The sequence below is a fragment of the Pelagimonas sp. genome (assembly GCF_050633425.1).
In the GTDB taxonomy this organism is placed as follows: domain Bacteria; phylum Pseudomonadota; class Alphaproteobacteria; order Rhodobacterales; family Rhodobacteraceae; genus Pelagimonas.
In genome coordinates this window covers 228,856-275,106 of record NZ_JBOEGM010000002.1, presented here as the reverse complement: position 1 = coordinate 275,106, position 46,251 = coordinate 228,856, and the positions used below count along the sequence as shown (strand labels likewise).

54 protein-coding genes (1 of these 54 only partly in view) are annotated in these 46,251 nt (G+C 56.3%); 33 read left to right on the top strand and 21 right to left on the bottom strand.

What is annotated here, in order from left to right; genetic code table 11:
* Positions 1-194: 194 nt before the first annotated feature.
* The 4 genes from era to recO are packed head-to-tail and all read left to right on the top strand — an operon-like array spanning position 195 to position 2,595.
* A complete protein-coding gene (gene era, locus ACRBB0_RS01345; RefSeq protein ID WP_431372594.1) occupies positions 195-1,103 on the top strand; it encodes a GTPase Era in 909 nt (302 codons plus the stop codon).
* A complete protein-coding gene (locus ACRBB0_RS01340; RefSeq protein WP_431372585.1) occupies positions 1,100-1,429 on the top strand; it encodes a DUF1491 family protein in 330 nt (109 codons plus the stop codon). Before era ends, ACRBB0_RS01340 begins: the two co-directional genes overlap by 4 nt.
* Positions 1,429-1,803, top strand: a complete 375-nt coding sequence (locus ACRBB0_RS01335; protein ID WP_431372584.1) for a hypothetical protein — start codon at positions 1,429-1,431, stop codon at positions 1,801-1,803. The genes ACRBB0_RS01340 and ACRBB0_RS01335 overlap by 1 nt, the downstream gene beginning before the upstream one ends.
* A 45-nt stretch (positions 1,804-1,848) precedes the next feature.
* Positions 1,849-2,595 carry a DNA repair protein RecO gene (gene recO, locus ACRBB0_RS01330; protein ID WP_431372583.1) on the top strand — a complete coding sequence of 249 codons (747 nt, stop codon included), beginning with the start codon at positions 1,849-1,851 and terminating at the stop codon, positions 2,593-2,595.
* On the opposite strand, the gene ACRBB0_RS01325 is transcribed toward recO, so the two are convergent.
* Positions 2,561-2,983 carry an META domain-containing protein gene (locus ACRBB0_RS01325; protein ID WP_431372582.1) on the bottom strand — a complete coding sequence of 141 codons (423 nt, stop codon included), beginning with the start codon at positions 2,981-2,983 and terminating at the stop codon, positions 2,561-2,563. The two genes, recO and ACRBB0_RS01325, sit on opposite strands and share 35 nt — an antisense overlap.
* 103 nt (positions 2,984-3,086) lie before the next feature.
* Between ACRBB0_RS01325 and pgsA the strand changes: the two genes are divergently transcribed.
* From pgsA to ACRBB0_RS01305, 4 genes are all read left to right on the top strand, one after another.
* The gene (pgsA, locus tag ACRBB0_RS01320; RefSeq protein ID WP_431372581.1) at positions 3,087-3,752 is read left to right on the top strand and encodes a CDP-diacylglycerol--glycerol-3-phosphate 3-phosphatidyltransferase; all 666 of its coding nucleotides are present in this window, start codon (positions 3,087-3,089) and stop codon (positions 3,750-3,752) included.
* Position 3,753: 1 nt separating this feature from the next.
* Positions 3,754-3,999 carry a molybdopterin converting factor subunit 1 gene (gene moaD, locus ACRBB0_RS01315; RefSeq protein WP_431372580.1) on the top strand — a complete coding sequence of 82 codons (246 nt, stop codon included), beginning with the start codon at positions 3,754-3,756 and terminating at the stop codon, positions 3,997-3,999.
* A gap of 3 nt (positions 4,000-4,002) precedes the next feature.
* Positions 4,003-4,443: a molybdenum cofactor biosynthesis protein MoaE gene (locus tag ACRBB0_RS01310; protein WP_431372579.1), complete on the top strand. Its 441-nt coding sequence runs from the start codon at positions 4,003-4,005 to the stop codon at positions 4,441-4,443.
* A gap of 62 nt (positions 4,444-4,505) precedes the next feature.
* Complete coding sequence (locus tag ACRBB0_RS01305) at positions 4,506-5,273, top strand: FadR/GntR family transcriptional regulator (protein ID WP_431372578.1); 768 nt, start codon at positions 4,506-4,508, stop codon at positions 5,271-5,273.
* A gap of 14 nt (positions 5,274-5,287) precedes the next feature.
* Here the strand turns inward: ACRBB0_RS01305 and ACRBB0_RS01300 are convergent, their stop codons facing one another.
* Both ACRBB0_RS01300 and ACRBB0_RS01295 read right to left on the bottom strand, forming a co-directional pair.
* Positions 5,288-5,854, bottom strand: coding sequence for an MAPEG family protein (locus ACRBB0_RS01300; protein ID WP_431372577.1), 567 nt, complete (start codon positions 5,852-5,854; stop codon positions 5,288-5,290).
* A gap of 196 nt (positions 5,855-6,050) precedes the next feature.
* Positions 6,051-6,257 carry a cold-shock protein gene (locus ACRBB0_RS01295; RefSeq protein ID WP_431372576.1) on the bottom strand — a complete coding sequence of 69 codons (207 nt, stop codon included), beginning with the start codon at positions 6,255-6,257 and terminating at the stop codon, positions 6,051-6,053.
* A gap of 387 nt (positions 6,258-6,644) precedes the next feature.
* Here ACRBB0_RS01295 and ACRBB0_RS01290 point away from each other — a divergent pair, with 387 nt between their 5' ends.
* Entirely contained in the window at positions 6,645-6,965 is a 321-nt protein-coding gene (locus ACRBB0_RS01290) for a hypothetical protein (RefSeq protein WP_431372575.1), read from the top strand.
* Between the two features lie 72 nt (positions 6,966-7,037).
* Here ACRBB0_RS01290 and ACRBB0_RS01285 read toward each other — a convergent pair whose 3' ends face one another.
* Positions 7,038-8,360, bottom strand: coding sequence for an ammonium transporter (locus ACRBB0_RS01285; protein WP_431372574.1), 1,323 nt, complete (start codon positions 8,358-8,360; stop codon positions 7,038-7,040).
* 44 nt (positions 8,361-8,404) lie between these two features.
* Positions 8,405-8,743 carry a P-II family nitrogen regulator gene (locus ACRBB0_RS01280; RefSeq protein WP_431372573.1) on the bottom strand — a complete coding sequence of 113 codons (339 nt, stop codon included), beginning with the start codon at positions 8,741-8,743 and terminating at the stop codon, positions 8,405-8,407.
* Positions 8,744-9,038: 295 nt separating this feature from the next.
* Here ACRBB0_RS01280 and ACRBB0_RS01275 point away from each other — a divergent pair, with 295 nt between their 5' ends.
* Both ACRBB0_RS01275 and ACRBB0_RS01270 read left to right on the top strand, forming a co-directional pair.
* Complete coding sequence (locus tag ACRBB0_RS01275; protein WP_431372572.1) at positions 9,039-11,213, top strand: transglycosylase domain-containing protein; 2,175 nt, start codon at positions 9,039-9,041, stop codon at positions 11,211-11,213.
* Between the two features lie 155 nt (positions 11,214-11,368).
* On the top strand, positions 11,369-12,127 hold the full coding sequence (locus tag ACRBB0_RS01270; RefSeq protein ID WP_431372571.1) for a lysophospholipid acyltransferase family protein: 759 nt from the start codon (positions 11,369-11,371) through the stop codon (positions 12,125-12,127).
* Here ACRBB0_RS01270 and ACRBB0_RS01265 read toward each other — a convergent pair.
* Both ACRBB0_RS01265 and ACRBB0_RS01260 read right to left on the bottom strand, forming a co-directional pair.
* On the bottom strand, positions 12,124-12,708 hold the full coding sequence (locus ACRBB0_RS01265; RefSeq protein WP_431372593.1) for an MlaC/ttg2D family ABC transporter substrate-binding protein: 585 nt from the start codon (positions 12,706-12,708) through the stop codon (positions 12,124-12,126). The genes ACRBB0_RS01270 and ACRBB0_RS01265 overlap by 4 nt on opposite strands.
* Before the next feature lie 14 nt (positions 12,709-12,722).
* Positions 12,723-13,460 carry an MlaA family lipoprotein gene (locus tag ACRBB0_RS01260; RefSeq protein WP_431372570.1) on the bottom strand — a complete coding sequence of 246 codons (738 nt, stop codon included), beginning with the start codon at positions 13,458-13,460 and terminating at the stop codon, positions 12,723-12,725.
* A gap of 192 nt (positions 13,461-13,652) precedes the next feature.
* Here ACRBB0_RS01260 and ACRBB0_RS01255 point away from each other — a divergent pair, with 192 nt between their 5' ends.
* The 7 genes from ACRBB0_RS01255 to ACRBB0_RS01225 all read left to right on the top strand — a co-directional run bounded on the left by ACRBB0_RS01255 (position 13,653) and on the right by ACRBB0_RS01225 (position 19,739).
* Complete coding sequence (locus tag ACRBB0_RS01255; protein ID WP_431372569.1) at positions 13,653-15,386, top strand: type I secretion system permease/ATPase; 1,734 nt, start codon at positions 13,653-13,655, stop codon at positions 15,384-15,386.
* The gene (locus ACRBB0_RS01250; protein WP_431372568.1) at positions 15,383-16,687 is read left to right on the top strand and encodes an HlyD family type I secretion periplasmic adaptor subunit; all 1,305 of its coding nucleotides are present in this window, start codon (positions 15,383-15,385) and stop codon (positions 16,685-16,687) included. Before ACRBB0_RS01255 ends, ACRBB0_RS01250 begins: the two co-directional genes overlap by 4 nt.
* A gap of 3 nt (positions 16,688-16,690) precedes the next feature.
* The gene (locus ACRBB0_RS01245; protein WP_431372567.1) at positions 16,691-16,909 is read left to right on the top strand and encodes a DUF6500 family protein; all 219 of its coding nucleotides are present in this window, start codon (positions 16,691-16,693) and stop codon (positions 16,907-16,909) included.
* A gap of 99 nt (positions 16,910-17,008) precedes the next feature.
* Entirely contained in the window at positions 17,009-17,473 is a 465-nt protein-coding gene (locus ACRBB0_RS01240) for a RidA family protein (RefSeq protein ID WP_431372566.1), read from the top strand.
* A complete protein-coding gene (locus ACRBB0_RS01235; RefSeq protein ID WP_431372565.1) occupies positions 17,470-18,222 on the top strand; it encodes a glycerophosphodiester phosphodiesterase family protein in 753 nt (250 codons plus the stop codon). The genes ACRBB0_RS01240 and ACRBB0_RS01235 overlap by 4 nt, the downstream gene beginning before the upstream one ends.
* Before the next feature lie 30 nt (positions 18,223-18,252).
* Positions 18,253-19,440, top strand: coding sequence for a GNAT family N-acetyltransferase (locus ACRBB0_RS01230; protein WP_431372564.1), 1,188 nt, complete (start codon positions 18,253-18,255; stop codon positions 19,438-19,440).
* Positions 19,437-19,739, top strand: coding sequence for a 4a-hydroxytetrahydrobiopterin dehydratase (locus ACRBB0_RS01225; RefSeq protein ID WP_431372563.1), 303 nt, complete (start codon positions 19,437-19,439; stop codon positions 19,737-19,739). The genes ACRBB0_RS01230 and ACRBB0_RS01225 overlap by 4 nt, the downstream gene beginning before the upstream one ends.
* 2 nt (positions 19,740-19,741) lie before the next feature.
* On the opposite strand, the gene ACRBB0_RS01220 is transcribed toward ACRBB0_RS01225, so the two are convergent.
* Positions 19,742-20,230, bottom strand: a complete 489-nt coding sequence (locus tag ACRBB0_RS01220; protein WP_431372562.1) for a peroxiredoxin — start codon at positions 20,228-20,230, stop codon at positions 19,742-19,744.
* Between the two features lie 78 nt (positions 20,231-20,308).
* Between ACRBB0_RS01220 and ACRBB0_RS01215 the strand changes: the two genes are divergently transcribed.
* The 3 genes from ACRBB0_RS01215 to ACRBB0_RS01205 all read left to right on the top strand — a co-directional run bounded on the left by ACRBB0_RS01215 (position 20,309) and on the right by ACRBB0_RS01205 (position 23,163).
* Entirely contained in the window at positions 20,309-21,517 is a 1,209-nt protein-coding gene (locus tag ACRBB0_RS01215) for an NAD(P)/FAD-dependent oxidoreductase (protein WP_431372561.1), read from the top strand.
* Positions 21,514-22,071: a 16S rRNA (guanine(966)-N(2))-methyltransferase RsmD gene (rsmD, locus tag ACRBB0_RS01210; RefSeq protein ID WP_431372560.1), complete on the top strand. Its 558-nt coding sequence runs from the start codon at positions 21,514-21,516 to the stop codon at positions 22,069-22,071. Before ACRBB0_RS01215 ends, rsmD begins: the two co-directional genes overlap by 4 nt.
* Before the next feature lie 111 nt (positions 22,072-22,182).
* Positions 22,183-23,163, top strand: coding sequence for an MBL fold metallo-hydrolase (locus ACRBB0_RS01205; RefSeq protein WP_431372559.1), 981 nt, complete (start codon positions 22,183-22,185; stop codon positions 23,161-23,163).
* A 728-nt stretch (positions 23,164-23,891) separates the two neighbouring features.
* Here the strand turns inward: ACRBB0_RS01205 and map are convergent.
* Positions 23,892-24,707, bottom strand: a complete 816-nt coding sequence (gene map / locus ACRBB0_RS01200) for a type I methionyl aminopeptidase (protein WP_431372558.1) — start codon at positions 24,705-24,707, stop codon at positions 23,892-23,894.
* Between the two features lie 115 nt (positions 24,708-24,822).
* Here map and ACRBB0_RS01195 point away from each other — a divergent pair, with 115 nt between their 5' ends.
* The 3 genes from ACRBB0_RS01195 to ACRBB0_RS01185 all read left to right on the top strand — a co-directional run bounded on the left by ACRBB0_RS01195 (position 24,823) and on the right by ACRBB0_RS01185 (position 27,781).
* Entirely contained in the window at positions 24,823-25,482 is a 660-nt protein-coding gene (locus ACRBB0_RS01195; RefSeq protein ID WP_431372557.1) for a histidine phosphatase family protein, read from the top strand.
* A 112-nt stretch (positions 25,483-25,594) separates the two neighbouring features.
* Positions 25,595-26,650: a saccharopine dehydrogenase gene (locus ACRBB0_RS01190; protein WP_431372556.1), complete on the top strand. Its 1,056-nt coding sequence runs from the start codon at positions 25,595-25,597 to the stop codon at positions 26,648-26,650.
* 3 nt (positions 26,651-26,653) lie between these two features.
* Positions 26,654-27,781: a saccharopine dehydrogenase family protein gene (locus ACRBB0_RS01185; RefSeq protein WP_431372555.1), complete on the top strand. Its 1,128-nt coding sequence runs from the start codon at positions 26,654-26,656 to the stop codon at positions 27,779-27,781.
* Positions 27,782-27,814: 33 nt separating this feature from the next.
* Here the strand turns inward: ACRBB0_RS01185 and ACRBB0_RS01180 are convergent, their stop codons facing one another.
* From ACRBB0_RS01180 to ACRBB0_RS01165, 4 genes are read right to left on the bottom strand one after another with little or no spacing between them, the layout of a single operon-like run.
* On the bottom strand, positions 27,815-28,183 hold the full coding sequence (locus ACRBB0_RS01180) for a hypothetical protein (RefSeq protein ID WP_431372554.1): 369 nt from the start codon (positions 28,181-28,183) through the stop codon (positions 27,815-27,817).
* Positions 28,183-29,307, bottom strand: coding sequence for a CaiB/BaiF CoA transferase family protein (locus tag ACRBB0_RS01175; RefSeq protein ID WP_431372553.1), 1,125 nt, complete (start codon positions 29,305-29,307; stop codon positions 28,183-28,185). Before ACRBB0_RS01175 ends, ACRBB0_RS01180 begins: the two co-directional genes overlap by 1 nt.
* Complete coding sequence (locus tag ACRBB0_RS01170; RefSeq protein ID WP_431372592.1) at positions 29,304-29,969, bottom strand: DsbA family protein; 666 nt, start codon at positions 29,967-29,969, stop codon at positions 29,304-29,306. Before ACRBB0_RS01170 ends, ACRBB0_RS01175 begins: the two co-directional genes overlap by 4 nt.
* Before the next feature lie 36 nt (positions 29,970-30,005).
* Positions 30,006-30,515, bottom strand: coding sequence for a DUF721 domain-containing protein (locus ACRBB0_RS01165; protein WP_431372552.1), 510 nt, complete (start codon positions 30,513-30,515; stop codon positions 30,006-30,008).
* A gap of 100 nt (positions 30,516-30,615) precedes the next feature.
* Here ACRBB0_RS01165 and mutY point away from each other — a divergent pair, with 100 nt between their 5' ends.
* From mutY to ACRBB0_RS01150, 3 genes are all read left to right on the top strand, one after another.
* Entirely contained in the window at positions 30,616-31,662 is a 1,047-nt protein-coding gene (gene mutY, locus ACRBB0_RS01160; protein WP_431372551.1) for an A/G-specific adenine glycosylase, read from the top strand.
* 69 nt (positions 31,663-31,731) lie between these two features.
* Positions 31,732-32,889, top strand: coding sequence for an alkane 1-monooxygenase (locus tag ACRBB0_RS01155; RefSeq protein WP_431372550.1), 1,158 nt, complete (start codon positions 31,732-31,734; stop codon positions 32,887-32,889).
* Positions 32,890-33,152: 263 nt separating this feature from the next.
* On the top strand, positions 33,153-34,073 hold the full coding sequence (locus tag ACRBB0_RS01150; RefSeq protein ID WP_431372549.1) for a manganese-dependent inorganic pyrophosphatase: 921 nt from the start codon (positions 33,153-33,155) through the stop codon (positions 34,071-34,073).
* Positions 34,074-34,121: 48 nt separating this feature from the next.
* On the opposite strand, the gene sfsA is transcribed toward ACRBB0_RS01150, so the two are convergent.
* Complete coding sequence (sfsA, locus tag ACRBB0_RS01145; RefSeq protein ID WP_431372548.1) at positions 34,122-34,832, bottom strand: DNA/RNA nuclease SfsA; 711 nt, start codon at positions 34,830-34,832, stop codon at positions 34,122-34,124.
* Between the two features lie 96 nt (positions 34,833-34,928).
* Here sfsA and ACRBB0_RS01140 point away from each other — a divergent pair, with 96 nt between their 5' ends.
* The 4 genes from ACRBB0_RS01140 (at position 34,929) to ACRBB0_RS01125 (ending at position 38,041) form a co-directional block, all read left to right on the top strand.
* The gene (locus tag ACRBB0_RS01140) at positions 34,929-35,654 is read left to right on the top strand and encodes a competence/damage-inducible protein A (protein ID WP_431372547.1); all 726 of its coding nucleotides are present in this window, start codon (positions 34,929-34,931) and stop codon (positions 35,652-35,654) included.
* A gap of 92 nt (positions 35,655-35,746) precedes the next feature.
* Positions 35,747-36,511 carry a GNAT family N-acetyltransferase gene (locus ACRBB0_RS01135; protein ID WP_431372546.1) on the top strand — a complete coding sequence of 255 codons (765 nt, stop codon included), beginning with the start codon at positions 35,747-35,749 and terminating at the stop codon, positions 36,509-36,511.
* A gap of 80 nt (positions 36,512-36,591) precedes the next feature.
* Complete coding sequence (locus ACRBB0_RS01130; RefSeq protein WP_431372591.1) at positions 36,592-37,125, top strand: peroxidase-related enzyme; 534 nt, start codon at positions 36,592-36,594, stop codon at positions 37,123-37,125.
* Complete coding sequence (locus ACRBB0_RS01125) at positions 37,097-38,041, top strand: OmpA family protein (protein ID WP_431372545.1); 945 nt, start codon at positions 37,097-37,099, stop codon at positions 38,039-38,041. The genes ACRBB0_RS01130 and ACRBB0_RS01125 overlap by 29 nt, the downstream gene beginning before the upstream one ends.
* Positions 38,042-38,199: 158 nt before the next feature.
* On the opposite strand, the gene ACRBB0_RS01120 is transcribed toward ACRBB0_RS01125, so the two are convergent.
* A complete protein-coding gene (locus ACRBB0_RS01120) occupies positions 38,200-39,105 on the bottom strand; it encodes a LysR family transcriptional regulator (protein WP_431372544.1) in 906 nt (301 codons plus the stop codon).
* A gap of 183 nt (positions 39,106-39,288) precedes the next feature.
* On the opposite strand from ACRBB0_RS01120, the gene ACRBB0_RS01115 reads away from it, so the two are divergent.
* The gene (locus ACRBB0_RS01115) at positions 39,289-39,825 is read left to right on the top strand and encodes a dihydrofolate reductase family protein (protein ID WP_431372543.1); all 537 of its coding nucleotides are present in this window, start codon (positions 39,289-39,291) and stop codon (positions 39,823-39,825) included.
* A 178-nt stretch (positions 39,826-40,003) separates the two neighbouring features.
* Here ACRBB0_RS01115 and ACRBB0_RS01110 read toward each other — a convergent pair whose 3' ends face one another.
* Positions 40,004-40,534: a hypothetical protein gene (locus tag ACRBB0_RS01110; RefSeq protein ID WP_431372542.1), complete on the bottom strand. Its 531-nt coding sequence runs from the start codon at positions 40,532-40,534 to the stop codon at positions 40,004-40,006.
* Between the two features lie 4 nt (positions 40,535-40,538).
* The gene (locus ACRBB0_RS01105) at positions 40,539-41,450 is read right to left on the bottom strand and encodes an AEC family transporter (protein WP_431372541.1); all 912 of its coding nucleotides are present in this window, start codon (positions 41,448-41,450) and stop codon (positions 40,539-40,541) included.
* A gap of 215 nt (positions 41,451-41,665) precedes the next feature.
* Between ACRBB0_RS01105 and ACRBB0_RS01100 the strand changes: the two genes are divergently transcribed.
* Positions 41,666-42,079, top strand: a complete 414-nt coding sequence (locus ACRBB0_RS01100) for a DUF4399 domain-containing protein (RefSeq protein ID WP_431372590.1) — start codon at positions 41,666-41,668, stop codon at positions 42,077-42,079.
* Positions 42,080-42,128: 49 nt separating this feature from the next.
* Here ACRBB0_RS01100 and ACRBB0_RS01095 read toward each other — a convergent pair whose 3' ends face one another.
* From ACRBB0_RS01095 to ACRBB0_RS01080, 4 genes are all read right to left on the bottom strand, one after another.
* A complete protein-coding gene (locus ACRBB0_RS01095) occupies positions 42,129-42,824 on the bottom strand; it encodes a hypothetical protein (RefSeq protein ID WP_431372540.1) in 696 nt (231 codons plus the stop codon).
* A 94-nt stretch (positions 42,825-42,918) separates the two neighbouring features.
* Positions 42,919-44,361 (bottom strand): cell envelope integrity protein CreD, encoded by a 1,443-nt coding sequence (creD, locus tag ACRBB0_RS01090; protein ID WP_431372539.1) that lies wholly within the window; start codon positions 44,359-44,361, stop codon positions 42,919-42,921.
* A 176-nt stretch (positions 44,362-44,537) separates the two neighbouring features.
* Positions 44,538-46,052 (bottom strand): malonate--CoA ligase, encoded by a 1,515-nt coding sequence (locus ACRBB0_RS01085; RefSeq protein ID WP_431372538.1) that lies wholly within the window; start codon positions 46,050-46,052, stop codon positions 44,538-44,540.
* 4 nt (positions 46,053-46,056) lie between these two features.
* Positions 46,057-46,251 carry the final stretch of a malonyl-CoA decarboxylase gene (locus tag ACRBB0_RS01080; RefSeq protein ID WP_431372537.1) on the bottom strand. 1,074 nt of this gene lie beyond the right edge of the window, so only the last 195 of its 1,269 coding nucleotides appear in the window; its start codon lies beyond the right edge, outside the window; it ends in the stop codon at positions 46,057-46,059.

Sequence of the window (46,251 nt, the reverse complement as noted above, 5' to 3'; positions counted from 1 at the left end):
AAATTCAGGAATCGCTGGGGACAACTCCCAATCAAACTCATGCGCCCCGTCTCAATAAACCGCATTCGTAGCCTCAAGAATCAGCCTCGATACACTATATATGTATCTGACAGCCTCGAATCCCGAGCCACCTTTGCAAACACCCGCGCATGCGTTATCCCACAGCGTCTGCTTTTACGGAGTACCCACAAGCCATGACCACGCGTGCCGGATTCGTTGCCCTGATCGGAGAGCCCAATGCGGGCAAGTCCACCCTGACCAATCGTATGGTGGGGGCCAAGGTCTCGATCGTTACACATAAGGTGCAAACCACCCGTGCGCGTATCCGAGGTGTCGCCATTGAGGGTGACAGCCAAATTGTCTTTGTCGACACGCCCGGCCTGTTTCAACCCAAGCGCCGTTTGGACCGTGCCATGGTGGCTGCGGCTTGGGGTGGTGCAGCGGACGCGGATGTTGTGGTCCTACTGATCGAAGCGCATCGCGGCGTGACCGAAGGGGTTAAGAATATCCTTGAAGGGCTCGCCGATATTGGCAAAGGGCGCAAAATTGCCCTCGCAATCAACAAGATTGATCGCGTTAAGGCCGAAGTGCTTTTGGCTCTCTCCAAGGATCTCAATGACCGCTACGATTTCGCTGAGACCTTTATGATTTCGGCAGAGAAGGGGCATGGAGTCGTTGCGCTGCGTGAATGGCTTGCTGGTGAACTGCCCAAGGGGCCATGGCTTTACCCGGAAGATCAGATCGCCGATCTGCCCATGCGCATGATCGCCGCCGAGATGACGCGCGAAAAGCTGACACTGCGCCTGCACCAGGAATTGCCGTATCAATTGACCGTAGAAACCGAAAACTGGGAAGAGCGCAAAGATGGATCCGCGCGCGTCGATCAAGTGGTTTACGTGGCACGGGACGGGCACAAGGGCATCATTCTTGGCAACAAGGGCGAGTCGATCAAGGCGATCTCCAAAGCAGCCCGTGAGGAGCTAGAAGAGTTTCTCGGGCGCCGCATTCATCTTTTCTTGCAGGTCAAGGTGCGTGAAAAATGGCTGGACGAAGCTGAACGCTATTCTGAAATGGGTCTCAACTTCAAAGACGGCAATAAATGACACGGCTGACGGCCCGGTTTTGGGTCGATGCCTATCTGGCGCGACTGCGTTTTCAAGACATCCCGGCGTTTGTTGTGTCCCATGGGGACGACACCGCCGGGTCGGTTTTGGTCAAACTGAACACTTTGGATGGTCAAGCCCGCGCCTTTACCCGCAGCTTTGATCTGATGAGCGGCGAACGGGTTTGGGCGGAACTGGCCTCTGGCACAGAAGCCGGCGTCGACGACAGCATCGCCAAACAACGCGGCTTTGACCCAGATCTGTGGGTGATTGAAGTGGAAGACCGTTCGGGTCGGCATTTGCTGGATCAGGAGGGGCTGGCGTGATGTATTTGTTGCTTAACCCGCGCCTGTCTTTTGTAAGTGGAGGTCTATTCGCTGCGGTCATCAGCTTATATGCCGGAGCCGCCTTGGCCACCTATGCCCTGCCCGAATCTCGTCTTTTACAAAACGTGATGATTCTGTGTTTTGTCCCAACTGTAGCGACGCTCTTGACCATGCTTGTTATGCGGCTCCTTGAGGCACCGGCCTCTGTAGCACGGGCTCTACAAACTTTGACCTTTACCTTCGTTATCTTGGTCGCCATGGCTGGTGGGATATATCAAGGATACGCCATTCCGGTCGAGGCGCTGATGCTTGGCGCTTTGGCGCAGGGACTTGCACTCACGGTTTTGTCCCGGACCATCTGGCGCAACAGCTAGCACCGCCCCCTTGTATCCAGTCACAACAGGCGTCACGGTATAACGATGGAATGGCGCGATACCGGCATTGTACTCAGCACACGGAAACATGGCGAAACCTCGCTGATTCTTGATGTGTTTACCCCGAACCACGGGCGCCATTCGGGAATGCTGCGCGGTGGTGTATCCCGAAGACACACCCCGCATCTTCAACCCGGTGGTCAGCTGGATCTGAGTTGGCGCGCACGGCTTGAAGATCAACTTGGTACGTTCACCATCGAACCCCAACGCTCGCGTGCTGCCACAGCTATGGCAGATCGCCTATCCCTGAGCGGGCTGAACACAGTGGTGTCTTTGTTGGCCCTTTGCCTGCCTGAACGCGCGCCCTACCCCGCGTTTTACGAGAAGACCGAAGCCCTGCTTGATCTACTGGGGCAAACTGATGTTTGGCCGCTTGCCTATTTGCAATGGGAAATGGAATTGCTGCGGGAAATGGGGTTTGGCCTTGATCTCAACGCCTGTGCCGTCACCGGGGCAAACGACCATCTCGCCTATATCTCCCCCCGCACCGGGAGAGCCGTGACTGCCTCTGGTGCCGGTGAGTGGGCTGACAGATTGCTGCCCCTCCCACCTGTGATGCTAGGCGAAAGCCCGCGCGACGACCTTGAAATCCTGACCGCATTGCAAACCACCGGCCATTTTGTCGAGAACCACCTCGGAGCAAGCCTGCATGACATCTCCAAACGCGCAACATCCATTGCCAGCGCCAGAGAGGCCTTTATGGATCGGATGACCCGTCTGGTTCAGTCCTAAAGGTCATTTCACGGCCCGAGTCATTGCTCAGCACCAAAACAGACCCCGACACTTCGGAAATCGTCATATCTGCCAAAGCATCAAAAAACCGCTGCTCAGCCTGCATGTCTGGGCACGCCATGCGCGTTGATGCAATGGGCCCCAGTTTAAACCACGGATAAGGCGCGCTCTGCTCGGCGCTCCATCGGTTGCAAGGAGCCTGCCCCACCGCCCGACCTAGTTCGGGAAACGCAATTGTCGCGCGTGACGCAACCTCGTTACCGTCGAGACTTGTCAAAACCCAAGTCAGATCACCCGCCCCATAAGCGCGCACGCCCTCGTCACCTTCAGCACAGGCAGACACAAAGGTCGCCAGAGCTAAAACCATTCCCAATCCAAGTGTTCGCATCTTTAACCTCGCAGCTTTCAACATAGATGTATCTACGCGACCCTTTGTACAAGCCGACCATGCGACCTTTCACAGCCGCGCAATCCACGATAGGAAGGGCGTAATGACCTGGACATTCCCAAATATACTCACGGCCTTGCGCCTGATCGCCGCCCCAGCCCTTGCGCTGATGTTCCTTTATTTCTCTCGGCCTGTTGCCGATTGGGCGGCGCTGTTGCTGTTCATAACGGCAGCCATCACCGATTGGTTTGACGGCCATCTTGCCCGGACCTGGAAACAAGAAACCAAACTTGGAGCGATGCTCGATCCAATCGCTGACAAGGCCATGGTGGTCATCGCCCTGATGGTCATCGTTGGCTATTCGTCAATGTCACCCTGGCTGGTGCTACCCGCGACGGTGATCTTGTTTCGCGAAGTCTTTGTATCTGGCCTGCGCGAATTTCTGGGCGATGTGGCTGGAACCCTTAAGGTCACTCAACTGGCCAAGTGGAAAACCACCGCACAGATGGTCGCCATTGCCGTGCTCTTTGCCCAAGGCGTTTTTGAGCACTACCTTGGTATGTCTGCCATTGGGATGGATCAGACGATATTCCAGTCCATATTGGACGGCACCGAGGAAGACGTGCTTGGACTGCAATGGAAATATATCGGTATGATCTGGTCCGGTAACATTGGCCTGGCCCTCCTTTGGATTGCTGCGGCTTTGACCTTGATCACCGGTGCAGATTACTTCCGAAAGGCCATGCCGTTGCTCAAAGAGGATAGCTGAGATGGACGTTTTGTATTTCGCTTGGGTGCGCGAACGCATTGGTGTTCCTAAAGAAAAGATCGAAACCTCGGCGGTCACGGTCAACGATTTGATCGCCGAATTGCGCGAACGCGAAGACCGCTACGAAGCGGCATTTTCCGATCTATCAGCGTTGCGTGTCGCTTTGGATCAAGAGCTCACTGAATTTGATGCTCCCTTGGACGGTGTCCGTGAAGTGGCGTTTTTCCCGCCCATGACCGGAGGCTGACCCATGCGCGTTACCGTCCAGGAAGCGGCCTTTGATTACGGCCACGAGGCCGAGGTTTTTGCCGATGGTCGTCATGATATGGGGGCCATTGTCACATTTGCCGGGATCGTGCGCGACATTGCTGGCGGTCTTGATGTCATGGAGATCGAACACTACCCCGGCATGACTGAAAAAGCGTTGGAAAAGATCGCTGCCGAAGCTGTTGAACGATGGTCACTGGGTGATGCCTTGGTGATTCATCGCTACGGTCGCATGGGGCCGGGTGAGAAGATCATGATGGTCGCGACCGCTGCGCGCCATCGCAAGGATGCCTTTGAGGCTGCCGAATACCTGATGGATTACCTCAAATCCCGCGCGCCATTCTGGAAGAAAGAACACACAAGCGCCGACGCCGGTTGGGTTGCCGCCAAAGATGAAGACGAAGCAGCGCTAGATCGCTGGTAATTCCTTTGCATGCCAACCGCGCTGTTGGTAATCTAACCTGACCAATTTAAAGCAGGTTCGTGATGCCCTTTACCCCGGTCAAACCCGAAAAACTCTCCTCCGCAGTGATCGACCAAATCGAATTGCTGATTCTCCGCGGTATTTTACGCCCCGGCGAACGACTTCCGTCAGAACGTGAGCTGTCAGACCGCTTGGGGGTGTCGCGCCCGTCGCTGCGGGAAGCTGTCGCCACCCTGCAAGATCGCGGCTTGGTCGAAACCCGCGCCGGGGCGGGTATTTTTGTGACCGAATTTCTGGGTTCGGCCTTTTCCGAAGCCCTGACCCAGCTCTTTGCCAATCATGACGAAGCAGTGTTTGACTACCTATCTTTTCGCCGCGACATGGAAGGTCTGGCGGCTGAGCGCGCCGCCAAACACGGTAGCAACACCGATCTGGCAGTCATCCAAAAAATCTATGACAGAATGTGCACAGTCCATTCAAAACGAAACCCCGCCGAAGAAGCCCATTTGGACGCGGATTTCCACCTCGCCATCATCGAAGCGAGCCATAACGTGATCATGCTGCATATGATGCGGTCGATGTATCAATTGCTGCGGGAAGGCGTCTTTTACAATCGCACAATCATGTTCCGGCAACGCACCACACGCGATCAATTGCTCAACCAACACAAGCGGATCAACGATGCGCTACAAGCACGCGAGCCAGCCGCCGCGCGCAAAGCCATCGAAGACCACCTGACCTTTGTCGAAGAGTCGCTTTATTCAGACCGCAAGACCGAGCAAAACGAAACAATTGCCAGACAGCGTTTGGAACGTGAACACAACCGTTAGCGTGAAACAGGTCGCTATGCGAATAGTGCCAACAACAGATATGTCGCCATTCCATATAGAGACATGAGGCTGACGCTCATCGCGATTCCGCGCGCACCGTCGTTTCCAGTCACAAAGCAAAACCCATGGGCCAACCGCCCAAGTGCAAATCCAAGAAACCAAAGTTCTGCAGCCCATTGGCTAGGCGATACAATCGACAACAAACCAGCCAGAACAGCAAAATGAACCGTGTTCTCAGTCATATTGCGATGCGCATTGTGGTGACGCGCGAGTTCGGACAACCCGAACTGCGATGCCTTTTTCGGGTCGCGTCCACGCGCGGCCCATTCCTCGGGTGTGCTATAAAGGTCATAGCGCAACCGTGTCAGTTCCGTGCGCGTCATGAGCCAGCTATGCGTCGCCAGCAATATCACAGCGCTGATGATCGCCGCCGTTACAACAGATTCGGACGGTAGCGCCGGTGATATCGGGGTCACGCCAAACGCGATTGTATTGATGATCGCCGCGATCCCGATAAGGGCGAATGGATACACAATTATAATGGTGCGAAACTTCTTTTTGCGGGCATCAAGATCCTGCATGAACGGCCTAACTCGTTACTTCGTTTGGCAATAGCTAAGCATCGCCCGCCCAGCTTTCCAGTATCGCACTCGCCACCGACCGCTTGGACCTTGGCCCATACAAGACCCAGACATCTCATTACATATACAAAAAGGGCCCATCGTCATGATGAGCCCTTTCAAATGTCTTAGCCAGATGCCCGATAGGGCCGTCGGCTTATGCCAGTGCGATGTTCGACGCGCTCTCACGGCCGTCACGGCCGGGCTCGATGTCGAAAGTCACTTTCTGGTTGTCGGACAGGCCAGTCAGACCAGCGCGTTCAACTGCAGAGATGTGTACAAACACGTCTTTGCCGCCGCCTTCTGGTGCGATGAAGCCGAAGCCTTTAGTTGTGTTGAACCATTTTACGGTGCCATTAGCCATTTTTCTTCTCCTAAGTATTATCTGCCCAAGAAACTTGGCAGCGCGGCAATGTCAGTCATTAATCGAGAACTGAGCCACAAGAGCAAAGAAGCCGAAAGAAGTAACGTCGCACCCGCGAAATAAATGCTAGGCCCTCAAAAGGGAAGACCTTTTTGGCCAACAGGCACATTTCGTGGCGTTTGCAGCTCGGATTGACCCACATATGCGCGCATTTTCGCCAAGCTCGTGACCGTGAGAGACAGGTTTCGCCCAGAACCTGGCAAACCACGCCGTCCAATCTGCCCCGATTCCCTAATCCAGCCCATTCTGAACGGTGCGAATTTGACAACGGACTGTGTCGACATGCAGAAACGCGGGCTCGTACTTACAACAGTCTTGGATATTTTCATGAATCATACGCTTTGTGCCACCTCCACGGCCCTTTTCATTCTGCTTTGCTCCTCCGCTTCCGCAGCGACCTGCCCGGCAAACGCCCCGGACGGCTACAAATGGCTGTCCTCCTACGTCGAGGAATTCCACGCCAAAGGGACAGTGAGCGACTGGTTCACGGACAGCTTAAAGAAGCACCCCGATGATGTCGCTCTTCTGGCGCTTCAGGCCTATTTCGACGCAGGAGGCGACACATCCGCAGCGCGCAAATTGCACAAGACGCGGGGCGGATCTGTCCAAAACTTTGATTTGGGCATGGCTTGCGCCAAAATCGAATAAACGCATTGCTACCAAAGCAAAAAGGCCCGAACGTTTCCGCTCGGGCCTTTCTGAATTTTCAAGTGTCCAAGATTAGCTCTTAGAGAATTCTGGGTAGGCTTCCATGCCCAGCTCGGCCATGTCGAGACCTGTGATCTCTTCTTCTTCACCAACCCGGATGCCAACAGTCATCTTGAGAAGGAACCAGATTACGAAGCTCACGACGAAGGTGAAGGCACCGACAACCACGATGGAGTAGAGCTGTTGACCAAGCGAAGCTGCGTCATTGGTGAACACAACCGCGATGGTGCCCCAGATGCCTGCGATCAAGTGAACTGGGATCGCACCGACAACGTCGTCAATCTTCAGCTTGTCGAGCATTGGAACCGCGAAGACCACGATCACACCGCCAACGGCACCGATCAGAGTGGCCTGACCCAATGTTGGTGTCAGAGGCTCAGCGGTGATGGCCACGAGACCCGCAAGTGCACCGTTCAGAACCATGGTCAGGTCGACCTTTTTGTACAGCGCTTGGGTCAGCAGGAGGGCTGCGATAGAGCCACCAGCGGCCGCTGTGTTGGTGTTGGAGAAGATGCGCGAGATGTCAGCAACGTTGCCGGCTGTGTCCATGTACAGCTGCGAACCGCCGTTGAAACCAAACCAACCGAGCCACAGGATGAACGTACCCAGAGTTGCCAGCGGCAGGTTCGAACCCATGAATGGAATGGTACGACCTTCTTTGTATTTGCCGATACGTGGGCCAAGGATAAGTGCGCCAGCCAAAGCAGCCCAGCCACCAACCGAGTGCACAACAGTCGAGCCCGCGAAATCCTGGAAACCACCAGCATCAAGGAAACCACCGCCCCATTTCCAAGACGCTTGGATTGGGTAGATAAAGGCGGTCAGAACAACAACAAAGGCAAGGAAGGGCCAGAGTTTGATGCGCTCAGCCAATGTGCCCGAAACGATCGACGCAGTGGTCGCGCAGAACATCAGCTGGAAGAAGAAATCCGAACCAACCGACGCATATGTCAGGTCAGGCTCAGCACCTTCAAGGCCAACTGGCTCAAGGGCGGCCATGGAGAAGGCACCGATGATGCCATCAACTGTCCAACCGTCACCTGGGTACATCAGGTTGTAGCCGATAACGTAATAGGCGATCGCAGCAAGCGAAAACAGAGCGATGTTTTTGGTCAGCTGCATGGTCACGTTCTTGGAGCGCACCAGACCAGCTTCGAGCATTGCGAAACCAGCGGCCATCCAGAACACCAGGAAACCGGCGACGAGGAACATGAAGGTGGTGAAGATAAAGCCAACTTCGGAGTTGGGGGGCGTCACGTCTGCTTCTTGAGCCAAGCCGAGGCTTGGCAGTGCCAGCAGAACAGCCGCCGCGGCGAGTGTCTTAAAGTTTGTCATTCTTTTCGTCCCTTGAATGTCAGGAGATTAACTGGAAAAGCGCGTTACAGCGCGTCCGCATCCGTTTCGCCGGTACGCACACGTACGGCCTGCGCCACATCGAGAACAAAGATCTTGCCGTCACCGATCTTGCCTGTCTGCGCAGTTGTCTTGATTGTATCGACCACTTGATCGGCCATCGCCGCCGAAACGACGATCTCCAGCTTGATCTTTGGTACAAAGTTCACAGCGTATTCTGCGCCGCGATAGATTTCGGTATGGCCGGACTGAGAGCCGAAGCCCTTGATTTCCGTAACCATCATGCCGCGCACCCCGATAGCGGTCAGCGCTTCGCGCACCTCTTCGAGTTTGAATGGCTTGATCGTTGCTATGATCAGTTTCACCGTTTGGTCCCTTTCGTCTCACCGGGGCCGCGTCCCGGCGCCCCTTACGTATTTCGCAAATGCAGAAAGAGCCTCTAGGCGGCGTGTTTTGAAGCTTTGAGCCACAAAAACGGGCAAAAACCCGGCAGTAGCGCACATTTTTTGCGCATCAAGTGGTTAATGCCTAATTTTTAAGCTCAACAAAAAGTGTATGTGACCGTTTGAGGTGGTCAACATTCCGGAAATAACCAAGTAGAATCGTGCAAAAGCAAAACGCGACCAGCCCTGTTGGGCGATAATCAGGCGGGCAAGAAGTATGAGTAGTTCAGGACGTAAGCCGGGAAGGCTCGTGGCCGATAAGCGGTATTCGCGCAACACGACCAAGAAGAAACCCGCGCCAAAGAAAGCTGCACCGCGCCGCAAGCCGGCAAAACGCAAGGCAACCAGCAAGCGCAATCCTATTGTCGCCTTCTTCCTTGGCATTTTTCGCCTGATCTGGCGGCTGATCTGGCGCACCACTGTCTTTACGTCATTGGTCATGGCTATGATCATCGCCAGCGCGGTGTTTTACGTCCGCTCCGGCTTGCCCGATGTTTCGAGCCTGGTCGATGGGCGCGCCCGCGGATCGGTGACGTTGCTTGATCGCGATGGTGCGGTCTATGCCCGTCGCGGCGATCAATATGGTGGGGCCGTTAATGCTGAAACAGTCTCGCCTCATCTGCGCAATGCCATTGTCGCCACCGAAGACAAACGTTTCTATAGCCACTTCGGCATAAGCCCACGCGGTGTTGCCAGTGCTGTCAGGATCAACCTGAGCGAAGGGCGTGGCCCGCTATCTGGTCATGGTGGCTCAACCCTGACCCAACAAACCGCCAAGTTGCTGTGTCTGGGCGTCGTGTTTGACCCGTCCGAATGGGAAAACGAAGCCGAATATGTCGCGGACTGTCGACGAGGCTCCATGAGCCGCAAGATCAAAGAAGCGATCTATGCCATGGCGATGGAGAGTAAATACACCAAGAACGAAATCCTCTCGATCTATATGAACCGCGCCTATATGGGCGGCGGGGCCTATGGGGCCGAGGCGGCGGCCAAACGCTATTTCAACAAAACCGCGGCCGTCCTGACCCCCGCAGAGTCAGCCATGATTGCTGGGCTTTTGACGGCTCCGACACGGATGGCACCAACGGCCAACCTCAAACGGAGCCAAGACCGCGCCGCAACCGTTTTACGCCTGATGAATGATCAAGGTCTGCTGTCTGACGAAGAAACCCGGCACTTCCAGAACAATCCCGCCACCCTCGCCGCCGAGGCGAACAGGTCAGCAGGCGGGTATTTCGCCGATTGGGTTATGCGGTCGGGCCCTGAATTCTTTACCCGCGATACAACCGAAGATGTTTTGATCCGTACAACACTTGATCCACGCCTACAGGCCGCAACGGCGGCTGCGGTGAACCAGGTCTTTAGCGAAAAGGTCCGCAAAGGATCCAAGGCCGAGGTTGCTGTGGTGGTCATGTCCGCAGATGGCGCGGTGCGCGCGATGATTGGCGGACGCAAAACCGATGCATCGGGCCTGTTCAACCGAGCCAGCCAAGCGGTCCGCCAAACCGGCTCGGCCTTCAAGCCGTTCATCTATGCCACCGCGCTTGAGCTGGGCTATGGCCCCCTCGATACAGTTTTGGATGAACGCTTTTGCATGAACATTCCCGGTTCCGGCGAATGGTGCCCCAACAATTACACCAAGAAATTCAAGGGCCGGGTTACGCTCACGGATGCGCTCAAACAGTCGCTCAATATCCCGGCCGTCAAGATTTCCGAATCTGTCGGCCGTGGCCTGGTCATGCAGGTTGCCCGCGACTTTGGCATCCACCGCGATTTGCAAGACACCCCGGCGATGGCACTTGGCACCTCTGAAGCCACCCTGCTTGAGATGACCGGTGCTTATGCCGGCATCCTGAATGGCGGTTCCTCGGTGACGCCATATGGTTTGACCGAACTGCGTTTGCGCGGCGATGACACCCCGCTGATGGGGGCCGGTGGCGGCATTGGTGAGCGGGTCATTCAACCCCGCGCCGCTGGTGAATTGATCTGGATGATGGAAAAAGTCGTCACGGAAGGCACCGGAGGGCGCGCCCGTCTGAACAACCGTCCGGCAGCAGGCAAAACCGGCACCAGCCAAGAGGCCCGCGATGCGTGGTTTGTGGGCTTTACAGCTGACTACGTCGCCGGGGTTTGGATGGGGTATGACGACAACACCCCCCTGTCAGGTGTGACAGGCGGCGGGCTTCCGGCGGAAATCTGGCATGAGGTTATGGAGCGTGTGCACGAGGGACTGCCGGTCACCCCATTGCCTTCAATCGCACCAACACCGCCCGCGCCTGCGCCCAAGCCAGCCCCTCAGGCTGACACCCGCCCAAGCAATGACCGCTCTGGCAAAAAGGTGCGCGATTCGATCCTCAATCAGGTCTTGCGTGATATTCTTGGCGGCAACTGATCACGGGAGAGATGCGGCCCAGATGCCACCCTTAGCCAATGCTCCGCAAGCCTGACATGTTCAGGCTTGCCTTTGATCCGGCATGATGGCTCATAGATGCTGGACCACTCAGTCGGTTTCAACTGCGACACCAGTATAATGCCAAGAGGCCCACTATGATCCTGCGTCTATTGAAACGTATTGCTCTGATCATTGTTGGACCGCTGATCTTTCTCTTTGTCGCCTTTGTCCCTGCACTTTGTAGCAAACGCCCCGGATTTCGCGGCTGGTTTTGGCGCACTGTGTCACGCAGCTGTTCCTGGCTTTTGTGGTTTCTGGACGTCAAAGTCGACATCAGCGACGCGGCGATCCAAGCCTTGGCCAGCGATGAAAACAGCGTGATCGCCGTCAACCATCGCAGCCATCTTGATGGGTTTTGCATGCTTCATGTCATCCCTGACGAAAAATGGGTGACCTTTGGAGCCAAGAAGGAACTGTGCCGAGCCGCCTTGCTGAAACGTGGATTTCAGGGGGCCGGTCTTCTGGAAATTGACCGCGACAAAGGCAAACATGCACTGGAATCGCTGACCGATGCCGTGCGTGACATGCCGCGACGGCGCTCTCCTATTTTGTTTGTTGAAGGGACACGGGCGCGGACACCCGGCCTGCCACCGTTCAAAGCCGGCGCTGTCTTGATCGCCCAAGCGACCGGGCGTTCGGTGCGCCCGTTTGTGATTATCGGGGCTGACAAACTCTTGCCGCACGGCGTGTTCTGGCCCCGCGCCGGAACCATTCGCATCGAGGTCCTGGATCAAATCACGCCCGATCCAGCTGCGGAGACCGATGCAGAAGTCGCCCACCTTCGCGCGGCTATGGCGAAAGTCTATGACTCCGCCTCAGGTGAGGCGACATCCTTTGAGGACAAAGCCGCTTAACCGGCCTTTTTGAGATCTTTGATCATCGCATCAATGTCACCACGACGCTTGTCCAGCATCGCACCAATCTCAGCCCGTTCCGTCAACAACAGGTTCACACCTTCGATGAACATGTTGAAAAACAGATCCTTGCCAGACCGGTCTGACACATGGAACGACACATCGAACGGGGATTCACCGCGCAGATAGGCGATGGTCGTGACCTCGTAATAGTTTTTGACCTTGCGCACCTTGGACATTTCCAAGCGCCCACCAATAAATTCGCGGAACCGACGCCCATATTTGCGCGAAATGTAGCCGGTAAAGACATTGGTAAATGCCTTCTTCTGCGCGCTGCTGGCACGGCGACCATCTGCGCCCATGGCATATGCCGCCACATAGGGCAGGTCTGCGTATTTTTTAAAGATCTTCTCAAAATCCCGGATCATCGCGCTTTCGGATTTGCCAGAATCAATGACCTTGTTGATCGCCCCGACCAACCCATTGACGAGCGAACCAGCCTGAGCCTCATTCAGAGCAAAGGCCTGCACCGGAAATGTGGCGACAGCTGCGCTTCCAGCGACAAAAGACCGACGGGTCATAACATGCATCATTGTCAAAATCCTTCTGTATCCAGCGCATGTGGATCAATATCATCCTCAGGTGGGGCTTCCCCCAATTCGTAACGCCGGTTTTGCAGATATATGAGCTTTATCTGAGAATAGGAGTCGGCGCTGTCATGGATCACAGAATCGTAAGTATCCGAATAGCGACCACGATCCCCAATTTCCTCAGCAATTTTGGCGGCGGTCCCCAGATATTTCTCGGGTGCCGGCACAACGTAGTCGAGCGGGTTAGTGAACATATCAACCAGCATTCCGGCCGTATCTCGATCGGTAGACGGGCCAACGAAGGGTAAAACCATATAGGCCCCTTCTGGCATGCCCCATACCGCGAGCGTTTCGCCGAAATCCGATTCGTCTTGCTCCAGCCCGAGATCCGACGCCACATCGGCCAGCCCGGCAATGCCTAAGGTCGCATTGATCCCAAACCGAAGAGTATTCTTGGTCGCGCGCCCCAAACGCCCCTGAAGGACTTGGTTCACGACGGTTTGCGGGATCGACACTGTATCAGCGAAATTTGCAATGTTGTCCTGAACGGGTTCCGGGACAACCTTGGTATAGCCGTTTCCAGCCCCCCGCACAGTCGAGCTATCAAACTTGGCGTTGAACGCATGCATTTTGCGATTTTGCGCTTCATAGGGGTCATAGACCTCCCCCGAAGGCACAGTGTTGCTACAAGCAGTTGCCAATACCAAGGCAAGAGTGGCTAAAGACGCACGTATCGTACCCATCCGCGTCAGATCCCTTCAAAAATCTTGGGGAAGCATGCAAGCTTCCATAAAAGGCTACTTAGTAAGTTTTGTCATAAGACCCAATGCAGCCACCCTGTTTCAACTGTCATGTGGCACATTGGCGACATGCCGCTTAGGATGCCGCTCAATGCCAGATGGGCAACGCATGAATAAACAAAGTAGTTTTAACATATGAACGCCAAACAAACAAAGCCGGGCCGCGATGAATTACTGGCCGCCCGCCGCCAAAGCAGACCATATTATTGGTTCGTTGGTATTTTCAGTCTGTGCGTCAACATTCTGATGCTCACCGGCCCGATGTACATGATGCAGGTGTATGACCGGGTTCTTGGTTCACGTTCCGAAGCAACATTGATCGCATTATCGGTCTTGGTGGTGTTTCTGTACGGCATGATGGGCATCCTGGATTTTGTTCGAGGCCGGGTCATGGGGCGGGTTGCGGCCCGTTTCCAATCCGCATTGGATCTCCGGGTCTTTGATGCAGTTGTACGCCGCGCCGCAATCAAACCTGATTCTCTGTCCCAAACTGGCTTGCGCGATTTAGAATCGATTCAACGGCTCATGGCCTCGCCGGTGTTGTTGGCGCTGTTTGACATCCCAATGACCCCTTTCTTCATTCTCGGGATTATGGTTTTCCACCCTTGGCTTGGCTATCTGGCTCTGGCGGGCGGTGGTTTTTTGATCATGGTCACGGTCATCAACCAAATCGTCACTCGCACCCCCACGCTCAAATCCAATATCGCCGTGATGACCGCAGAGCGCTCGGCCGAGCAAATCCAATCCGAAGCCGAAATGGTGCAGGCCCTTGGCATGCGCCGCGATGCCTTTACCCGCTGGATGGGCGCACGCGGTCAAGCGCTGTCCGGCCAAATCGGCAGTTCTGACCTGACCGGTTTCTTCACCACCCTGACCAAGTCTTTCCGCCTGCTTTTGCAATCGGCCATGCTTGGGCTTGGTGCCTATTTGGTTCTTTTGGGCGAATTGACACCCGGTGCGATGATCGCCGGGTCAATCTTAATGGGCCGCGCCTTGGCCCCGATTGAGCTTGCCATCGGCCAATGGCCGTCTGTTGAACGGGCTCGCAAGGGCTGGGAAAACCTGTCGCAACTGCTTAGCGAAATCCCCCCTGAACCGGCGCGCACAGAATTGCCGCGACCCCGCGCCAAACTTGACGTTCAACAACTCACCGTCGTGCCTCCGGGCGAACAGCAAGCTTCGCTGCGGCTGGTGTCTTTCAACCTCGACCCCGGCCAAGCGATTGGGGTGATTGGCCCGTCGGGGTCCGGTAAGTCCACGCTCGCGCGGGCTCTGACAGGTATTTGGCGGCCAGCGGGCGGGAAAATTCGCCTCGATGGGGCCTCGATCGACCAATTTGGCGCTGATGTGCTGGGCAAGCATATCGGATACCTGCCTCAGCGTGTCACTTTGTTCGACGGCACGATTGCCGAAAACATTGCGCGCTTGTCGTCACAACCAGACGCTGAAAAAGTCGTGGAAGCCGCCAAAAAAGCAGATGCGCATGAGATGATCCTCAAGCTACCGGAGGGTTATGACACGCGTGTTAGCGGGGCTGGGGGGCGCCTGTCGGGCGGACAAACCCAGCGGATCGGCCTCGCCCGTGCGATGTATGGGGATCCTGTGTTGCTTGTTCTGGATGAGCCGAACTCGAACCTTGATAACGAAGGATCCGAAGCAATCAACAAGGCCATCAAACTATTTAAAGAACAAGGAAAGTCCGTCCTGATTATGGCCCACAGACCGTCGGCTATCAAAGAATGCGATCTTCTCTTGATGATTGAAAACGGTACGCGTGTTGCCTTTGGCCCCAAAGAAGAAGTGCTCCGTCAAATGGTCAAGAACCACCAGCAAATTCAGAAAAACCCTAACCCCGCAGGTGTCCGATGAGCGATCATGCGAACTATTCAATGCGCTTCCCCATGGCCGTGGGCCTTGTCGCGCTGGCCGTTCTTCTTGGCGGATTCGGAACCTGGGCTGCCACCACCAATATTTCCGGCGCGATCGTCGCGAGCGGCTCTATCGAAGTTGATCAAAACCGGCAAATTGTCCAACATATCGATGGTGGTATCGTCGAAGCAATCCTTGTCGACGAAGGGGATGCCGTTGAAACCGGTGACGTCTTGCTTCGCCTTGACCCAACCCTGATCAAGTCCGAGCTGGCGATTGCCGATGGGCAGTTTTTTGAACTGAGCGCACGCCGCGCCCGTTTGGTGGCGGAGCGCGACAAAAACGATGATATCGTTTTTGACACTGAGCTCCTCGCCCAAGCGGAGTCCAATCCCGATATCCGTGACTTGGTCAACGGCCAGCTGAACCTATTTCAAGCGCGTCTCGATACCTCTGCACGCGAAGTCGAACAGCTGGGCAAGCGCAAAGACCAGATCGCGGATCAGGTCGTCGGCATTGAGGCCCAAAAAGTGGCTCTTGCCACACAGCTTACCCTGATCGAACAAGAACTTAAGGATCAGCAAGGCTTGCTCGACAAGGGATTGGCCCAGGCCAGCCGCGTTCTGTCGCTGCAACGCGAACAGGCGCGGATCGCCGGTCAAGTTGGTGAGTTAACAGCACAAAAAGCGCAAGCAGAAGGGCGAATCACGGAAATCGACATTCAGGTTCTCAGCCTCGAAACCCAGCGCCGCGAAGAATCGATCACCACCCTGCGCGATCTGCAATTTCGCGAGCGCGAACTGGCTGAACAACGCCGGGCCCTGCGTGAACGGCTCAACCGTTTGGAAATCACGGCACCGGTGTCTGGCGTGGTCTACGGCCTAACTGTTTTCACGCCGCGCTCTGTTATTCGGCCTGCCGACCCGGTCTTGTTTCTTGTGCCCCAGGACCGCCCATTGGTCATCGCTGCGCAGGTTGAGCCGATCCACATCGACCAGTTGTTCGTCAATCAAGAAGTGTCATTGCGGTTTTCGTCACTGGATCAGCGCGAAACCCCAGAGCTCTTTGGAAAAGTGATGCAAATCTCGGCGGATGCGTTTGAAGATCAAACCTCACGGATCAAATATTACCGTGCCGAGATCGTTCTGAATGATGGTGAGATTGATCGTATCCCCGAAGGATCAACCCTGATTCCGGGCATGCCGGTCGAAGCGTTTATCCGAACCGAAGATCGCACCCCGTTGGCCTATCTGGTGAAACCCTTCTCAGATTACTTTGCCAAAGCCTTCCGCGAAAGCTAACCGATGCGTGACAGTTTGCGGCACAAAGCCATGCGCATTTGCGACGAGAAAATTGCAAAAAAGGGGGACGGGGTCGGCCTGTCCTTCTATGCGTTTTTCGCCAATAAAAACGATGACCCCGACCTGTTGATGGAGGCCGCCGAATGGTGGATTAAGCGTCACAAATTGGATCACTTTGAGAAGGCTGTGAAAATACGCGATATGATTTCGTCGGGCCAATGACACTAGGTCTTCATTGGCCCGTTCCGCACAGGTTTTCTGGCCCTTTTCATTTCCGCGTTGCGCCACTAGCGTCGCACTGAAATCGGAAGGAACCGCATCATGACCAATGCCATCGAATCGCGCCTGAGTGAGCTCGGCCTCACCCTGCCTGACGCCCCTGCCCCGGCCGCGAATTACGTGCCCTATGTCCAAACCGGCAATCAGCTGTTCGTATCCGGCCAAATCAGCATGGGGCCTGACGGATTCATCACCGGAAAAATTGGCGCAGATCTGACCGTGGAACAAGGGGCCGCTGCCGCTCAGGCCTGTGCGCTAAGCCTTTTGGCGCAAGTGCGTGCCGCCTGTGATGGCGATCTGACCCGGCTCAAGCGGGTGATCAAACTGACCGGGTTTGTGAACTCACCAAGCGATTTCACCGATCAACCCAAGGTGATCAACGGCGCGTCAGACATTCTCGTTGAAATCCTCGGAGAAGCCGGTCGCCATTCGCGGTCTGCTGTGTCTGCCGGGGCTTTGCCGTTTAACGTTGCTGTTGAAATCGAAGGCATTTTCGAACTGGTATGATACTGCCTGACAGCCTTCTAAGCCGCCCTGTTGCCCACCGTGGTTTGCACGATGTTGCGCAGGGCGTGCCTGAAAACTCACGTGCGGGCATTCGCGCCGCCATTGCCGCCGGTTACCCGATTGAGATCGACCTGCAAATGTCGCGCGACAAACAGGCGATGGTTTTTCACGATTACGATATGCAACGTCTGGCCGGTCACAAGGGCCCCGTGCAATTGCGCACGTCTCAGGATCTGGCGGACATTCAATTGATTGGCGGCAATGAATCCGTGCCGACCCTTTCCGAAGTGCTTGAAATCGTTGACGGACAGGTGCCCTTGCTGGTCGAGTTGAAAGACCAGGACGGCGGCCTTGGCCCTGCGGTTGGCCCGCTCGAAGCAGCCACGGCTCGGGCGCTTGAGGGGTATTCAGGGGATGTCGCTTTGATGTCGTTTAACCCGCATATGGTTGCCGAATTGGCGCGGCTGATTCCCAATCGCCCGCGCGGGCTGACAACCTGCGGCTTTCTTCATGACGACTGGCAAACGATCAAGCCTGATCGCCTCAGAGAGCTGCGCCCGCTACCGGATTACGACCGCGTCGGAGCCTGTTTCATAAGCCATAATGTCGATGATCTCAGATCAACCCATGTGGATCGGCTCCGATCCCAAGGCATTCCGATCCTGTGCTGGACAGTCCGCTCGGCGCAACAAGAGGCAGAGGCGCGAAAACTGGCTGATAATGTCACCTTTGAGGGCTACAGCGCTTGAACCACAAAACAAACATGCCAAATTGAGCGCATGGATCAAGGCGACACCATCACCATCAACGTTTTGACGTCGCTTGATCAAATTGCGGCCACCGATTGGGATGCCTGCGCCTGCCCCGAAGACACAGATGGCCGCCCGCACGATCCATTTACCACCTATCGGTTCCTGAAGGCGCTGGAAGATAGTGGCTCGGTTGGCCAAGGCACAGGCTGGGATCCGCGTTATCTCGTCGCTGAAATGAATGGTTTGCCCATCGCCGTGACGCCGCTTTTTGCCAAAGGGCACAGCCAGGGCGAGTATATATTTGACCACAATTGGGCCCATGCGCTTGAGCAAGCGGGGGGCAATTACTACCCCAAGCTTCAAATCGCTGTTCCCTTTACCCCCGCCACTGGACGACGGTTTCTTACCCGTCCGGGCTACGAGGCCGCCGGCATGTCGGCCCTTGTTCAAGGGGCTGTTCAGTTTGGCGCCAATAATGAGCTGTCTTCGCTGCACATCACATTTTGCACCGAAGACGAAGCCATCGCGGGCGAACAAATGGGCCTGTTGCGCCGCACCAGTCAGCAATTTCATTGGGTCAACGACGACTACGCCGATTTCGACGCTTTCCTCGCCAGCCTGAGTTCACGCAAACGTAAAAACATCCGCAAAGAACGCGCCCGCGCGCAAAATTTTGGCGGAGACATCGACATCCTGACCGGTGATCAAATCCAGCCGCACCATTGGGACGCGTTCTGGCGGTTTTACCAAGACACCGGTTCGCGCAAATGGGGCACGCCCTATTTAACCCGCGTGTTTTTTGACATCGCCCAAGAGGTGCTACGCGACGATATCGCCCTTGTCATGTGCTCGCGCGATGGGCAGGCTGTTGCCGGTGCCTTAAATTTCATCGGTCGCGATGCCCTATATGGCCGGTATTGGGGCTGCGTCGAAGATCATCCCTGTTTGCACTTCGAAGCATGCTACTATCAGGCCATCGATTTTGCCATCGCGCAGGGCCTTGATCGGGTCGAAGCGGGGGCGCAGGGAGAACACAAACTAGCGCGAGGCTATTTACCAGTGGCGACACATTCGTTGCATTGGTTGGCCAATCCCGGCTTTTCAGAAGCTGTTGCGCGCTATCTTGAAGCCGAAAGGGCCGCGGTGGATGAGGATATCGAGATCCTCACCTCCTATGGCCCGTTTCGGCGTGAAGAGCGGGAGGAACAAGAATGACCGAATTACTGTCCGATACAGCGCGCAAAACTGTGCTTGCTCCGCTGTTAGACACCGGCTGGTCCATGGTGGACGGGCGCGACGCGATCCACAAACGCTTTTCTTTCAAAGACTTCACAGAGGCCTTTGCGTTTATGACCCGCGCCGCGATGTGGGCGGAAAAATGGAACCACCACCCGGAATGGAGCAACATCTACAAAACTGTAAATGTCACTCTGAGCACCCATGATGTTGGTGGTTTATCAGCGCTGGACGCCAAACTGGCCCGCAAATTGGATTGCATTTCCGGGCACAGCTAAGCTTAAATCTCGGCCAAGAATGTCTCTCCGACGGTGGTCTCACACGCACCGGGCGAGTCTTCGGCACTCAGCACTTTAACGACCCCGTCTTCAACCAACATCGCGTAACGCTGGGACCGGTCGAACAAACCGACCACCGGTGCAGAGAACTCCATGCCGATGGCCTTGGTGAATTCACAAGCGGAATCACCCAGCAATGTCACCCCAGCCTCTTTTGCTCCATTGGCTTCATCCCACGCCTGCATCACAAACGGATCGTTGACCGACAGGCAGATGATCTCTTCCACGCCTTTGTCAAAAAAACCCTGTGCGCTGCGCATAAAGCTGGGCAGATGCGTGGCGGAACAGGTGCGCGAAAACGCCCCCGGCAGGCCAAAAATCACCACTTTGCGCCCCTTTGTCAGGCTACTGAGTGCCAATTGCTCGGGTCCGTCGCCGCCAAAGCGGCTGAGCTGCGCGTCGGGTAATGTGTCACCTACTGAAATCGTCATATTGGTCCTGTTCCTTGCGATTGCGTTCCTTGCGCTTTGGACGATAGGTTGCAGGAAAACAAAGGCAAGGATGAATGCATGTCAAAAGTAGTTGTGATCGGAGCAGGACAGGCAGCGGCGTCTACGGTGGCCCGGCTGCGCAGCAAAGGATTTGACGGCGACATTACCCTGTTTGGCGATGAGCCTCAGCCCCCCTATCAGCGCCCCCCTTTGTCCAAAGCCTATCTGCTCGGCGACATGGCGCTTGAGCGTTTGTTTCTGCGCCCCGAAACTTTTTACGGCGAAAACAGCATTGATCTGCGAACTGGTGTTCGGGTCGAAGCCGTGGACCCAGCCGCCAAAACCATCACTGCGGCGGGCGAGAATCACAGCTATGACCATTTGATCTTTTGCACCGGGTCAGAACCGCGCCGTCTGCCGGCCGCCATTGGTGGTGATTTGGACGGCGTGTTTGTTGTCCGAACGCTGGCAGATGTGGATGACATGGCCCCGCATTGCAAAGACGGTGCCCGCGTGTTGATCGTTGGCGGCGGCTACATTGGCCTCGAGGCCGCAGCGGTCGCGTCAAAACTGGGTCTCAACGTCACCTTGGTCGAAGCCGCTGACCGGATTCTGCAGCGGGTTGCAGCCCCTGAAACATCCGATTTTTTCCGCGACTTGCACACCTCTCATGGTGTTGATCTGCGCGAAGGCTGTGGCCTTGTTAAACTGACCGGCGACGGCGCTGTCAGCGGTGCGGAACTGACCGATGGAACGACTCTGGACGTCGATTTTGTCATTGTCGGCGTTGGGATTACTCCGGGCATTGGTTTGGCCGAAGCTGCCGGAGTTGCCATCGACAATGGGATCAAGGTCAATACCTATGGCCAGACCTCTGACCCATCCATTTGGGCCGCCGGTGATTGCGCCTCTTATCCCGGGGCAGGCGGGCAGATGCGGTTAGAAAGCGTTGGGAACGCCGTCGATATGGGCGAGCTGGTGGCCGATAATATCATGGATGCGGGCCGTGAATACGTCGCCAAACCGTGGTTTTGGTCTGATCAATATGACGTCAAACTCCAGATTGCAGGGCTTAATACCGGCTATGACCGGGTCGTTGTCCGTGATGCTGGTGATGGACCGCGCTCCCATTGGTATTACGCGGGCGACACCCTGCTGGCCGTCGATGCAATGAATGACCCGCGTGGCTACATGGTTGGAAAACGCTTGATCGAGGCCGGAAAATCCCCGGCACCTGATCAAATTGGGGACGCCTCCAGTGATCTCAAGGCTCTGTTAAAAGCGTGAGAATCATCGCGGGAGAGTATCGCGGTCGTCGTTTGGCGACGATTGGCAAAGGGGATGCAGGTGCTCATCTGCGCCCCACCACCGACCGGGTGCGAGAAAGCCTTTTTAACGCGCTTGAGGGCGGCAAATTTGGTGATCCGATTGACAACACGCGTGTGCTTGATCTCTTTGCGGGCACCGGCGCTTTGGGGCTTGAGGCCCTGTCGCGCGGGGCTGCGCATGTGACCTTTGTTGACGATGGTCGCATCGCAGGAAAACTGATCCGCGACAACATCAACACCCTTAACTGCAAAGCACAATCCAAGCTGATCTCGCGCGACGCCACCCGTCTGCCTGACGCCCCAGCCCCCTGCGAATTGGTGTTTTTGGATCCACCTTATGGGCAGACGCTGGGTGACAAAGCTTTGGCAAGCGCCGCCGCATCCGGCTGGATCGCAACAGGGGCTCTCATCGTCTGGGAAGAAAACGCAGCCCAAGCCCCCCCGACCGGATACGAGCTTTTGGATCAACGCCGATATGGCGATACGTGGATCACGTTTCTCAGCGCTGAATAGGCTTCAAAACCGAAGACGCCCGCCACAAGCCCTCACTCGGACGAGTTCCGTCTGGATTATTATGCCCCCATATGCATAATCAAATTCAAATCTATGCATGAGGAGGCAAGCATGTCGCTATTTCACCCCACCCGCCGTGACATTCTTCGAATGGCCGGGGCGATGCCCGCTCTGACATTGCCCGCACTTGCCAATGCGGAGCTCGGTGCGCCGAGCCTCTCTGATCCGACCCTCACAAACCCAAGCCATTTTCGCTTTACTCTGGGGTCCGCCAAGCTGACGGTGGTTTCAGACGGCCATTTGGCGACCCCCACCACAGGGCTTGGCGTCAATGCCGATCCCGCCGAAGTTCAGGCATTCCTCACCCGCCATTTCCTATCTCCAACAACGAATTACAGCCACACCAACCACCTTCTGATCGAATTGGGCGATGCCAAGATTTTGGTCGACGTCGGCTCAGGCGACCGGTTTCTCGACACGGCGGGGCGGTTGATGTCTAATCTTGAAACCGCAGGGATCGACGCCTCTGACATCACCCATGTGGTCATCACACATGCCCACCCCGATCATATTTGGGGTGTGCGCGACGACTTTGATGAGGCGATCATCCCGGATGCTCAGTATTTGATCGGCGGTGCCGAGCGAGATTACTGGATGCAAGACGGCTTGCTCACCTCGGCACCGGCCGAAGCACAGCAATTCATTGCAGGGGCGCAAAACTCGATCAATGTCGATGGGGCCGACTGGCAGCTTTTATCCAATGATCAAGAGATCGCGCCAGGCGTTCGTGTCATTGACACCCCCGGCCACACGCCGGGGCACATGGCCGTTGTGGTGGAATCTGATGGCCAGCAGTTGATTGCGCTTGGCGATTCAATGAACCACGCTTGGATGAACTTTGCCCATCCCGATTGGGTCAATGGCTTCGATATGGATGGTGACATGACGGCCGCCACGCGCATGCGCTTGCTTGATATGGCCGCGACCGATCAGATGGCAGTCCTTGGCTATCACTTCCCGTTTCCCGGTGTCGGTCACGTGCTCAAGGATAGCGACGCCTACCATTTTGTTCCCGCGATGTGGCAGTGGTAGCCGCGCGGATGTCGCCCAACACCTAGGGGTTGAGTGCATTCATTATTCAGCACAGGGCCAGAGCCTATTGGTTAGCACCAGCAGTGTGACAGCGCTGTGCTCACCTCTTGTCTGTTGCCTCTGAACCAAAAACGCGCGAAAGCCCGCCATCCCGCACAGTCCTGCCTTGCCCTGCCCTGCAAACCGTGATGTGAAAACGCCCTCTTTCTGGAAACGATATTCCAATCAAAAGGCGGTTTCTTTTGCGTCACTCAATCCTTGTTCTGGTCCTTTCCTGCTTTGCTTGGACAGCCTGCGACACAGGTGTCAGCCCGACAAGATGAGCACAATACCATTGCTCAACTGGCAAAAGACAACAGCGTCAAAACCCGCCCCTATCTGCGCTCATCACGCTCGGGATAGCGCGAAAACTCTGGACGACTGCTTCGCTGCCAGCGTTGAACACACAATAGACAAGCGTCTCGTTGCCAAAATCCGCCGATATCCGGGTAATATCCTGAAATCTAAAGGCGTTACAGCTCATCTCGACAGGCGAGTCCGAGAATACGGTTGCTTGATCGGAGCCGTTGGAAAACCACCAGAGCTAAGCCAAAATCTGGCTTTGCCCTGGGTCAAAACACGGAGCGCCTACAAATCATGGGAGCCTCTTGAGGCCCCGGATCGGCTGTCCGCCTGATCTATATCACCCGATAGCGAAAAGAGTGTGGCCCTATTGCAGGGCCAAAACCCTACCCCTTGCTATAGGTCGGATGGAACATTCCGCCGGGGGACAGGGTGAAGATTTCACAACCATCCGCAGTCACACCAATCGAATGTTCGAACTGTGCCGACAGGGATTTGTCCCGCGTCACTGCGGTCCAATCGTCCTGCAAAACTTTGGTTTCCGGGCGGCCTAGATTGATCATGGGTTCGATGGTGAAAAACATCCCTTCTTCAAGGGTCTCGCGACTGCCTTCGCGCCCATAATGCAAAACATTGGGCGGCGCATGGAACACCCGGCCAAGGCCGTGCCCACAGAAATCCCGCACAACCGACATCCGTTGCGATTCTGCATACGACTGGATCGCGTGACCAATATCACCAAAGGTATTGCCCGGTTTAACCGCATCGATTCCCATCATCAGGGCATCATGGGTCACCTGAATCAATCGCTCGGCCTTGCGCGACAGTTTACCCGCCACATACATGCGCGAGCTGTCGCCAAACCAACCGTCTGCAATCACAGTCACGTCAATATTCAGGATATCGCCGTCTTTAATCTTTTTGTCACCGGGGATGCCATGACAAACCACGTGATTGACGCTGATACAGCTGGCATGCTGATAGCCCTTATAGCCGATCGTGGCCGAGGTTGTGCCCAGTTCTTCGACCCGCTTGCGAATGAAATCATCAATCGCGCCAGTGGTTTGGCCGACAAAAACATGGTCGGCCACTTCGTCCAAAATCTGCGCCGTAATCTGCCCAGCCTTATGCATTCCGGCAAAATCGCCCGGCTGATAAATACGGATTCCGTCGCGGGTGACGCGGCCTTTATCGTCGCTCAAGATACGCTCCATCAAAACTTTGGCGATACTTAAGGGCTTTGGCGCGCCAAGACCAGAGCAAAGCCCTTTTCGTCGCAGCTCAATGCCCCTAAAGATCGGGCAAAGGAGCCCCCAAATGTCCCATATCACCCTTGTTCGCCACGGTCAGGCCAACACCGAAGCCCGCGATGAAATCAGTTATGACAAGCTGAGCGATCTTGGGTGGCAACAAGCGCGCTGGCTCGGTGATCATTTTCGCCAAACGGGTGAGGTGTTCGCCCGTGTCTATACAGGCACCTTGACGCGCCATATCGAAACCGCCACCGGCATTGATGCCGACTGCCCTGCTGAGATGGTCCATGACCCGCGTCTCAATGAAATGCAATATTTCGACGTTGCCCAGCGCCTTGAGCAACAACACGGATTAGCAATTCCTAAAGAACGTGAAGGGTTTATCGAACATCTGCCCGTTTTGTTTCGCTATTGGCAAGAAGACCGGATCGAAGATGTTCCAGAGACGTTTGCCGCTTTTGAAACCCGCGTGAATGACGCAATGACCGAAATTGCTGCTGGCGAGGGCCGGGCGTTGGTGGTCACATCGGGCGGATTAATCGGTATGGCCATGCGTCTGATTCTGCGCCTTGATATTGATGCGCTGTCGCATATGTGCCTGTCGATCGAAAACAGCTCCTTGCACCGGGTGCAGCCCTTGACCACCGGGCTGGCAATGACCCAATTTAACGCCATTCCGCATTTGGACACGCCGGAACGCGCGTTTGCCCGCAGCCACCTATAAGGGTACGCCCAAAATTCGTGCACGAATTCTTGAAGAATTTTGGAAAATTCTTGCGCCCGGACGCGCGGGTGTGAAATGACCGTTCCGTTGTGATTGCAATGAGGGAGCCGCAATGACTCATCTGTGGATTCGCGCCGAAAGCCGCGCCAACGAAGAACGTGTTGGTATCACGCCCGAAGGTGTCGCCAAGCTGATCGCCAAAGGGTTTCGTGTCACTCTCGAAGACAGTCCCACCCGGATCATGGCAAGCGAGCCTTTTGTTGACGCCGGAGCCGAGCTGGCCCCGGAAGGGAGCTGGCCCGAAGCACCAGGCGACGCCATCATTTTCGGCCTCAAGGAACTGCCCGAGGACGATAAGCCGCTGATCCACCGCCACATCATGTTTGGCCATGCCTACAAGGGCCAAGAGGCCGGGGCCCGTTTGTTGGCTCGGTTCGCGGCGGGCGGCGGCGCGCTGTATGATCTGGAGTATTTGATTGCTCAAGATGGTCGCCGGGTTGCCGCCTTTGGCTATTGGGCGGGATATGCGGGGGCCGCCGTATCGCTTCTGGCATGGGCGGCGCAGCAACAGGGCGGCACTTGCCCGCCTGTCTCGACCTGGCCCAATTCCGAGAGCCTGCAAGCCGAGCTGAAGGCCGCCCTTGACCGCGCCAGCGACCAACGCCCCACCGCCCTCGTCATAGGGGCGCTTGGCCGTGTTGGTACTGGCGCGCGCGATCTGTGCAAACAGATGGGGGTTACCACCACCGATTGGGACATGGCCGAAACCGCATCTGGCGGGCCATTTCCGCAAGTGTTGGAACATGATCTGTTCTTCAACTGCATCCTTGCCACCCCCGGTTGCCCGGTCTTTGTCCCCCAAAGTGCCAAAACAGATCTGCGCCGTCTGGCCGTGATCGGTGACATCGCCTGTGATCCACAAAGCGAATTCTCTCCCGTCAAAGTCTATGACCTTGAAACCACTTGGAAAACACCAGTCACCCGTGCCTATGATGCTCCGCCCCTTGACGTTATGGCCATCGACAATTTGCCGTCTTTGCTTCCGCTGGAATCCTCGCAAGATTTCGCAGAGCAGCTCTTGCCCCATCTCGAAACGCTGGACGATCTGGACAGCGGCGTTTGGGGCCGTGCCTTTGATACTTTCAACTCACACAAGCCTGAGGTCTAAAACATGACAATCCATTGGTGTGGCACCGGCCTGTCGGCCATTCCCGGCTTGCGTCGCCTTATCGAAGCGGGCCATCCGGTCACTGTTTGGAACCGGACCCCCGCCAAGGCCCAAGACGCCGTTGGTGATCTGACCCAAGACATCCGCGCCTTTGACATCAAAGCGTTAGAAGCTGATCTACAGGCCGAAGACATCATCGTCTCGATGCTGCCCGGTGACTGGCATGTGCCTTTGGCCGAGCTGGCCATCTCCAAGGCCGCACATTTTGTGTCCTCCTCCTATATCGCGCCCGAGATGCGCGATTTGGATAGCAAAGCGCGTGCCGCAGGCGTTAGGGTGATCAACGAAGTTGGCCTTGATCCGGGCATCGACCATCTGATGGCGCATGCTTTGGTCGCCGATTACAAAGCGTCCCCGGCCTATGACACCGACAACGCCATCAGCTTCACATCCTATTGTGGCGGTGTTCCTAAAATCGCCAATGCCTTTCGCTACAAATTCAGCTGGGCCCCGGTTGGGGTGCTCAAGGCGCTCCGCTCGCCGTCCCGATCCATCCGGCATTTTTCCGAGTTGAACGTCTCCAAACCATGGGATGCGATCACGCGATATGACGCGCCGCTGACCGTGCCGGAAAGCTTTGAGGTGTACCCAAACCGCGACTCATTGCCGTTTATGGAGGAGTATAACTTTGATCCCAAATGGCCGATCAAAGACTTTGTCCGTGGCACCCTGCGCCTGAACGGCTGGGCTGAGGCGTGGAAGGACATCTTTGCCGAAGCGGGCACCGCAAGTGATGAGCGTCTGACCGAAATCGCGGATCAACTGCTCAAGGACAACGCCTATGACCAAGGCGAGCCCGACCGCGTGATTATGTGCGTGTCGTTTATGGCCGAGAAAGACGGTGTTCCGGTCTGGCACAAAACCTATGCGATGGATGCTTGGGGCGATGAGCGCGGCACAGCCATGGCGCGTTTGGTGTCGGTTCCGGTGTCTCTGGCGGTCGAAGCGGTGCTGAACCGCGAAGTTCCGGTTGGCGTCATGGCCGCTCCGTCAGACCCTAAATTGGTGAGCCGCTGGAACGACGAAGTCCAGACATTGGCCCAGCATGTTATGGTCGTCGATCACCTCTAAACTTCGGTGCGAGGGGTAGTAATCCCCCTCGCGCTAGTCATCTGCCGGACGCTTCCAGAGTTTATCGTAGGCTTCCAAATGGTGAGGAAAGAGTTGCTCATACCGCTCTGCCATCATGCCAATAACATCTACGTGTGCAGGTATGTCCATCACACTGTCGTAAATGACGACGTCCTTGCACTCGATAGAATCGCCAAGTTCTTCTCGCACCTCAAATCCGCCAAAGAGAACCACAGGGTCGCTCCGTTTCGAAATGCGCTCAAACCGGTGTTTCAAAGTGGTGAACGTCGCCGTCGTAATGAGAACCCCGTTTGCGCAACCCATCGGGGCATCACCTTCTTCCAGATAAGAATGCCCAATCAGATCGCCCTGATGATACACTGAGAAGCGTTGGGACTTCACTATTCTGCTTTGCCCAATCTCGGTGCAGACCGATCCAGAACCAAATCCGCATCTGAAAACTTGAACGGGCTCCGCACACCGGGGGTGCCATCGGGGTTGATTTGCAGTCCTCGGGCTTGAACCTGTGGGTCGGCAAAGACATCAGCCATGTCATTGATCGGCCCAGCCGGAACCCCTTGGGCTTCACACGCGGCCAGCAGATCTGCCTTGGTCATCGTCGCAGTGGCCGCGGATAGCCGTGCGATCATGGCATCACGATTAGCGACGCGGTCGGCGTTTTTCAGGTAATCTGGGTCAGTTGCCATATCGTCCAATCCCAACAAACCGCACAGCCGTTGGTATTGGCCGTCATTGCCCGTGGCGATGATGATATGACCATCAGCGCAATCAAACACCTGATAGGGCGTCAGGTTCGGGTGGTAGTTCCCGGTGCGGCCCGGAGGTGTTCCGGTGCTGAGATAGTTCATCGATTGGTTGGCCATCGCCGATACCGCACAGTCCAGCAGCGCCATATCAATATGCTGGCCTTTGCCCGTGCGTTCGCGTTGATAGAGCGCCGAGAGGATGCCCGACACCGAATAAAGCCCTGTAAACAAATCGGTAATGGCTACGCCGGCGCGTTGCGGCTGGCCGTCCGGGTCGCCGGTGATCGACATGAAACCGCTCATGCCTTGGATGATGTAGTCATACCCAGCCCGATGCGCATAGGGGCCATCTTGGCCAAAACCAGTGATCGAACAATAGATCAGACGTGGGTTCACAGCCGCCAGACTATCGTAATCCATACCGTATTTTTTCAGCCCGCCGAGCTTGAAGTTTTCAATCAGAATATCCGCGTCAGCAACCAATTCGCGCATCCGATCCTGTCCGGCCTTTGAGGTCAGATCGACGACTTCAGACGCCTTCCCCCGATTGCACGAATGGAAGTAAGCTGCCGAGGTATCGTCCTCACGCTCAATAAACGGAGGGCCCCATTGGCGCGTATCATCGCCAGCGGGGCTCTCAATCTTTATCACCTCTGCGCCAAGATCAGCCAAGGTTTGGCCAGCCCAAGGGCCCGCCAGAATGCGTGCCAATTCAATGACTTTAACGCCCTCTAACGGGCCCTTTGGTGCTGACGTCATTCTGCTAGTTTTTCGTCCAAAATCACTTTGAAATCGGCATAGCTCATGTTCGAGTATTTCTCGCCGTTGATGATAAAGGACGGGGTCGACGAGATGTCATGCTCGGTCACGTTTTGCTGGTACCACGCCACCAACGTCTGCAACTTGTCGCCATCCGTCAGGCAAGCGTCGATCTGTTCGCTGTCCATACCGGCCAGACGGCCCACTTTGCGCAGTTCATCTGCAATGGCCCCTTCGGATCCGGCCCGCGCCCAGGTGCTTTGCCCCTTCATCATCAGATCGGTCACACCAAAGAATTTCTCAGGCCCATCGCAGCGCGCAATCATCGACGCCCACATGCCGAATTTGTCGAAATACACTTCACGGAAGGTGAAACCGATCTTGCCGGTGTCAATGTAATCGGCCTTCAGCTGCTTGTAGGTGTTTTCATGGAACGACGCGCAATGCGGGCAGGTATAAGACGCATATTCAATGACTTGAACCGATGCATCCGCATTGCCTTCGATCATTTCGATCACGCTGGATGTGTCCACATCCGACGCCTGCGCATTGGCCGCGCCAGGAAGGGCGGTTGTCCCGGGGGCCGCGCCTTGGGTCATGTACCAGGCTCCGCCTGCGATCAGGGCCAACGCAACAGCGCCCGCCGGAAGGATCTTGTTCATCATTCTTGTCTCTTCCTCTCTGGTGACAGTCCGGGCTTAAATCCGGTTGCCTTTCGATATGACGTTTGTTGCCAGCCGTTCAAGCGCCGCGCGCAAGCCATCATCGGCAACATCATGTGTCGCGGTCTGCGCCTTGGCCACCGTTTCCGGGCTAGGAGCCATTCTTTCCGCTTTTTTACGATGGGTGAAATCCACCTGCCCTTCGGCAAAACCGGTTTTCGCGGTTTGGGTCACCCGAATACGTGCAATCGCGTTATAGCCATACACCGCGTTGATCTTGGTGCGCAGCTCTTCCCGCTTCATTTGCAACAAAGGCGCATTGGCCCCGTTGGTCAGCACCGACAATGTTGCCCCAAACCCACCCCGGCCATAACTAATATCAACGGGGCGCGACATGGCGGCAATATCGGTGCCAACGATTTCTTCCCAATGGGTTAGCACCCGACTTTGCGCAAATCCACGGCTCTCAGATGCCGCGCGGACTTGCTTTTGCAGCAAGTTCGACGTGCGGGCAAAGCCATAAGTGGTTGTCTTGCGCTTCGACATAGTGTGAATCCCTTTGACCGGCGCTATTGTAATGCGCTGGAGGATGGGTGCCAGCCCCATCTCTAAATAATGTGTGTGATGAATCAAAGGAAACTCACCATTGCGTGACTTGCCGAGATCGGACGAGCTTTTGACATGGTATGACCGCCATGCCCGCGACCTGCCATGGCGTGTGTCGCCTGCAGCCCGTATGGCGGGGGTTGTCCCCGATCCTTATCGGGTCTGGATGTCAGAAATCATGTTGCAACAAACCACGGTTGTTGCCGTCAAAAGCTTTTTCGAAGCCTTTACGACCCGATGGCCAACAGTTGGTGATCTCGCTGCGGCCGAAGACGCTGACGTCATGGCCGCATGGGCCGGGCTTGGCTATTACGCCCGCGCACGCAACCTGCTCAAATGTGCGCGGGTTGTTGCCACCGAGTATAATGGGGTCTTTCCGAACGATCATGCTGAGCTTTTGAAACTGCCCGGCATCGGCCCCTATACGGCCGCCGCAATCTCTTCGATTGCCTTTGATGCACCAGAAACCGTGCTGGATGGCAATGTTGAGCGGGTTATGGCGCGAATCTTTGATGATCACACCCCGCTTCCTCAGGCCAAGCCGATCTTTCACGGCTACGCGGCCAAACTCACCCCCACGCAACGCCCCGGTGACTATGCCCAGGCCGTGATGGATTTGGGGGCCACGATCTGCACCCCCAAAAACCCGGCCTGCGGGTTATGCCCTTGGCGTAGCAACTGTGCCGCCTGGGAGGCCGGGACAGCCGCAGACCTGCCTAAAAAGACGCCCAAAAAACGCAAACCCACCCGGCTCGGCATCGCCTATCTGGCCCGGCGTGTGGATGGCGCTTGGTTGCTGGAAACCCGGCCAGATAAGGGCTTGCTTGGCGGCATGCTCGGGTGGCCAGGGTCTGACTGGGGTGATGATCCGCAAGAGGCCCCGCCCATCCGCGCCGAATGGAAAGAGGTTGCCGGCGAGGCGCGCCACACCTTCACGCATTTCCATTTGCGCCTGCGGGTGATGACCGCACTTGTGCCGATGGATCGCTCAGCCACACGCGGTAATTTTGTTGTCCCACAAGAGTTTGACCGCGAAAACCTACCCACCGTGATGCGCAAAGCCTATGATCTGGCCAAATCTATGTGACGCAGCGCTCTGCCTTGCCATAGCGCCGCGATAGGGCCAGTGTTCGCCCAGCTATGACAGGAACCCAAAATGCCCCCTGCACCGACATCCGCAAAGATCCCCGCCGATAAGATCGCAAAATTCAGCTCGGCCTTGCCGTTCTTTTTGTCGTTTATCTTGATCCCCTTGGTCTGGTTCGGAGCGCTGATGGGCGGTTGGTGGGTTGTGGTGACGCCGCTGGTCACGTGGTATTTGTTTTCATCTATCGACCTTCTGGTCGGGCTAAACACCGAAAACGCCGATCTCGAAACCACAGATGATCAGCTCTTTTGGTACAAATTGCTCACTCAAATTTGGGTGCCGATCCAGTTTTTGACCATGATGGGCCTGATCGCCTACACCGTGCGCGCCGATCATCTTGGCGGATGGGAAGTCTTTGGCGTGATGTTCGGCGTTGGTGTCATGAGCGGCACAGTCGGCATCGTCTACAGCCACGAGCTCATGCATCAAAAGAACAATTTCGAACGCCTGCTTGGGGATTTGCTGATGGCGATGGTGCTCTATTCGCATTTCCGCTCTGAGCATTTGTTGGTCCATCACCGCTATGTCGGCACCCCACGCGATCCGGTCACAGCCCGCTATAACGAAGGGTTTCACCGGTTTTACCCACGTGTTCTGCGCGAAAGTCTTGTGTCGTCGTTCAAAGCCGAACGGGACATGCTGGCGCGCAAGCAACTGCCTTGGCATGACACGTCCAATCCGTTCTGGCGGTATTGGGGGTTACAACTTGTGATGCTGATAAGCGCACTGATTGTAGGTGGTTGGCTGGGCATGGGGCTGTTTGTTGTTCAGGCGTTTGTCGCGATTTGGCAACTTGAGGTGGTCAATTACTGTGAACATTATGGCTTGACCCGCAAGCATTTGGGCGACGGCAAATATGAACATGTCAAACCGCATCACAGCTGGAATTCCGCTCATAAAGCCACCAATTGGCTGATGATCAACCTACAGCGCCATTCCGATCACCACTACAAACCGGATCGCCGCTTTCCATTGCTGCAAAACTATTCGGCTGACGAGGCCCCGCAATTGCCACATGGCTATCCATTTATGTCAGTCTGCGCGATGATGCCGCCGCTGTGGAAACGGGTGATGAACCCGCGCGTGAAGCGCTGGCGCCAGACATATTATCCCGAGATCACCGATTGGTCCGACTACAACAAACACAAAACCCCAATGCCGAGGTAGTTTTGCGCACAGGATTTGATTGGGGCGTGGTGTCGAAGGCTTCGCGGCATTCCGAAACGGTTGTGTGATCGAACAGCCCTGCCCCGCGATCTCTTTTGAAGCGAAGACACAGGGCCCCAACGAACACCCGCCAGACCGACCACGAATTTTCGCCGAAAATTCGCCCCCGCCGCAAAGGTCGCACCCTGTCTTCGTTGGGGTGACAAGTCGTCTTCGCAGCGCTAGAAGGCCCGCAAACAGGACCTTTATTCAAGGAATGCATCATGACAACGCTGGTATTTGGCCACAAATCCCCCGACACCGATTCCACCGGCAGCCCAATCATCTGGGCGTGGTATCTAAACGAGATCAAAGGCGGTGACGCCGAGGCGGTTTTGCTCGGTGAGCCAAACACCGAAGCCGCCTGGATGCTGAAGCGTTGGGACCTGCCCAAGCCGCGCATCATTTCCGATGTCGAAGACGCCCAGGCCTGTGTCATCGTTGACACCAACAACCCCGCCGAACTGCCCGCCAATATCAATGGTGCCGACGTTCAGGCCATCATCGACCACCACAAGCTGGTTGGCGGCCTGGAAACCAAAGGTCCAATCGACATCACCATCCGTCCTTTGGCCTGCACAGCCACCATCATGTATGACCTGATGGGCGACGACACCGCCAAAATGCCCGACTGGGTCAAAGGCGCGGCGCTGACCTGCATCTTGTCTGACACGCTTGAGTTCCGCTCGCCGACAACCACCGACCGCGACCGCGAAGTTGTTGCGGCGCTGGCAAGCGATCTGGGCATCAACGTCACCGAATACGCTGCTGAAATGTTTGCTGCGAAATCCGACGTCTCGGCATTCTCCGACGCCGATCTGATCCGAATGGACAGCAAGGAATACGCTGTCGACGGTGTGAAATTCCGCGTCTCGGTTCTCGAAACCACTGCGCCAAACATCCCGCTGGATCGCAAAGCCTCGATCATGGAGACCTATGCAACCGTTCAGGCCGAAGACGGCGTTGATCAGGTTTTGCTGTTTGTTGTCGACATCCTGAAAGAAGAAGCGACCCTGTTGGTCCCCAACGACGTGATCAAAACTGTTGCAGAGAAGAGCTTTGGCGCAACGGTAGACGGCGACACCGTTGTTCTTCCCGGCGTTATGAGCCGCAAAAAGCAGATCATTCCAAACCTCAAAGTTTGATGTGACGTTACGCCAGGAGGGGGCCGCCCCCTCTTGGCAAGACACGGCCTAAGCCGGGGCGTGAAACGGCACCGATGTTCCCAGACCAACGCCGCCGGGCGACAGCTTGCAGTCAAAACTGAGAACCTCAACCCCATGCGCCATGGCATCGCCAAAGGCAGCCGCATATTTGGGGTCAATATCAGCGGCCAGCGTCAACGCCGTGCAATCGGTCCGTTGAACCAAATACAGCATCACCGCGCGATGACCCGCCTGCGCCATATTTGACAATTCTGCCAGATGCTTGGCCCCGCGCGCAGTGACGCTATCGGGGAACTCTGCCAAAGCCGGTTGGCGCGACAGAGTCACTGATTTCACCTCGACATAGCAATCTGGCCGCGCGGACCCGGTGAGCAGGAAATCAATCCGGCTGTTCTCACCATATTTGACCTCTGGCCGGACCAAATCATAGCCGTCCAACCCCGGCACCTGCCCCGCCATCAGAGCCGCCTTGAGCATCTTGTTGGGCACTCCGGTATCCACACCGATAAAATGCCCGTCCTGCTGTTCAATCAGCCGCCACGCAAATTTCAGCTTTCGTTTCGGATCATCATTGGGCTCAAGCCAGACCCGCAACCCCGGATCCTTCATCCCCAGCATCGATCCGGGATTGGCCACATGGGCGGTGATCTCGCGCCCGTCGTCCAGCCGGCAATCGGCCAAAAACCGTTTGTAGCGGCGGAGCAAGGTGGCGGGGATCAAAGGCTCTGTAAATTCCATGGTGCCTTTCCTAACCTCCACGCCGCGCGGTGAAAAGCCACCCTTGCAGCCACGCCGCGGCCCGCTATCCTGCGCGAAACTCAAAGGAGACCTCCCATGACCAATCCCAGCGCCGCCATGCTTGTCATCGGAGATGAAATCCTGTCGGGGCGAACCCGTGATGCCAATATGTATTATCTGGCTGGTGAGTTCACCAAACATGGCATTGATCTCAAAGAAGTCCGGGTTGTGTCGGATGACCCCGATGCGATTGTCGGGGCGCTCAATGATCTGCGCCGCGCCCATGATCAGGTGGTGACCTCCGGTGGCATCGGTCCGACCCATGACGACATCACCGCCGATTGTGTGGCGCAGGCCTTTGGCGTCACTGTTGATGTGCGGGATGATGCCCGCGCCTTGCTTCAGGCGCATTATGACCGCCAAGGCACCGAGCTGAATGCCGCCCGCCTGCGTATGGCCCGCATACCTGAAGGCGCAACCCTGATCGACAATCCGGTCTCCATCGCCCCCGGTTTCACCATCGAAAACGTCCATGTTATGGCGGGCGTTCCTGCGGTGTTTCAGGCGATGGTCGCCAGCCTGCTGCCCAATCTGACCGGCGGTGCGCCGCTGCTAAGCCAATCGCTCAGAATTTTTCGTGGCGAGGGCGAAATCGCCGAACCACTTGGCAAGCTCGCCCAAGATTACCCTGACCTCTCCATCGGCTCTTATCCTTTTCAAAAGGATGGGATTTACGGAGCCAATGTGGTGATCCGCGGTGCCGATGGCGCACAGGTCGATCACGCGATGGCCGTGCTTTCGACGCTCTTCCCAGACACCTGAATTTAGGCAGAGCGTGGCTCTCTGCGCGTCAATACTGCCAAAGCCCAGTCTCGCGCATGGACAGCGGCGCGAGGTCGGGCCATAAACGGAGCGTGACGACACATTCAAACTTGGACATGCCCACCGCTGAGCGTCTTTTCGCTGCGGTAGACGGCACATGGCCCGCCGCCGCGCTGGTGGAAGCGGGCCCTTGGCTTTTGCGCGAAGGGCGTGGGGGCGGCAAACGCGTTTCCGCCGCAACCACACGGGCCGCATGGCGCCCCGATGACCTAAGCGCCGCCGAAAGCGCCATGCGTTTGATGGGTCAAGATCCGCTGTTTATGATTCGCGGCGGTGACGAGGCGCTGGACCAAGCCCTTGAGACACGCGGCTATGACGACGTCGATCCGACCAACATACGCCTGGCCCCCATTGGTCGGCTTACCGACCGCGCCTTGCCCCCTGTCACCGCCTTTTCGGTCTGGGAACCCTTGGCTGTGATGCATGAAATCTGGGACGAAGGCGGGCTTGACCCCGCCCGTTTGCGGATCATGGACCGCTGCACCGCGCCTAAAATTGGGCTTTTTGGCCGGGTGAGCGACCGCCCTGCCGGCAGCGGGTTTTGCGCAATTCATGATGGCATCGCGCTGGTGCATGCGCTTGAAATACGCAAGGATCATCGCGGCAAAGGGCTTGGGGCCTGGATGATGCGCTGCGCCGCCCTCTGGGCCGAGCGCAAAGGCGCACACTGGATTGGCGCGCTGGTCACTCAGGCCAATGACCACGCCAACGGGCTCTACGCCTCACTCGACTTAAACACCGTTGGACATTATCATTATCGCATCCTCCGGGACGATGCTGAAAGCGAGGACTCGTGACACAAAAGCAGCCCCAAGACACGCCCAAGGACCAGACCCAAGACCAGGCCCAAGACCAGCCCACCGCACTCAATCTGCCCATGGCCGATCCTTTGCCCGCCGAAACACAAAAGTATTTCGACATTTGTCAGGACAAGCTGGGCATGGTGCCCAACGTCCTGCGCGCCTATGCATTTGATGTTGAAAAACTCAACGCATTCACCCCGATGTATAACGACCTGATGTTGGCCGACAGCGGGCTTAGCAAGCTGGAACGTGAATTGATTGCCGTGGTGGTTTCGTCGATCAACAAGTGTTTCTACTGCCTGACCGCCCACGGAGCCGCCGTGCGCGACATGTCGGGTGATCCGATTTTGGGTGAAATGATGGTGATGAACTGGCGGGTTGCTGATCTGTCTGACCGCCAAACCGCAATGCTGGGTTTCGCCGAAAAAATGACAAAAGCCAGCGCCGAAATCATCGAATCCGATCGTCAGGCCCTGCGCGATGCTGGCTTTAGCGACCGTGACATCTGGGACATTGCCAATGTCACCGGCTTTTTCAATATGACCAACCGTGTTGCCAGTGCCACCGATATGCGCCCCAATGACGACTATCACGCACAAAACCGCTAAGGCATCGCTGCTGGCGCTATGGGCTCTCGCGTGTGGCGGCAGCCCGGTTTTGGCTCAGGATTTGGCCCTTCCCAAAGGGGCTAAAATGACCCGCGAGGTGGCGCAGAGCAAAGGGGCCTATGCCCTGCCTATCGGCCCTTGGACCGAAGAGGGCGGCCTGCCCAGTCGCCGCATCGAAGGCGCGGTGAACGTGCAATCCTGGCGTATCGACGCCACCGGCCTGACATCATTGCAGTTGCTGACACCTTTGCGCGACCAGCTGCGTGAGGGTGGGTTTGACATTGAATTTGATTGCATTTCAGCGGCTTGCGGCGGATTTGACTTCCGGTTTCAGACCTTTGTGCTGCCTGGGCCGGATATGTATGTCAGCCTGACAGACTACCACTTTATCGCGGCCACCGGCCCCAAAGGCCAAGCGATCTCATTGTTGGCAAGCAAAGATCAACGCGCGGGTTACGTGCAAATCATTCGCGCGGGCGATACGATTGGATCGGTCCGAGCGACGGCCAAACCCGTTGCAGCAGCCGTGGTCACAAACAGCGACTTCGCCAGCCAACTGGAACAAACCGGACACGCAATTCTAAGCGATCTGGTCTTTCAAACCGGCTCATCGTCACTGGGGGATGGCTCAGCCGAGTCGCTGGATGCCATAGCGGACTATCTCACATCCAATCCCAGTCGCCGTATTCTCTTTGTTGGTCACACAGATGCGGTTGGCTCATTGGAAGGAAACCAGGCCTTGTCGCGTAAACGCGCCTCTGCCGCAGTGACCTACCTGCGTGACCGTCACAATATCCCAGCTGAACAAATCGGGGCTGATGGTGTTGGTTATCTGTCGCCCGTGGCCAGCAACCTCACCCCGGAAGGGCGCAAAGCAAATCGTCGAATCGAAGCCGTTCTCATTTCGACGGAATAAACCCAAAACGCCGACTGGCCCCAGTCATCCCCTTTTCAGATCGATTTTTCTCCGAAAAATCCCCGCACTGAGAAGGGCGAACAGCCCCACCCTCACCATCAAGAAGCAAAAAGCCCAGGCCAACCGGCCCGGGCTTAAGACAATCAATCGCTGTGGGTTTACCAGGTCACAGGGCCTTTGTCCGCAAAGGCATGCACCAGGTAATCAATGAACGCGCGCACTTTGGGCTGTGTGAACCGGCCTGGCGGATAAACCGCGTAAATGCCTTGGGTCTCTTGCGGCAAGTCAGGCATGGCATCCTCGACCAGACCGGCTTCCATCGCTTCATGATACAGGTATGACGGCAGGTATGCGATCCCAAGCCCGGCCACACAGGCGTTCAGCAAAGATTGCCCATCATTCACCGTCAACCATCCTGCAGTGCGCACCTGGCGCTTCTCACCCGATGGTGCAGTCAGCTTCCAAACATTGCCCGATGACTGGTTTGAATAGTGCAACAGCTTATGCTCATTCAGATCATCAATCCGCTGCGGGCGTCCGTATTTCTCAAAATAGGCGGGCGACGCAATCATTCGCTTGGAGGTCTCTGTCAGCTTGCGGGCCCGCAGGGTGCTATCTTCCAGCTCCCCAATCCGGATCGCCATATCAAACCCTTCGGAAATCAGCTCAACATAGCGGTTGTTCAACACCATATTCACCGTAATATCCGGGAATTCAGCCAGAAAATCACCAAGTTGCGGGCTCAGATGGTTCACACCAAAATCTGTTGCAACCGAAATCCGCAACAACCCCGACGGCGCGCTTTGCATGGATGTGACCAAGGCATCCGCCTCACCCGCATCATTCAAAACCCGGCGGGCGCGGTCATAATAGGCCAAGCCAATCTCAGTCGGACTGACCCGACGTGTGGTGCGGTTCAGCAACCGTGCCCCAAGGCGCGCTTCCAGCGATGACACATGCTTTGAGACGGCGGATTTTGAAATCCCCATCTTCTTGGCAGCGTCGGTAAAGCCACCTTGGTCCACCACAGTGGCGAACGCTTCCATTTCCGTCAGGCGATCCATGCTCGGGTCCCTCTTCATCTAATTCTTGTGATGAGTTTTGCCGGGACAATCGGGCAGGACTGGGGCAGTGCCGCGACAATATCGGGGTTTTGTTGATCAGTGTTCGCAGCATGGAAACAAGTTGCACAGGGCGCACGAACAATATCTGGTGCCGCCACACCGGTTCTAAAAATGGCGACGCACATGCCCAACACCGTCTATATCGCCACAAGCCTTGATGGCTATATCTCTGATCGCAATGGCGGCTTGGAGTGGCTGTCCCAAGTGCCCAATCCCGATGGCGACGACATGGGGTTTGCCGATTTCATAGCCGGAATTGATGCCATAATCATGGGGCGCACCACCTTTGAGGCCGTTCAGGGCTTTGGCATCGGTTGGCCCTATCCCAAACCGGGGTTCATCCTAAGCACCACCCTGACTTCGGTGCCCGCCCCCTTTGCTGATCACGTCACACTGACCCAAGGCACCCCATCGGAAATCATTGCCCAAGCCAACGCCCTTGGTCACTCGCGGCTCTATATAGATGGCGGTGCCACGATCCGCCGCTTTCTGGATGCCGATCTGATCGATGACATGATCCTCACCGAAGTCCCGGTCCTGCTCGGCGGCGGCACCCGCCTGTTTGACATGTTGGAGAGGGAGTTGGATTTCGAACTGATCGGCGTCGAAACCCTTCTGACGCAAATGGTCAAACGCCACTACCGGCGCAAGCGCCCATAGCCCTAGCGTTTACACCAAGCCCAGATAAAAAAACCAACTACAAAAGAGTAGTAGAGCATCGCTCGGGAGATGTTTTCCTGTGTTTGCTGCTCTGGATCAAACACAAGGATCGCCAACGGGAGGGCGACAAAGAACAAAAAGAAGGAGCCATCCACCCGACCTTAGATGCTTCATGATTTCACCAAAAGTGGGTCAATTGGGCCATGGCCGAATACATCAAGCCAACAGTGCCTTGCGGCACCATTTGGCCTTCATGCATCGCGATCTGTGTTTTCAGCACCTCAACACCATAGGACAAGTGCCGATTGTATAAAACGATCTCAACGCTTCTCACCCCATTCTCAAGGTGGTCAGACCGAAACCCTTGCAAGGCCACACCTCGAAAACTCACAGGATCTGTCCCCAAACATCGCCCCCCATTCTGAGCAAGCAAGGCGCAAAACAACAACCGCTCCGTGAAATACTTGCTCTTCCATTGGCTTCGGGTGGTTGCCAATTCACGGGGAACGACGTCCAGAGTGACCTCAACCTGCCCCTCGCATGTCTTGCAGATCATCACCATTTGACGATCCGAAAAGGTCACGTCCCAATGGCCGGTTGCCTCGATCCAGTCCAGCGCCTGACCATTTTGCAGCCGCTCCATCCGGTTGTCGGACCCCGCAACCGCTGCGCCACACCAAAACAACACTGCCTGAAACACACCGCGCACGACCTCACCCCGCAAGCATCACAACCGCAATCCACAGTGGCAGTGTCAGCGCCGAAAGCAAGGTTGATTGCGCGATCAATGTCGCCACCAAGCGGCGATCCGCGCCAAAGCCCGATGCCAACACATGCGCCGCCGAAGCCGTAGGCAGCGCCGCAAACACCACCAGCACCCCCATCAAACCGCTCTCAACCGACAACATCATACAGACTGCAAATGTCACCGCCGGCAAGGCCATCAATTTCACACCGCATAGAATCGCGCTGAACCGGTTTAGCCGGGCCAGCGCCTTCCAATCCATTGTCGCGCCGATGGAAATCAAGGCCACCGGGATCGCCGCCGCCGACAGCATCTCGACCGGGGCCAATATTGGTGCGGGGATTTTCCACCCCGACAACCCCACCAAGACCCCAGACACCGAGGCTAGCAAAAACGGGTTCAACGCGATCCGCTTGAGCGTTGCCAAAATCCCCAAACTGCCGCCCCGCGACAGGGCCGTCACCGCCAAAAGGTTTGCCATGGGGATCGCCATGCCCACGGCCACTGCCAAAATCCCAAAATCCGCGCCGGGCAACACCGCCACGGCGATAAATCCCATCGCAGTGTTGAACCGCCACGCCGTTTGCCAACCGCCGGCGAAATCCAAAAACCGCTCGGGCCCATAGTGCCGCGCGCCATAGCCCAGCACCAAACCGATGCCCAAAATCGCCCAAACCGCCGGGGCGATCCGCACCACATCGCTTATGGCAATCTCTCGCCCTGATGCGGCCACAAAGATCAGCGCCGGAAACAGAATCTCAAAGTTGAGCCGATCCAGCCCTTGCCACGCGTTCTCGCTCAGGCGTTTGCGCACGGCACCGCCCAAGATCACCATCAAAAATGACGGCAACAGCCCCTGCAAAATCGTGGCAAAGATCATCGGCCCCTCCGCTCGGATCACCCGACCTGCAAACACCAAAGCCCAAACACATACAAGGCCACATCCAAATGCGCCGACGCGAATACCATCCACCTTGGACGTTGACGCTCGGGGAAACAAAAGCGCATGCTGGGCTCATCTTATTAAACACATCTCAAAGGAAGCACATCATGTTATTTCGTACTGCGCTGACCATCGTTTCCATGTCTCTTTCTATGACCCTCGCTGCGCCGGTTTTGGCCGAAGGCGGTGAAACACCGGCCCCTGAAGGGGCTATGGTCTACTTTGCCAATGTTGCCGATGGCGATACGGTGTCTAGCCCTGTGACCGTCATCTTTGGCCTGTCTGGCATGGGCGTCGCCCCAGCTGGTGTCGAAAAAGAAGCAACCGGGCACCATCATCTGCTGATTGACCGCCCGCCGCTGGGCATGGGGGAAGATGGCAAAGAGGAAATGATGATGGGCCTGCCCTCGGATGAAAATCACCGACATTTTGGGGGCGGACAAACGCAGGTCACGCTTGACCTTGCGCCGGGCAAACACACGCTCCAACTGGTGATGGGCGACGCCGGACATGTGCCCCATTCCGTGCCGGTTGCCTCGGACGTGATCACCATCACCGTCGAATAACCACATAACCGTGCAGGCTCCGGTGTGCGCCGGGGCCTGCTCTTGTCTGCTAGGAAATCACCTGATCCGGCGGTTGGTGTTTGCCTAGGACCACCGGCATCAGATAATCGGCGTTATCCTCTGAAAACACGTGTTTCTGGATCTTTTGAAACGCCTCCATATAGGCTGCATAGCTGGTCAGGTTGACCGTATCCGGTGCTGGCAACAAATCCCCCAGAAATCCTGAAAACCCGCGCACGCTTATCTCCATCTGCGCCTGGCTCATGCCAAGTTGCGCTTCGGCGGCGATATTGGGGATCGACACATGGGTTTCGGCGCTGAACTCTGACGCATCCACCTGCAAGCGCACCGCGACACCCCACTCAATATCCACCCCATTCTCGCGCTTGACGAAAAAGGCTTTGGCCTCTTGAACCACCCCCACCTGTTTGCCTTTGGCTTCGGCTTTGAACAAAGAGGAAAAGAAATTCACCTTGCCTTCGACATCGCGGGTGTAGGCGGTGCAGTTGATCAAATGGCGGTTCAGGGTCTTGGGATCAGCAGGGTGCTGTTCGGCCGCGGCCCCTCCCTCTGCCCCCAATTCGATATCAAGCGCCGGTCCTCCGCTTCTGGAAAACATCATCCCATCCAGATCGGGCAAATCCGGCAATCCAGTTGGGCTGCGCATGCGCGGATCCCCATCCAAAAACGGCTGATAGGCCGATGGGACTGATTCTGGCTTGGCGGGTGTTGGTGATTTGGCCATCTCAACTTCCTCATAACTCGTTGGGCGCGCTCCGCTATAAGTATAGCAAGAACGCACCCAATCACCTATGGGGGTTTACCCGCCCTGTGCCGTCTTAGCCCTCCTTCGGCGGATTTGGGCTTGTCGGAGGGGGTGCAACGCGCGGAGCGGCAGTGCCAAAGATCCGCGCCATCATCCCCGGCCCTTTTTCCTTTTCAGGGCCAAACCAATCCTCATTTCGGGTGGCAAACATGGTCAATGCAATTGCGCAGAACGCCAATGTCGATCCGGCCAGCAATGCATAATCCGCACTGTCCAAAATCAGATACAGCACCGCGTAAACCACAACCAAAACCGCCCCCAAAACCAAGGCCCGCCGCCCGAGTTTCAACGCAAAGGCCCCAAATCCGGTCAGTAACGCAATCACAGCCCCCGCCGACAAAGCATAGGCTGCGGCAAATCCGATTTGCTCGGCATAGGCGACCATCAGCAAAACAAACACCGATTGTGTTAGCCCAACCAGTATATATTGCACCGCATGCACCGGTTTGCCGCTGCCACGTTCGATCAAAAGGATCGTCAAAAACGTCAATGCAATGAACAAGATACCATAGTTCGCGGCGCGATAGGCCTTTTGGTAGAAATCATTCGGCTCAATCAAACGCACGCCAAATCCGCTGACCTTGCGCGCCGATCCGGCCACCTCGTCACGTCCTGCTTGCGGCAAGGGCCGGGCCAGATGCGGTATCGACCAAGTGGCGCGAAACCCTGTCTCGGTGACCTCATGGTTATCGGGCAAAAACGCCCCGCTAAAGGACGGGTGCGGCCAATCGCTTGTCATTGTCACCTGACTGTTCAACCCCACGGGCGTCACCATCAGACTTTGGGCACCGTTCAAGCCCAGCGTCAGATCGTATTGCCCCTGTCCACGCGGATCGCCCGTTGCAGCGGTAAACCCATGCCGCCCCGACATCGGCGACAAAGACAGCGCGGTGCCTTGGGTCGCAATCTCGGCCGCCCCGCGCAAAGCTTTGTTGTTTGACACCTCAACCTCAATCCGCGCTTTGTCCCACAAGAGCGTTTCATTCTCCGCGATCAGCGGGTCGGCCGCCTCCAGATCAAAGTCAAACGCCATATCAACCTGCGCCTGATAGACGGGCACCTGAAAAATGCCGCGCGCGCGCATTTGTGTTTGCGTATCCAGATCAGCTTCAAATTTTGATGGCAGCAAATAGACACTTGGACCGGCCTTGATCACCGTTTCCTCAAACCGAACTTTGAGCTCCTCACCGGTTTCGGCATGGGTCATCACCAAGCCCGTCTCGGGATCAATCTTGGGCCGCGATTTGAGCGTCGTCACCTCGCGCTCCACCGGGATCACCAGAAAAGGCCCCGATATCGTCTGTTGCCCACCCCATTCCAAACCAACCGTTCGGATGGTGTCTTGAGAATAAAATTTGCGTGAATTGATGACTTCTGCGGCAAAGAACAGCGGAATGAACATCAGCAAAACCAATATGCCAACGACGATAAACCGCCTACCTGGGGATTTGAGCATAACTCTCTCCTTTAAACAAAATCCGCCCCGGTTGTGACACCGAGGCGGATCAGAACTCACATAGAAGATGTGCAGATTTTGCGCAGCTTACGAGGCCGTAAAACTAACAGCCTCGCCCAAAATCACACTGTTCGGGCGATTGGCGGGCCGGGAACCGGTGCCAATCCTCAGGAGCTTCAGGGCGCAAACATCCCCTCATATTTGTCGCGCAAGATGTTCTTTTGCACCTTGCCCATCGTGTTGCGCGGAAGCTCGTCTAGAATGACAAGTTTGCGGGGATGTTTGAACCTTGCCAAGGACTTGCGCACGGCCTCCATCATCCCGTCCTCATCTGGCTCGGCACCCGTCTCGGGGACAATCAACCCCACCACGGTTTCGCCAAAATCGGGATGAGGCACCCCGATCACCGCGCTCTCAAGGACACCCGGCTGATCATCAAGCACCAGCTCGATCTCTTTGGGATAGATGTTGTACCCGCCCGAGATGATCAAATCCTTGTTGCGCCCGACAATTTGCACATAGCCATCCGCGTCGATCAGACCGAGATCGCCGGTAATGAAAAAACCGTTCTCCCGAAGCTCAGCTGCGGTTTTTTCCGGCATCTGCCAATAGCCTTTGAAGACATTCGCACCGCGCACCTCGATCTGCCCCACCTCGCCATCGGGCAGAGTGTCACCCGTGTCGGGATTGGTAATCTTGAGCTCAACTCCGGGCAGTGGGAAACCCACTGTTCCGGCTCGACGCTCACCATCATAGGGGTTTGAGGTGTTCATATTGGTTTCGGTCATGCCGTAACGCTCAAGGATACGGTGCCCGGTGAGCGCCTCAAAACGGGTATGCGTTTCGGCCAAAAGCGGTGCCGAGCCCGACACAAACAGCCGCATATGCGCCGTCAGTTCACGGGTGAAGCGTTCATCGTCCAAGAGCCGGGTGTAAAAGGTCGGAACCCCCATCATCGTGGTTGCCTCAGGCATCCGCGCAATAATCTCGTCTTGATCAAACTTGGGCATGAAAATCATGCTCCCGCCCGCCGCCAGTGTCACATTCGTGGCCACAAACAGCCCATGCGTGTGGAAGATCGGCAGCGCATGCAGCAACACATCATCCGCTGTAAACCGCCAATGCTCGACTAGGGTCTGAGCATTTGAAATCAGGTTGTCCTGGGTCAGCATCGCCCCCTTAGAGCGCCCCGTCGTCCCCGAGGTATACAAAAACGCCGCCAGATCATCGCCACTGCGCGCGACGGTTTCGAAACGCGTTGGCATCTGTTGCGCCTGGTCCATCAAGGTGCCACTGCCATCGGCATTGAGCGTTTCAAGCTTGGCACCAAGCTCCTTGGCAACCACGCCCAGCGTCTCTTGGCTTTTGCCACCGCAGACGATCAGGGACGCGCCGCTGTTCTCGATAAAATAGCTCAGCTCATCAACAGTATAGGCGGTATTGAGCGGCAAAAACACCAATCCAGCCTGCGCACAGGCCGCATAAAGCGCCAGGGCTTCTGGGGATTTCTCAACTTGAACCGCGACCCGGTCCCCCGGCTTCAACCCGATCTGCACCGTAACATGAGCGATCTGGGCGCTTATGGACAGGAAGTCTTGGTGGGTGACAACCTGCCCGCCCTCCAAACGCAGAAACGGCGTGGTTTTTTCGGCATGAACACCGAAGAAACCATCATAAAGAGGATTCGCCATTGGATTACCTTTCTTCGGTCGTTGGCAGCGTGACGGTGTCTGCCAATGCTTTGACGTCAGCCGAGGCAACGACGTCGCGTGTTGTTACAAAGTTCTCGTGGTTTTGAGAAATCTTTGAGAGGTCATAGAGATAATTTACCATTGCGCCCCCCGATTGCGCGCGCCCCTTCTCAGAGACGTCGGCGTCGGAATGAACAGC

Excerpts from the sequence above, each read along its gene's own strand:
- era (WP_431372594.1), top strand. The coding sequence starts at position 195 with ATGACCACGCGTGCCGGATTCGTTGCCCTGATCGGAGAGCCCAATGCG.
- ACRBB0_RS01340 (WP_431372585.1), top strand. The coding sequence starts at position 1,100 with ATGACACGGCTGACGGCCCGGTTTTGGGTCGATGCCTATCTGGCGCGA.
- ACRBB0_RS01335 (WP_431372584.1), top strand. The coding sequence starts at position 1,429 with ATGTATTTGTTGCTTAACCCGCGCCTGTCTTTTGTAAGTGGAGGTCTA.
- recO (WP_431372583.1), top strand. The coding sequence starts at position 1,849 with ATGGAATGGCGCGATACCGGCATTGTACTCAGCACACGGAAACATGGC.
- ACRBB0_RS01325 (WP_431372582.1), bottom strand. The coding sequence starts at position 2,983 with ATGCGAACACTTGGATTGGGAATGGTTTTAGCTCTGGCGACCTTTGTG.
- pgsA (WP_431372581.1), top strand. The coding sequence starts at position 3,087 with ATGACCTGGACATTCCCAAATATACTCACGGCCTTGCGCCTGATCGCC.
- moaD (WP_431372580.1), top strand. The coding sequence starts at position 3,754 with ATGGACGTTTTGTATTTCGCTTGGGTGCGCGAACGCATTGGTGTTCCT.
- ACRBB0_RS01310 (WP_431372579.1), top strand. The coding sequence starts at position 4,003 with ATGCGCGTTACCGTCCAGGAAGCGGCCTTTGATTACGGCCACGAGGCC.
- ACRBB0_RS01305 (WP_431372578.1), top strand. The coding sequence starts at position 4,506 with ATGCCCTTTACCCCGGTCAAACCCGAAAAACTCTCCTCCGCAGTGATC.
- ACRBB0_RS01300 (WP_431372577.1), bottom strand. The coding sequence starts at position 5,854 with ATGCAGGATCTTGATGCCCGCAAAAAGAAGTTTCGCACCATTATAATT.
- ACRBB0_RS01295 (WP_431372576.1), bottom strand. The coding sequence starts at position 6,257 with ATGGCTAATGGCACCGTAAAATGGTTCAACACAACTAAAGGCTTCGGC.
- ACRBB0_RS01290 (WP_431372575.1), top strand. The coding sequence starts at position 6,645 with ATGAATCATACGCTTTGTGCCACCTCCACGGCCCTTTTCATTCTGCTT.
- ACRBB0_RS01285 (WP_431372574.1), bottom strand. The coding sequence starts at position 8,360 with ATGACAAACTTTAAGACACTCGCCGCGGCGGCTGTTCTGCTGGCACTG.
- ACRBB0_RS01275 (WP_431372572.1), top strand. The coding sequence starts at position 9,039 with ATGAGTAGTTCAGGACGTAAGCCGGGAAGGCTCGTGGCCGATAAGCGG.
- ACRBB0_RS01270 (WP_431372571.1), top strand. The coding sequence starts at position 11,369 with ATGATCCTGCGTCTATTGAAACGTATTGCTCTGATCATTGTTGGACCG.
- ACRBB0_RS01265 (WP_431372593.1), bottom strand. The coding sequence starts at position 12,708 with ATGACCCGTCGGTCTTTTGTCGCTGGAAGCGCAGCTGTCGCCACATTT.
- ACRBB0_RS01260 (WP_431372570.1), bottom strand. The coding sequence starts at position 13,460 with ATGGGTACGATACGTGCGTCTTTAGCCACTCTTGCCTTGGTATTGGCA.
- ACRBB0_RS01255 (WP_431372569.1), top strand. The coding sequence starts at position 13,653 with ATGAACGCCAAACAAACAAAGCCGGGCCGCGATGAATTACTGGCCGCC.
- ACRBB0_RS01250 (WP_431372568.1), top strand. The coding sequence starts at position 15,383 with ATGAGCGATCATGCGAACTATTCAATGCGCTTCCCCATGGCCGTGGGC.
- ACRBB0_RS01245 (WP_431372567.1), top strand. The coding sequence starts at position 16,691 with ATGCGTGACAGTTTGCGGCACAAAGCCATGCGCATTTGCGACGAGAAA.
- ACRBB0_RS01240 (WP_431372566.1), top strand. The coding sequence starts at position 17,009 with ATGACCAATGCCATCGAATCGCGCCTGAGTGAGCTCGGCCTCACCCTG.
- ACRBB0_RS01235 (WP_431372565.1), top strand. The coding sequence starts at position 17,470 with ATGATACTGCCTGACAGCCTTCTAAGCCGCCCTGTTGCCCACCGTGGT.
- ACRBB0_RS01230 (WP_431372564.1), top strand. The coding sequence starts at position 18,253 with ATGGATCAAGGCGACACCATCACCATCAACGTTTTGACGTCGCTTGAT.
- ACRBB0_RS01225 (WP_431372563.1), top strand. The coding sequence starts at position 19,437 with ATGACCGAATTACTGTCCGATACAGCGCGCAAAACTGTGCTTGCTCCG.
- ACRBB0_RS01220 (WP_431372562.1), bottom strand. The coding sequence starts at position 20,230 with ATGACGATTTCAGTAGGTGACACATTACCCGACGCGCAGCTCAGCCGC.
- ACRBB0_RS01215 (WP_431372561.1), top strand. The coding sequence starts at position 20,309 with ATGTCAAAAGTAGTTGTGATCGGAGCAGGACAGGCAGCGGCGTCTACG.
- ACRBB0_RS01205 (WP_431372559.1), top strand. The coding sequence starts at position 22,183 with ATGTCGCTATTTCACCCCACCCGCCGTGACATTCTTCGAATGGCCGGG.
- ACRBB0_RS01195 (WP_431372557.1), top strand. The coding sequence starts at position 24,823 with ATGTCCCATATCACCCTTGTTCGCCACGGTCAGGCCAACACCGAAGCC.
- ACRBB0_RS01190 (WP_431372556.1), top strand. The coding sequence starts at position 25,595 with ATGACTCATCTGTGGATTCGCGCCGAAAGCCGCGCCAACGAAGAACGT.
- ACRBB0_RS01185 (WP_431372555.1), top strand. The coding sequence starts at position 26,654 with ATGACAATCCATTGGTGTGGCACCGGCCTGTCGGCCATTCCCGGCTTG.
- ACRBB0_RS01175 (WP_431372553.1), bottom strand. The coding sequence starts at position 29,307 with ATGACGTCAGCACCAAAGGGCCCGTTAGAGGGCGTTAAAGTCATTGAA.
- ACRBB0_RS01170 (WP_431372592.1), bottom strand. The coding sequence starts at position 29,969 with ATGAACAAGATCCTTCCGGCGGGCGCTGTTGCGTTGGCCCTGATCGCA.
- ACRBB0_RS01165 (WP_431372552.1), bottom strand. The coding sequence starts at position 30,515 with ATGTCGAAGCGCAAGACAACCACTTATGGCTTTGCCCGCACGTCGAAC.
- ACRBB0_RS01155 (WP_431372550.1), top strand. The coding sequence starts at position 31,732 with ATGCCCCCTGCACCGACATCCGCAAAGATCCCCGCCGATAAGATCGCA.
- ACRBB0_RS01150 (WP_431372549.1), top strand. The coding sequence starts at position 33,153 with ATGACAACGCTGGTATTTGGCCACAAATCCCCCGACACCGATTCCACC.
- sfsA (WP_431372548.1), bottom strand. The coding sequence starts at position 34,832 with ATGGAATTTACAGAGCCTTTGATCCCCGCCACCTTGCTCCGCCGCTAC.
- ACRBB0_RS01140 (WP_431372547.1), top strand. The coding sequence starts at position 34,929 with ATGACCAATCCCAGCGCCGCCATGCTTGTCATCGGAGATGAAATCCTG.
- ACRBB0_RS01130 (WP_431372591.1), top strand. The coding sequence starts at position 36,592 with ATGGCCGATCCTTTGCCCGCCGAAACACAAAAGTATTTCGACATTTGT.
- ACRBB0_RS01125 (WP_431372545.1), top strand. The coding sequence starts at position 37,097 with ATGACGACTATCACGCACAAAACCGCTAAGGCATCGCTGCTGGCGCTA.
- ACRBB0_RS01120 (WP_431372544.1), bottom strand. The coding sequence starts at position 39,105 with ATGGATCGCCTGACGGAAATGGAAGCGTTCGCCACTGTGGTGGACCAA.
- ACRBB0_RS01115 (WP_431372543.1), top strand. The coding sequence starts at position 39,289 with ATGCCCAACACCGTCTATATCGCCACAAGCCTTGATGGCTATATCTCT.
- ACRBB0_RS01105 (WP_431372541.1), bottom strand. The coding sequence starts at position 41,450 with ATGATCTTTGCCACGATTTTGCAGGGGCTGTTGCCGTCATTTTTGATG.
- ACRBB0_RS01100 (WP_431372590.1), top strand. The coding sequence starts at position 41,666 with ATGACCCTCGCTGCGCCGGTTTTGGCCGAAGGCGGTGAAACACCGGCC.
- ACRBB0_RS01095 (WP_431372540.1), bottom strand. The coding sequence starts at position 42,824 with ATGGCCAAATCACCAACACCCGCCAAGCCAGAATCAGTCCCATCGGCC.
- creD (WP_431372539.1), bottom strand. The coding sequence starts at position 44,361 with ATGCTCAAATCCCCAGGTAGGCGGTTTATCGTCGTTGGCATATTGGTT.
- ACRBB0_RS01085 (WP_431372538.1), bottom strand. The coding sequence starts at position 46,052 with ATGGCGAATCCTCTTTATGATGGTTTCTTCGGTGTTCATGCCGAAAAA.